Origin of the sequence: Arthrobacter sp. Alg241-R88 (assembly GCF_900537115.1) — a bacterium.
Lineage (GTDB): Bacteria > Actinomycetota > Actinomycetes > Actinomycetales > Micrococcaceae > Arthrobacter.
This window is the reverse complement of record NZ_UNRG01000015.1, coordinates 1-51,780: the sequence shown is the minus strand read 5'-3', so window position 1 is coordinate 51,780 and position 51,780 is coordinate 1. Positions and strand designations below refer to the sequence as shown.

Here is a 51,780-nt window from a genome sequence, read left to right as displayed (position 1 = left end):
CCGCCCACGACGAAAAACGATCCCGCGACTTCCGACGATTCACACGCTGGACCCCAGGGCGTGAACTGCGGGACCCCCTGAACAAAGCCCCCTTGGTAATCCTGAATGACATCGAACTAGCTCTGGCAAAGCTTCCAGCCGCCGACGGCGGCGACGCCTGAAGAAGAAAAGGATCAATGCTGCGCCCGCCCATCCTGAAGCGAGAACTGCCGCTATAACGGGCGCAGCTGAAGACCATCCCGACCGGCGAAGCATCTGCAGCCCGACCGAAAATACACCGCAGCTGACACCGGCCGTTTACTTGACGGAATATCCGTTATCGGCTCTTTAAAACAGGCGGGGGAGCGGCTGGACGTCGACGCGACGGTCTCCATGCTCGAGTCGCTTCTGCTGCGCTCAACATCAATATGACGTGCTGTCGTTTGGGCAGTTCGCAGAGGGTTCTGCAAAGCTATGCTTTCGTAGGCCACAGGACGGCGTTAACGTACAGCCGGCCGGCGGGGCCCCGGCGGAGAGTAGGCCTTTCTGCTCCACTGGTTTGTGGAGTTTTCTCGCGCGCTGTGCCGGATTCCCGGAACCGCCAACCGCCACGCTCCTTACGCCTGGGAATCCCTAGCGGGGTGTTCACCATGTACGCAAGGCTCGAAAAGGGCGTCAACAACATGGCGTCGACCGTGCCCAAGACATCGTGGCAGCCATCGAAGCAGGTCAGTTGCCTGGGCACTTCTGCGCACGGACATCCGTAAAACTGCCCCCACACAATTATCAAAATTGCATTTCCCGTTCTCCTATTGTTGACAATCCTACATTTGGAGGATAAGTTTTTGTCAGTGAACGCGCAGTAGCTGGTGGCCCGCGGGCCGCCTCTGAAACCTAGGCCGACGTTTTGGCCCGTCGTTCCCGCAGTGATGACACAGAACAGGAACGTTGATGAGCAAAGCAATCCCGACTAACGGCACCGTCTACTGGCTGGACGAGGCAATGGCAGGCATTGACGAGCAAGCATGTCCGCCCTTGGCTGGCCACATTAATGCGGACGTTTGCATTGTGGGTGGCGGTTATCTGGGCCTTTGGACGGCCATCGAGATACTCGAGCGGTCGCCCGACACTTCCGTTGTCCTGCTTGAAGCAGAAGGTTGCGGATTCGGTGCAAGCGGCCGCAATGGCGGGTGGATGACGGGGTGGCATGACGGGCTGGATGCGATCATTGCTGAGTATGGCCTGGACGACGCACTTTGGTTGGCCGAGCGGTCTGCCTGGGCGATTGATCGTGTCGCAGATTTCTCCAAAGAGTACGGGATTGATTGTCGGCTGCGCCGTTACGGTGCAACAAAAGTAGCGGTGACCCCAGTTCAGGTGGGGAAATGGAAGTCTGCAATGCAGGCCTGCCGTGACCATGGCCGCGGAGACTTTTACAATGAGGTCGGAGCGGAAGACGTACGGCGTAGAACCGGCTCCCCGCTCCCGCTGCAAGGTGCCGTTCAAACTGACGGAGCAACTATCCAGCCGGCCATGCTGGCACGGGGCCTCAGGAGAGCGGCCCTGCAGCTGGGGGCACAGATCTTCGAAGGCACACCGATGATCGGCCTAGACCGGGGAACGCCGCCCCAAGTGCAGACGATGGGCGGGGCGGTAACGGCCAACCAAGTGGTACTGGCAACGGGAGCCTGGATTGCCGGTCTTCCCGAACTGCGCCGTGCTGTAGTCCCGGTTGGGAGCTCAATCGTTGCTACCGAGCCGCTCGGGGACCGGTTGCTGGGACGTGAATTTGCCCGGGGTGACGCCTTTGGCGATCAACGGCTATCCGTACACTACATGCAGGTCACCACGGATGGCCGGCTGATCTTCGGCCGCGGCGGCGGGAAAATTGGGCGCGCAGGCCGAATTCATCCATCGCTTCTCCACGACGCTCCGGCCTGGTCCTCGATCGTTGAGGACCTGCACCGTTGGTTTCCTGATCTGGCTGATGCACGGATAACCCATGCCTGGACAGGACCGGTTGACCGGGCCCAGTCTCCGCTGCCGTTCGTCGGCTCCTTCGGTGATAACGGGAACATTCACTATGCAGGGGGCTTCTCCGGGAACGGCGTCGGGCCGGCGGCGTATCTTGGCCGGGTACTCGGTAAGGTGGCGCTCGGCGTCGACGACGAGGACGCTCGTTCACCGCTTACGGGCGGGCCCAGGGCCTACCTGCCACCGGAGCCCTTCCGCTATTTCGGCGGAACCCTCGTCCGCGCATCGGTTGAGTATGTCGAAGAAATGCAGGACAACGGGCATCTGCTCAACGGCAGGATCAACAAGACCCTCCGCAAGCTCATCGGGATTACAACGCCCCGACATCTGGAACCACGCCTTAGGAAGGCGACTTCTGACAAGGCAAAGGGGACTGCTCGGGTATGACGCAGCTAGCCCGCAGAAACAAGCTGCCTTTGGCCCGCAAAACGGCCAAAACATACTCGCGGGGGCTCACTGATCAAAATTGCCTCGCGGTTAGGGGCCGAGGCCCGTCCTGTGTTTCCTACCCAAACGACTTGTTGTCTGCGGATAACCGATGTGTTCAGAACTCACGTTAGGACCAGAACCTTGCCAGCAAATGATCCGTGCAAACATGCTCCTGAGTTGGCACAGGGCGTCTCCGTCACGGAAAGGCCGACGACTTCCGAATCAACTTCGGACACACCTACCCGGTTTGGTGCTGGCGCCGCAGGCGTAACGACGGCGGAAGCAGAAACCATAGCCCGCCAGTATTTTGGGCTGGAAGTTGCGGCGCGCCCCTTGGCTGGCGAGAAGGACGCCATCTTCCGCCTGCGTGGAAACGGGGGCGACTACCTGCTAAAAATCGCTCACGCCCAAGCGGATGAAGCGACCTGGGAGCTGGTGACAAGCGCCCTTCTGCATCTTGAGACTCATGCGCCTGACCTTCCGGTACAGCGCGTCATCCATACCCTTGGGGGAAGCCACCAGCTGCAGATTACGACGCAGGCAGGGGAGCGACGATGGGCCCGGCTGACAACATACCTTGAAGGGGAACCTCTCGGCCGGTCCCCCAGTTCCGGTGTTCTCCGGACAGATATCGGTCGATCACTGGCCCGTACTGCGACCGCCCTGGAAACGTTCGCGCATCCGGCTGCCTATCGGCATGTGATGTGGGATATCGCCAGGGCAAGCGGGGCCCATCAGATGCTGCGGGAACTTCCTTCGATGCCGGATTACGGACTCTTGGAAGGGGTTTTCGAGCGCTTTGAGACAAGCCTTGTGCAGCGACTGACTCCGCTTCGGAGAAGCGTGCTGCATAACGACTTCAATACAGACAACGTCCTCGTCACCTCTGACAAACGCGGCGTGGCAGGAGTCTTGGACTTTGACGACCTGGTGGTGACCCAAGTGGTTAATGACTTGGCGGCCACGGCATACGGCTATGTAGGTACAGGAGATGATCCCCTGGGGCCCGCGCTTGACGTCGTCCGAGGGTACCACCAGGAATCACCGCTCCTGCAGGAAGAAATCGTGCTGATTCCCGACCTTATGCAGGTGCGGTTAGTGATGTACCTCGTCATTAGCGAATGGCTCTCAGTGCGCTCACCCCAAAACCGCGCCTACCTTACCCGGAAAGCTTCCCTTGCCTGGGAACAGCTCCGGCGCCTCTCGTCGATCCCGGCCGACGTGGCAACCGACCGCATCCTTCGCACCTGCACCATCTGAGAGGAAAATATGACTACCTTCAGCATCATGCCCAACGCATTCGACCCCAACACGGTGGACCAGCTCGATCCCGGGCTGCAGTCGATGATCAAACGGCGCCAGGAACTGATTGGGCCCAGCATCAAGCTTTTCTACCGCAAGCCCGTTGAATTCGTTAGGGCCGAGGGTGTAACCCTGTACGACAGCCACGGCAATGAATACCTCGACGCCTACAACAACGTTCCTTCCGTCGGTCACTGCCATCCCCGGGTTGTCGAGGCCGTTGCCAAGCAGATGTCCACGCTCAACACCAACACCCGGTACCTGACCGACACGGTGCTGGACTACAGTGAGAGGCTTCTCGCGACTCATCCGGCGCAGCTGGACAAGGTCATGTACGCCTGCTCGGGAAGTGAAGCGAACGACCTTGCTCTACGCATCGCCCGTTATGCCACCGGGAACGAAGCCGTCATTGTCACGGCCAATGCCTACCATGGCCTCACAGCATCGATCTCAGAGCTCTCCCCTAGCCTCGGGCGCAACGTTCCCTTGGGGCCGAACACGTTCTTAATCCCAGCGCCGGCATGCCAGGCCGGGGGTGACGTTACGGCTGCAGGGCGGGCTTTCCGTGCTTCTGTAGAACAGGCAATTGCTGATATCGAGCGTCGGGGGAAGCGTCTTGCAGCGATACTGGTCGACACCCTTTTCTCCAGCGACGGTTTGGCTCCTGATCCGGCCGGCTTCCTCGCAGCCATGGTCGATGTCGTACATCAGGCGGGTGGATTGGTTATCGCGGACGAAGTCCAGGCGGGTTTCGCGCGCAGTGGCGACGAGATGTGGGGTTACCAGCGCCATGGGTTCATCCCTGATCTGGTGACCATGGGCAAACCAATGGGCAATGGCCTGCCGATTTCGGCGGTTGTGGCACAAGGGACCCACCTTGAAAAGTTTGGTCGGGACATCCGCTACTTCAACACAGGGGCTGGGAACAGTGCCTGCCTCGCCGCCGCCGGCGCCGTCCTGGACATCATCGAGGAGGAAGGGCTGCAGGAAAACTGTCTGAAGGTCGGCGCGGTCATGCTTGCCGGAATGACCGACCTGGCCGCACGTTACCCCATCATGACGGAGGTACGTGGCGCCGGACTCTTCCTGGCTGCTGACATTGTCAACCCTGCCACAGGGCAGCAGGACGCGAAGCTTGCCGATGCGGTTGTAGCCGGTTTACGGGACCGCCGGATCCTGGTGAGCGCAACCGGTCCTGCCGAGAACGTCCTGAAGGTACGCCCGCCACTTGTCTTCACGGCCAACCACGCCGAGCATTTCCTTTCGGAACTTGACCAAGTTCTGGCAACGATCGGCTAGAGCCTCCGGCGCCAAAACTCAAGAGGGCCTCCGGGCCATGAAACGGACCTCCGCTTCATGGCCCGGAGGCCCTTTGCAATTCCCTAGGACTCGTGTGGCTTCATGGGGTAGTAGTCGAGTCGCTGGATGAGTGTTGATCCAAGCCCCGCCGATAGGCGGCAAGGTCCTAATTAAGCAGTCGACAAGCGAATCTCGGATTCGTGCCCGTCCCAGGGTGGCTTCAGCACCGGCAGCAACATTGATGGCGGCTCAGACGGCCGGAACTGATGCTATACCCCGAAGAAGGCCAGAATCCTCTACTGACCGTCGACGCAGATCACCCCTCCAGGCCTGCCTGGAGGGGTGAAGGCGACATAAATGCCTGCCGCTGGCAAGGGCTGCTTTGGCGTCACAAGTGTCAAGCGAGCGGTGCCGTCGACAGCCACTGAAGGCGACCTAGGGGGTTGTTACGGTGACAAAGGTTTTCACCAGGTCAGTATCAATCACCCAGCGACCGGTCCAGCCGTCTTCCATTACGGCAAATGCGCCCGGATAGAGCTCAGTAGTTTCACCGCTATCCCTGACAAGGCGCCCGGTGCCTTCTAGGATCGTGATGAATTCAGTCTGCCCGCGTCGGGCGGTCATGAACTCTCCCGGAGAGACCCGCCATAGCCCGGCGTGGGACAGGCCGTCCTGATGGACGGAAATGGAACTGGTCCGGGGGCTTCCAGCCACGATCCGGTGCTGCTGGACTGTTTCAGCGGCGGGCCAATCCTGAGAGGCGGGATTGTTGGCGTTCACGTTTTGGTTCTCCTTCAGAGTTGGGTGTTGGCTTTGAATTTTCCAGCTGCCTTCAGCCGGGGTGGTTTCAGCAACCGTCCCCGTGAGTGGGGCTGTTTTCCCACACATCAGCGGGAACAAACGTTCACCGCCGCTGCCGCCAGGTGGAGGCGAGACGGATGTGCACGCCTGCCGATGAGGTTCAACCTTGAGCTTCGGCCGAATCCAGCAGGGTTACTTTGTACTCTTCAAATTCAATGATTCGCCGCTCCCCGACCGGCGATACAGCCCAAAAGAGCTCCATATCAGGCATGGTGTCCGTCACGTAACCGTGGAAGCGACGGACGTCTCCTTGGAATGCTGCTATCTCGTCCCCGTCCCTCAACTCAGAGCAAGAGGCGATAGGACCTGCGAATGTACTCATGGGTACCCTCCTCCGTCAGCCTCAGCGGGCTGCGGAACCTTCCACGTAATCCACGTCCTGCTGCTGCCAGGAGAAGAGGGACCGCAACTCGCGGCCAACAGCCTCGATGGGGTGCTGCTCGGCCTTGGCACGCAGTTCCTTGAAATCGGCGGCGCCGTTGTCCTGGTCCTCGATGAAGCGCTTGGCGAAGGCACCGGACTGGATGTCCGCCAGGACTGCCTTCATGTTTTCCTTCACCTCAGGGGTGATGACACGTTGGCCGGAAACATAGTCGCCGTACTCAGCGGTATCGGAAACGCTCCAGCGCTGCTTGGCGATGCCGCCTTCCCACATCAGGTCAACGATGAGCTTGAGCTCGTGCAGGACCTCGAAGTAGGCGATCTGCGGCTGGTAGCCGGCCTCGGTCAGGGTCTCGAAACCGTACTGGACCAAGCGGGACACGCCGCCGCAGAGGACAGTCTGCTCGCCGAAGAGGTCCGTTTCGGTCTCTTCGGTGAAGGTGGTCTTGATGACGCCGGCGCGGGTGCCGCCGATTGCCTTCGCGTAGGACTTGGCCAGGTCCCAGGCAGCGCCGGTGGCATCCTGCTCGACGGCGATGATGTCCGGGATGCCGCGGCCGGCCTCGAATTCGCGGCGGACGGTGTGGCCCGGAGCCTTCGGGGCAACCAGGATGACGTCAACACCCTCGGGGGTCTGGATGTAGCCGAAGCGGATGTTGAAGCCGTGGGCGAAAGCCAGTGCCTTGCCCGGGGTCAGCTTGTCCTTGATCGAGTCGTTGAAAATCGAGCGCTGGTGCTGGTCCGGTGCCAGGATCATGATGACGTCCGCCCATTCGGCGGCGTCGGCAACGTTCTTGACGGTAAACCCGGCGTCCTCGGCCTTGGCCTTGGACTTCGAGCCGTCCTGCAGGGCGATGACAACGTCGACGCCGGAATCCCGCAGGTTCAGCGCGTGGGCGTGGCCCTGGGAGCCGTAACCAACAATGGCAACCTTGCGGCCCTGGATGGTGGATAGGTCGGCATCCTCGTCGTAGAACATCTCAGTCACGGCGTAGCTCCTCTTAATGAATTTTGATAGGTGTTGTGCGGTCGTATCCGCCCTTGCTTAGAGCTTGGCTAGGCTCCCTCTTGGGTAGCTGCCCCGCACGTGTGCCCGGGCAGCTACCTAGTACGGGGCAGGTTCGTATTCGCCCTGTCCGTAGTTAGCCTCGTGGGAGGGCCATGAACTTGTATTCGAGGAATTCATCGATTCCAATGCGTGCGCCCTCGCGCCCAAGTCCTGAGGCTTTCACCCCGCCGAAGGGGGCCGCCGGGTTCGAGACGATCCCGGAGTTCAGTCCGATCATGCCGGCTTCCAGCGCGTCTCCAACCCGGAATGCCCGGTCGATGTCCTGGGTAAAGACATAGCTGGCAAGCCCGTAGGGTGTGTCGTTGGCGAGTTTGATGACTTCCTCTTCTGTGGTGAAGGGGACGATGGGGGCGACAGGTCCGAAGATTTCCTGACTCATGATGTCGGCGGTTGGGCTGACATTCGTAAGAACCGTGGGAGAGTAAAAGTAGCCGGGCCGGTCCAGGGCTGAGCCACCGCCAATGACCGTTGCGCCTTTGCTTACGGCGTCGTTGACGAGTTCCTGGACCTTGGCAAGGGCTTTCTCTTCCACCAGGGGTCCGACTTCGATGCCTGGCTCTGCGCCGTCGCCAACTTTGAGGGCTGTGAGCCTGGCGGCCAACCGGCGGCCAAACTCCTCCGCTATCCCACGCTGGACGTAGATGCGGTTTGCGGCAGTGCAGGCCTCGCCCATGTTCCGCATTTTGGCGGCAACGGCGCCGTCCAAAGCACGGTCGATGTCAGCGTCGTCGAAGACGATAAAAGGTGCGTTCCCGCCAAGTTCCATCGAGGAGCGCATGACGTGCTGCGCGGCCTGTTCCAGCAGTTTGACGCCAACTTCAGTGGAGCCGGTGAAACTGATCTTGCGGGCGATGCCGCTGGTCATCCAGGGCGTGACGACGCTGGAGGCTTTAGTGGTGCAGACGACGTTGAGTACCCCGGCGGGCAGGCCTGCCTCCAGCAATATGTCGGCAAGCGCCAGCGACGACAGCGGGGTGAGGTTCGCGGGCTTGAAAACGATGGTGCATCCGGCGGCAATTGCTGGCCCGATCTTGCGGGTGCCCATGGCCAGCGGAAAGTTCCACGGCGTGATGAGCACGCACGGTCCAACAGGTTCCTTCGAAACGAAAATTCGGTTCTTGCCGTCGCCGGTGGTCGTTACATCGCCCCCGATGCGTACGGCCTCCTCGGAGAACCAGCGGAAGAACTCGGCTGCGTAGGCGACCTCGCCGCGGGCTTCGGCCAGGGGCTTGCCCATCTCAGTAGTCATTACCAGGGCGAGCTCTTCCTGCCGCTCCATAACCAGGTCGTAGGCTCGGCGAAGGATCTCGCTGCGCGTCCTCGGCGGGGTTTGGGCCCATTCCTTTTGGACGCGGCCCGCGGCCGCGATGGCACGCTGGGCATCCTCCGGACCTCCGTCAGCCACCGTCGCGATGACTTCCTCGGTTGCGGGGTTGATGACGTTGAAGCGCGCTCCTGAGGCCGACTCTGTCCAGGTGCCGTCGATCAGCACCCCGGTGCTGACTTTTGCGATGATGTCCCGGGCCTGCTGGGAGGTGGCCGAATGCGTGGTCTCAGTGGTCATGTCTAGTGTCCTTGTCTTCATGAGTGTGGTGAGAAGAGATGCTGGTTCGTTCACTGGGAAACGAACCGGTGGTCATGGGTGCTTATCGATTTATCTCTCGGACGCGGCCAGTGTTTGGGCGGCGGTGAGCATCACAACGGAATTGTTCATGTGGTCATCTATTGCGGTGAGATATCCTTCAAGGTCCCCCGCCTCGATCAGCTTCAGCAGCCTTTGATGCTCATGGAGGATTGCGGCCTTGTCCTGATAAACGGTGCGGGTCTTTCGGATGCAGATGAGGGTTTCGGCTGCCAGGGTCGAAAACATCCTGGACAGCCGATGGCTTCCAGCGGCGCTGACAATGGACTGGTGGAACTCAAGATCGCGCATAGCAATGGTGGACCAGTCCTTCTCATCAAGGGCCCTCGCCATGGCAGCCAAGATTTCCCTCAGATTATGGATAAGCTCATCGGTCGAGTTGGACATGGTGAGTCGGGCGCTCTGCTTCTCGATCGCACCCCGTGCCTTATAAACGTCCTCGATGTCAGCGGGGCCGAGGTCAGTGACGAAGGTACCCCGGTTTCGGGTGCTTTTGAGTAGCCCTTCCTGCACGAGGCGTTGGACTGCCTCCCGGACTGGTCCCCGGCTGACGTTGAACCTGGCCGCGAGCTGGGCTTCATTGATGTGTTCCAGCGCCGCAAGAGTGCCGTCCAGGATTCGGGCGCGGAGTTGTTCGGCGATTACGCTTGCGGCCAGTGGCATCCGGAGTGGCACGATGGTATCGATGTCGTTCATGAGGCGTTTTCTTTCTGCTGTTCCTGAAGCACAGAGGACGGGGAACGGCTGCTGCGGACGTAGCCTGCCTCCTTATCGATCTGGTTAAGAAGCTCTGTGCCGCTGCGGAAGCGCCTCAGATTCCGGACAAAAATCTCAAGGGCCGCAGCGCGCCATTCGAAGAAGTCACCTGCCATGTGCGGGGAGATGATGGTGTTGGGCGTTGTCCACAGCGGGTGGGTGGGCGGCAACGGTTCGTGTTGGAAGACATCGATGGCCGCGCCGGCAATAGTTCCCTTGTTAAGTGCGGCGATGAGGTGATCTTCGACGATCAGGGGTCCCCGACCGACGTTGATGAGCCGTGCCGCGGAGTCCATTGCATCGAGAACGGGAGCATTGATCATCCCTTCTGTTTCCGGAGTCAGGGGGGCTGTGAGTACGACGTACCCGTAGTTCCCGATAACGTCCTTGAGGCAGTGTTGTGCAAAAACGGAGCCGAAAGTACCGTCTCCATGGCGGGGAGTCCGGCCGACTGCGTCCACAGCCACCCCGACTTTGCCCAACACCTCTCCGACACACCTGCCGACGGATCCCGGACCCACCACCAATGCCTTTGAACCGGAAAGGCGGCCAGTAAGGCGGTGATTCCACTGCTGCTTCTGCTGCAACTGCAGGGTTTTCGGCAGATCCTTGGCGAAGGCAAGGACGAGGCCCAGGACATACTCAGCGATGGCTTCATCAAGCAAGCCGCGGGTATTGGTTAGGGTGATGCCGCTCCGGCGAAGCTCCGGAGTCAGGACGTGGTCAATGCCGGCGCTGTTGACGTGGATCCACTTGAGCCGATCCTGAACCTGTAAGGCGCTGGCTACACCTGTTGCTGAAAAATCCCATATCAGCAGTGCATCAGCTCCTCGGATCGCACTCGGAAGTTGCTCGGGAGTGGCCATCCGGATGTCAAGACCGTCAAGAGTGCTGAGGTCTGGAGGGTTCTTTCCAGCCGCGACTACCAGCGTTATCGCTTCAGGGGCAGAGCGGCTCACAAGAACACCTCGACGGGCTCACGTGAACAAACGATTGCTTCCCGGTTTTGGTGCGCCAAAAGGCACCGCCGCCTGGGCATTGAAAGTCTCGAGACATCGCTCGTTAGCCCCGGGCTTTGTAAGCTCCCGGCCAACGAAGCAGCCGTCCTCCCCGCGTCGGCCCAAGCCTTGCAGCGTCTCATGACTTATCCCTCTCGCATTGATTCCACATCCAGCGAACACCACCAAAGCACAGGTTGTCAACAGTCTGCAGTAGGAATGTCTGCTGACGGGTGGGCTAGGAAAGGTTGAAGCGGTGCTGCTCAGCCAGAAACGTGGATCAGCTTTTTGGCATTCACTACGTGCTTGAGCTTGTCGCCCTGCATCCAGCGCTCCAGGTTTTTGAGGAACACGTCGACGGACGCGCTTTCCCAGCCATTGGCATAGCTCGCCATGTGAGGCGAAACAAGAACGTTCTCCATAGACCAAAACGGGTGGCTCGAATCCAGCGGCTCCTGGTTGAAAACGTCTAGGGCTGCAGCAGCGAGGTGGCCTTCCTGGAGGCGCTCGAGGAGTGCTCGCTCGTCGACCAAGGGCCCCCGGCCTGCGTTGACGAGGCGTGCCCCCTTCCGCATCTTCGCCAGGCGCTCCGCGCTCAAGATTCCACGGGTTTCTTCAGTCAGCGGCGCAGCCAGGATTACATCGTCGGCATGGGCCAACAGCTCGTTCAGGTCAGCTGTCGAACGGATACGACCGAGTTCCGGTTCGTCCCGGGAGGTACGGCCAACGATGTCAACGGTGTATCCGGCGGCCCGTAAAAGCAGGGCAATCTCGCGGCCCACTCCCCCTGGTCCCAGCACCAAGGCCCGGCGGCCGCGGATCATATCGACCGGTCGGGGTTTCCAAGTTCCCTGCCGCTGAAGTTCCACGGTCCCCCGCATGTCCTTGGCCATGAATAGCAAAGCCGACAGGACCCACTCTGCGACCGGGGGCTCAAAGACACCCCTGGTGTTGCTGATGATCAACTCAGAGTCTGCAACTTCTTGCGTCAGCAGCGCATCCACCCCGATGCTGTTGACATGGACCCAGGAGAGACCGCCAGGGCCAGCCTGCGCAACCAAATCGCTGTCCCACTGCCACATAAACACGACATCGGCTTCCTTGCGTGCCCGCGCAAACTCCTCCGCACTGTTCACGGGAATCACGTTCGCGACCGCCTCTATCTTCTCCATTTCTGGAGGCAGGTCGCTCTCCGCACCTACAACAATGACTTTCATATTCATGGAATCCCTCGTCACTCTGCTTACAATTCACAGTTTACAGTTCAAAAGTCTACAGTTTGCAGTTACAGTGGAAGAACTTGCAGGAAACATGCAACGCACTCAGGGAGTCTCCAGCCGACGAGAACCGTCTGCACGCTCAGTCGCGTGGACTGGCCCTTGATGGCGTCTGAAGTCACACCCCCTACCTACCGCCCACGAACAGGAGCCCTCGGAATGACCGCACCTCTGCAATCCACCGCCCGCGGATACCGGGTTTTGAATCCAGCAACCGGACAGATTGTCGAAGAATTTGCAACGGCAACGGACCAGGAGATTCAGGAGGCTCTTACCGCCGCCCATGACACTTACCTGGAATGGCGTGAGGTTCCCCTCCAGGCGCGCGCGAAAATTGTCGCCCGCATCGGCGAGCTCTTCAGTGAGCGGGCAGATGACTTGGCGGCTATCATCAGTGAAGAAATGGGAAAGCCGATCAAGTCGGCACGTGGTGAAGCGACTTTCTGCACGGAAATTTTCGACTACTTCGCCACCGAGGGGCCGGAACTGGCCGCGGACCAGCCCATCAACGCCATCGGCGGCAAAGCAGTCATACAGAAGCGTCCGGTCGGCGTCCTGTTGGGCATCATGCCGTGGAACTACCCCTACTACCAGGTTGCGAGGTTCGTAGCACCGAATCTGGTCTTGGGAAATACCATTATCCTCAAGCACTCAATCAATTGCCCGCGGTCAGCGCTGGCCATCCAGCAGATCTTGGATGACGCAGGCCTTCCCAAGGGCGCATATGTCAACGTCTTCGCCAACCGCGCTCAACTCGAAGAAATCATCGCCGACCCGCGTGTTCAAGGCATTTCCCTTACAGGCTCGGAGCGCGCCGGTGCAGCTGTCGGCGCCATGGCCGGAAAAAACCTTAAGAAGGCAGTCCTGGAGTTGGGCGGATCCGACCCCTACGTCGTCCTGGACTCATCCGATGTGAAGGCCTCTGCAGCGTCGGCCTGGGCCACGCGTATGGCTAATACCGGGCAGGCCTGCAATTCCAACAAGCGCATCATCGTCATGGACGACATTTACGACGAGTTCGTCGCCGCAATGGTTGAACTTGCCAAAGACCTGAAGCCAGGCAATCCCCTCGAGGAGTCTGAGGGAACCTTCACTCCAATGGCGTCCCGAGCAGCAGCCGAAGAACTGGCAGAGCAGGTACAGGATGCGGTTTCAAAGGGTGCAATTCTTCACGTTGGCGGTGTATTGCTGGATGGTCCGGGGGCATACTTCCAGCCGGCTGTCCTCACGGGAATCACCAAGGACATGCGCGCATACAGCGAAGAACTGTTCGGCCCGGTCGCCGTCGTCTATAAGGCCTCGAGCGACGAGGAAGCACTTGACCTCGCCAACGACACCCCGTATGGCCTCGGCGGTGCAGTCTTCAGCACCGACGAGGAGCGCGCCCGTCGAGTGGCGGAGGGCCTTGAAAGCGGCATGGCCAGTGTCAATACCGCCGCTGGCGAAGGCGCCGACATGCCATTTGGTGGTATCAAGCGGTCCGGGTTCGGCCGCGAACTGGGCCCCTTGGGCATGGATGAGTTTGTAAACAAGCGGCTGCTTTACATCGCCGGATGACACCTAGTGCCGAAGGGAGCGTACAGTCTGTGAATCGTACGCGGTGACATCGAATCCCTGACTTCACGTCCACCTTCGCCATGCACAGGAAGACGCGGTGTGTTTCACACACCGCGTCTTCCTGTCTTTTGTTATGGGCTCGGCCCGCAGGGAGTGTACGCGGAACCAGAGTGCCTAAGCGGCTGCTCTGAGTACACCAGTGTGCCTGGTCGCACGCGTACACATGTGCATCGTTCGCCATGCCATAGCCCGGCCTACTGGCCTACCTTTGGGAACGGCATAACTCAGCAAACGGTACTGCCGGGTAGATCAACGACAAAGCGGGGATTTACGCGGACTCGAAGCCGTCGAAGCACCGAGCCTCCCTTGAATCTCCGTCCTGTACCTACTTGACCTCATCGTCCAGGTGCGTCACATAGCCGGAGGAGAGCCCTGCGGTCCCAACAACGAGGAGGACCAGCCCGGATGCGAAGGTGGCGGTGGTGTCCGCCAAAATGGCACAGACAACACCGCCAAGGAGTAATACAAACATGATGACGTTATAGGTTTTAGGCACGCAAAAGTCCTCTAAGGGATGATGATCTTTTGTGAAGGGGCGTGTGGCCCCTTTGACGTCCTGCTGCTGCTGAATCCTCCCGTCTCTGAACCCGCAAAAGTCTCTGGAAAGGAGAGGGAGCTGACTCACGGCAGGGGGTGCTACCGCAAGCGCAGCGAAAGTTCCGGCAGTATCGGGGTGTGAGTTGTCCTGAGCGGTACCAGCTTGAGCCGGGGCAAGGGAGGCGCCAGGGGCTTGGCTATGGCAAGTGCGGCCGCCGCGGAAAGCAGCATAGAGCCTTCGTACCGATTAAGGGCCTGGCCGGCTGGTGGGGACTGAGCCTCATACGGCGGGGCTTTCCGCAACCGGTGGCGCTGTATCCGAAAATGTCGTCTCCAGCACGACACGGTTATGGCAATTCCAGGGAGGGCCTGGCCCTCCCTGGAATCAACAAATTGTTTCTGCCTAGACCCTTTAGCGGGCTGACCGGACCAGGACGTGCTTTAGCTGGGAGAAATCGTTGAGGGATTCGGCCGAGAGCGCCTTGCCATAACCTGATTCACCGAACCCACCGAATGGCATTTCCGGCAGGGTTGTGAGGTGGTCGTTGACCCATACTGTACCGAAGTTCAGTTCGGTCATCAGTTCTACAGCTCGGTCAAGGTCCCTGGTCCAGATACCGGCGGCCAGCCCGTACTCGACTTGGTTTGCCCACTGCAGCATCTGCTCTTCGGAGGAGGCTCGCTGGATGGTAACGACCGGGCCGAAGACCTCCCGTTGCACTAGCTCGCTGCCCTGATCAACACCAGTGATGACAGTGGGCTCTACAAAGAAGCCGGGGCGGTCCAGCCGGGAGCCTCCGAGCTCAATTTTGGCGGGTGTGGAGGCCGCCCGCTCAAGGAACCCGAGTACACGCTCCATCTGGCGTTGTGAGACAAGCGGGCCCATCTGTGTCCGGGGGTCAGATGACTCCCCCACCTGCAGCTGCCGGACGTGGTTTGTGTACTTTTCGACAAACTTCTCGAAAACGGCATCGTGGACGATGAGGCGGGACGCAGCAGTGCAGTTTTGGCCGGTGGTGACGAATCCACCCACTGCGAGATGCTCAGCTGCCCGGTCTATGTCGGCATCGTCAAAGACCAGTACTGGTGCTTTGCCGCCGAGTTCGAGGTGGACGCGCTTGAGAGTGGCTGCGGAAGACGCTGCAATCTTCTTGCCGGTACTGCCGTCACCAGTGAGCGAGATCAATCCGACGCCAGTGTGTTCAACGATTGCGGCGCCCGTGGAGCCGTCACCGAGAACAACGTTCAGAACGCCCGGGGGGAGAACGGACGCAGCCAATTCCGCGAGGGCTACCGTCGAGTACGGTGTCAGTTCCGAGGGCTTGAGCACGACAGTGTTGCCGGCTGCGAGAGCGGGAGCCAATTTGAAGAGTGCTTCCACCAACGGGTAGTTCCATGGCGTGATCAGCCCGACGACACCGATGGGCTGTCGCAGCACGATGGACGTTGTCCCACGTTCGTACTGGCCGGCTGAGGTGCCGTTTGTTGAACGTGCAGCACCTGCGTAAAAGCGTAGGACGTCGACAATGTAAGGGATGTCCTCCTGGACGTCCGAAATGGGCCTGCCCACGTTCGCGCTTTCCAAGCGGGCAAGGTCGTCTCCTGCTTCGTCTACAAGGTCGGCGAGGCGGTGGAGATACTCTGAACGCTCCCGGGGAGTTGTAAGCCGCCAGGCAGCAGAGGCTTTCGTCGCAGCAGCAACAGCGTCATCGACGACTTTGGCGCTTGCGATGGGGGCCCTGCCGACCTCCTCTCCGGTGTTCGGGTCCACCAGTGGGAATTCAGCAGCGTTGTTTTCCGTCAACCACTCGCCATTGATGAAGTGAGCCAGGGAAAGTCCGGCGAAACGGACAGGAATTTTTTCGACGGTACTTTGTGATGTCATGGGTATCATTTCCTAGCTATTTTGATTTGCCGTGTCGTTGGTTGTTCCGAAAGAGTCGCTCGGATTCACGAGGAACGGGCTCCTTCATGACGGTAGTACGGCACGTGTTCCGGGGCGAGGGGCTTGTTTCCCAAGATCGCATCGGCGGCCTTTTCGGCGATCATCATCACCGGGGCGAACAGGTTGGCATTCGGGATGATGGGCATGATGGAGGCGTCCACCACCCGGATACCGTCGAGTCCGTGCACCCGGAAACTGTTGGGGTCAACGACGGCGTCGTCTTCGGTGCCCATCTTGCAGCTGCCGCATGGGTGGTAGGACGTCTCGGCGTCAGTGGCAACCCAGTCGAGGATTTCTTCATCCGTCCGGACGTTGGGTCCTGGGGAGAGCTGTCCCCCATCGATCTCCAGAAAGGCCTTTTGGGACAGGAGTTCCCGCACGGTCCTGACACCCTCGATCCATTCGGATCGATCTTCTTCGGTAGAGAGGTAGTTAAAGGTGAGGGCTGGGGCGTCGCGGGGGTCTGCCGACTTCAGTTTGACGTGTCCCTTGGAGGTGGGCGTTTGGGGGCCGATATTGATTTGGTAGGCATGAGGTACTTTGGCGGGGCTTCCATCGTTGCGTACGCCTACCGGGAGCATGGTGAACATCATGTTCGGCATCGGCGCCCTTTCGTGGGTGCGGACGAACCCTCCAGCCTCAAAGTGGTTCGAAGCTCCGACTCCCTTTCGCCCAAAGAGCCACTTCAATCCGATTTCCGGGAACCGCCATGGGCGCATGTATGGCTGTATTGACACAGGCTTTTTCGCTTCGTACATCATGAACGCTTCAAGGTGGTCCTGGAGGTTCTCGCCGACGCCGGGCAGGTCATGGACGACAGGGATATTTAGCGCGCTCAGCTCGGCTGCGTTGCCTACACCTGACAGCTGCAGCAGCTGCGGGGAGTTGAATGCACCACCACAGAGGATCACTTCCTGGCCGTGGACGATAGTGCTCTCCCCGCCGCGGTTCTTGCCGATTTCGACGCCGACGGCCTTTTTGCCTTCGAAGACGACCTTTCTCACGAGACGGTTGGTCATGACTTCAAGGTTCGGGCGTTTGCGTACCGGATCCACGTAGGCCCTGGCCGCTGACCAGCGTTCGCCACCACGAATATTCCGGTCGAAAGCACCGAAGCCCTCCTGCCGATGGGCGTTAACGTCGCTGACCACCTCGTAGCCGGCCTGTTTGGCTGCATCGAACAATGCTTTGAAGATCGGACGGTTGGCCGGTGCCTGCTCCACGGGGAGCGGACCGCCCTTCCCGCGGTGGTCGCTTTCCGGGCCTCGATAGTCCTCTAGCTTTTTGAAGTAGGGCAGGCAGTGTGCGTAGTCCCAGTCCTCCATGCCAGGGGCTTGTGCCCATTGGTCGAATGACATTGGATTGCCGCGCTGGTAAAAGAGGCCGTTGATGGAGCTTGAACCGCCCATCAGCTTCCCGCGGTAGTGTTCGATGCGCCGGCCGTGAAGTCCGGGCTCGGGCTCGGACTTGAAGCACCAGTCATAGAACGGCTTGCCGAAAAGGAAGATAAACGCAGCAGGAACCCTCACCGGGAGGTCGAGCTTGGAGCTGCGGTGGCCGGCTTCGATGACGAGCACTCGCTTGCTGGAATCTGCTGTAAGGCGGTTTGCCAGAACGCAGCCGGCACTGCCACCACCGACGATGATGTAGTCGTATGTGGTCTGTGGGTTCATGTGATGATTCTCCTGCTGTTTGCCCTCGGGGACGAGGGCTGAATTTGATCGAAAGGGCGACCGCCGCTCTTGGGCGGATTAGCCTTGCTGGCGTCCGATTCTGGCGTAGACGTCTGGGCGCTTTGTCCGGAATCGCTGCGCGGCGAGGCAGCCTGCTGTGAAGACCAGGACCGTCACCACGATGAATCCAATGGCAAGTGCGCCTTCAAGTCCCGTGAAGAGGCTGAGGTTGGCGGTAGTGAAGTAGATGATGAGGGCGAGTCCGATGAAGCTCAGGATGGGAGCAACCTTGGTCTTGAATGCAGATGTGCCAGGTTGCGGGGTGCGAACGAAGAAAATGACCACGGCGGCGGCAGCAACAACCATGAGCAGGATCAAGGCCCATGTTCCGGCGCCAACCATCTGCCCGTAAAGCTTCATGGGGTCGCTCGGGTCAACAAAGAACACCAACGCGAGGGCGGCAATCATGAGTCCGGTTACGATTGCGGCCTTGTAAGGGGAACCGTGCTTCGGGTGGGCCGCACCCAACTGGCTGGGCAGCACGCCGTCGTTGCCCATCGAGTACATGTAGCGGCCGAGCATGTTTTGTAGGGCGATCAGGGATGCAAAGACTGAGGTAACGAGTAGGACGCTCATGATGTCGCTGGCGACGGGGCCGACGAACGTACTCAAAGCAGTCGGGAACATGGTTGCAGGCTCGTTGAGCGCCATACGCAAGGCTTCTTCCGGCCCGAATGCCAGGATGAGCATGAATGAAGAGGTGACGTAGAAGATGCCGATAGTCAGCACTGCCAGGAGCATGGCCCGCGGGACGGTCTTCTCCGGGTTGCGCGCCTCTTCGCGGAAAATTGCCGTTGACTCGAAGCCGATGAAGCAGAGCAAGGCGTAAACGATTGCGATGGGGAAATCGGATGGCGCCAAAGCGCCACCGAAAAGACCTGGGAGGGAAACAGCGCCTTTATCAGCTTGAACTCCGACCGCAACATCGAAGATAACGATGATGAGCACCTCAAGCATCATGACAACGGAGAGGACTTTCGCTGAGATAGCGACGTTGTGGTAGGCCAGAACAGTGACGATGGCGAGTCCCGCGAAGGTATAGACATACCAGGGGATGTCAGGGCCCCCCCAGGATCCGTGTACGAGTTGTTGCGTAGCTGACCCGAGGAATGCATAGCTTGCGGCCGTAATGAGCCAATACGCGAAGATGGCCAGGAAGGCCCCGCCCAGGCCAGCGGACTTGCCGATACCAACGGTTATGTAGGCGTAAAACGCGCCCGGGTTCGGCACAAGCTTTGACATGGTCGCGATTCCGGTGGCGAACAATGCCAGGATGACCATGGCCCCGAAGAATGCGACCGGGGCCCAGCCGCCACCAAAAGCGATGGCGAAGGGGAAAACACCGGAAACAGAGGCAAGGGGGGCGGCGCACGCGAGCACGGTGAGAACAAGATCCAGGGTCGTCATCCGCCCCTTCAGCTTGCCTTTAGCGCTGCTTCCCGCGGCCACCGGAGTATCCCCGCCACTTGGTGAAGCGAATTTATTGGTAGACGTCATCATTTTCTCCATTGAAAAGCTGCACAGATGTCTCCGGCAGGACAAGACGGGTTGGAAACTGCATTTCAAGCATCCTTATTACAATGGGCGCGTGTGCGCGCTGCAGCATCTGTATGCGCCAAGGCTGTAAAGCCCGAACGGTAGAAGAGCAGAGGCGAAGATTCGTAGTCTTCTGTGCCGAGGTCCAGGACGCGGGCGACGGCGATCTCATGGTCGCCCCCGTCGTACGTCTGCCAAATTTCGGCCTCGATCCAGGCCACCGCGTTCTTAAGAACGGGCGAACCGGTCGCGGGGCCCGGGCGCCAGGGTACGCCGTCAAACGTTTTCCCCTGCCGTCTGCCGAAGCTGGAAGCCACTCCGGCTTGGGTTTCTCCCAGGATGTTTACGGCGAATTGACCTTGGAGCCGTAGGAGCGGCCAAGTGGAAGAAGTGCGTGCCACCGATATGAGTACTAGTGGGGGCTCAAGGGATAACGATAAAAAGGATTGGATGGTCATGCCCAGGGGCTGGTCATTCACCAGCCCGGTCACGACGGTGACTCCCGATGCAAAGCGTCCGAGGACTGAACGCATGGTGTCGGGGTTTACAACCTGTGGTGACTGCAGATGTGACATGCCATCCCTGCCTTTCTCTCTGTGAGCATTAGCGGTGTGGGCTCCTTGGGGTATGGAGACCACCACCGCCGGCTGGGTCAGAGTTTGAATCGCTCCGAGAGCTGGCGCATGCCCTCTTCAACCCGGGGCATCGTCAATGCGGGGTCGGAAATGGGGCTTCCGTGCGCGCCGGCAATGAGGCGTGTGGGGTATTCCTCGGTGATAAACCGCCTGAGTCGTGCAATCTTCGGTTCAACGCTCTTGAGCCGGGACCAGTACAGTGCGTATTCCAGGAACTGCCCGCTCAGTTCAGCGATCGGGAGGTGTTCGATCTCTTCGCAGAACTTCGCGCAGTGTTCCTCGCCGTGGTAGTGACCGAACCCCATCCCGTCAGCGGTGAAGAGTACCTGCTCCTGCTCGTCGTATCCCCACAGGGAGTTGCGAAGATCTTCAAGGACGGCCTCGACCATGGTGAACCGGCGGCCCCCCAGATCAACGGTGTGCCCTTCCTGCACATGGACCATGCGGTCGGTGTGATCAGGGTGCATAAGCTGCTGATCACGCATATCGCCGATAGCCTGAGCGTCCGGGTAGTGGTTGAGCAGCCGCGTCAGATTGCCTGAGTGCGTGACCTCGCAATGGGTCGGGAAGACCCATTTAAGAGGCGGAACGCCTCGTTCATTGAACAAGGTGTCGAGTTGCTGGCGGACGACCGGCCAGTCCTTTGGGTGACCTGTGTCGACAAGGAGGCTGGCCTCGGTGCCGGCGACAAGATACGTCGCGGTGTATGAGTGCTCAAGCCGCTCCTTGCCAGGCCAGAGCATGCAGTCACCCAGCCAGTACACTCGTGGTGCCATTTCCCGGGGAAGAAGCCTACCTGCAGTGTTCCAGGGATCAGTGACGTCCTGGCGGTATAGCAAATGGTTGTTGCTCATGCTTGGCTCTCCTGTTCTGCGAGCTGCTGAAGTGCCTCATCCATCATGGCGACGTGGCCGGCGACCAGTTCCCGCCCGATGATGGCGCAGCCCGTGATGGGTGCGATTGTCTGCACGTCGTACGTGGAAAAGACTTCTTTGAGGAATTTACGGAGTGGTTCGGTGTAGGAGCCTTTGAGCCACTCGTATTTGGTGCCCAGATGCCGCGTCACGTCTTCCTGGCGGGTGACGTCGAAGGCTTCGGTAACCGTCTGCTCACCGGGTTCCCTGGAGAGCACGTGGGTGAACGCATCTGATGTGAACAGGGTGCCCGTCTTTTCATCAAAAAGCCACGCGCAGGCGAGCAACTTCAGCCGTGCATCGATAACGTTGAAGGTCCGGCCCTCAACGAAATCCACGTCAGTGTTTTTCCGGTACACACCCGGCTCAAATTTTGGCAGTTCCTCGTCGCTACGGAACTGTACCCATTCATCGGCGGGAAACATCAGTTCGCTGTAGACCCGATCCACTTCGAAATTCCGGACCAGCGTCTCGGCATTCCCGATACTGTCGAACTCAGGGGGCCGGGTCATCACGATCGTGAGTCTTTTCAAACCGAGGGTCTTGAGCTGGGTGACGATCGTTTCCCCCATAACCGGCAAGCTGGTATCGATGACCAGACCGTGATCCCCGTCAACGAAGACATAGGCGTTCAGGGGCTCAGAACCGTCAGCGTCGGCAGGAACCCAACTGATAAAGCCTTCATGCTCGACGGTCCCGCCCAGCACATACAACTCGTCCCTGATAATCGGAATCGGACTTGCCGAAGTCTGCACCTTCACTTTGTTGATCATCTCAACGTTCCCTTCGCAGTGTGACCGCAATCATGTTGTAGACAGTTTGCAGTCTGCAAACATACAAAGTCAAGACTGAGGGCCAATCACAGCCACGCGGGCTTTTCTGGTGTCGCCAGGGCTCACACCCCGAAGCAGGATTGGCGGGAGCGGCATGCCTCGCGAGAGGACCTCTTCCCGTAGAATTGTAAACAGTATTCAATCGTCGACCCATAGGAGTCCAATGTGAGCGAAAACCGAGTCCAGATGGTCGTGCAGGAAAGCACTCCCACCCTCATTGCCCGCCAGTTGAGAAGGCTGATTGGACAGGGCCAGCTTGCGCCCGGGGAACGACTGAATGAGGTTGAGCTAAGTCAGGATTTCGGGGTCAGCCGTGGCCCCTTCCGAGAAGCGGTCCAGCGCCTGACACAGCAGGGATTGCTGGTCAGCATCCGCAATAAGGGCGTCTTTGTTGTGGAGCTGACGCCGGAGGACGTCAGGGACGTCTATATAGGACGGACTGCGTTGGAGCGTTATGCTGCCGAACTTATTATCGAGCGCGGCAGCCCTGCGGAGGCTGGAGAAAAGCTCCTTGAGGCAGCGGACGAAATGGAACTGGCGGGCAAGCAGGATGATCTGGACGCCTTGGTCGAGAGTGACATCACTTTTCACTCACTGCTCGTTTCCCTCGCGAACAGCCCCCGTCTTCGTCAGATGCACTCCACTCTCATGATCGAAACCCGCATGTCAATGACGCTCGAGGCGCAAAGCGGCACGCAGATTTTCCGAGCGGAGGATCACCGGGATATTGCCCGCGCCATAAGCGACAAGGACCGCTCGCGGGCTGACCAGCTCTTGGCGGAGCACCTAGACTATTCGGACTTCATGATCGACTCTGCCAGCTGAAGCAAAAACGCTTCTCGGGATCTCACTTCACCAGCGTTGAAAGGTTCCCGCAAGAGTGGCACGCCCTACCAGCCGCGCTCGGCGAGGCGGTGCGGCTGGGGGATCTCGTCGACGTTGATGCCCACCATGGCTTCGCCGAGGCCGCGGGAGGCCTTGGCGATCACGTCGGGGTCGTCGAAGAAGGTGGTGGCCTTCACGACGGCGGCAGCGCGCTGGGCGGGGTTGCCGGACTTGAAGATGCCCGAGCCCACGAACACACCGTCGGCGCCGAGCTGCATCATCATGGCAGCGTCGGCCGGGGTGGCAATGCCGCCTGCGGTGAACAGGACCACGGGAAGCTTGCCCGTGGAGGCAACTTCCTTGACCAGGTCGTACGGTGCCTGCAGTTCCTTGGCCGCGACGTACAGCTCGTCCTCGGGCAGGGCTGCGAGCTTGAGCAGTTCGGCGCGGATCTGGCGCATGTGGGTGGTGGCGTTGGAGACGTCCCCGGTGCCGGCTTCGCCCTTGGAGCGGATCATAGCCGCGCCCTCGTTGATGCGGCGCAGTGCCTCACCGAGGTTGGTGGCGCCGCAGACGAAGGGAACGGTGAAGTTCCACTTGTCGATGTGGTTGGTGTAGTCGGCCGGGGTCAGGACCTCGGACTCGTCAATGTAGTCCACGCCGAGGGACTGCAGGACCTGGGCCTCGACGAAGTGGCCGATCCGGGCCTTGGCCATAACGGGCACGGACACGGCGTCGATGATCTTGTCGATCATGTCCGGATCGGACATCCGGGACACGCCGCCCTGGGCGCGGATATCGGCCGGAACGCGTTCCAGCGCCATCACAGCGACGGCACCGGCGTCTTCGGCGATGCGGGCCTGTTCGACGTTGACGACGTCCATGATGACGCCGCCCTTGAGCATCTCAGCCATGCCCCGCTTTACACGGCTGCTGCCCGTTATCCCCAGTTCGGTGCCGGTTTTCGTTTTGTTCATGAGTGGCTCCCTGCTGCCCGTGCATCTGCATTTACGTACTGGCTGTGCAGCATGTCCTCACCTTGCTTTCCTCGGCCCTCCAAGTAGAGGCATGGAGAATGAGAGAAGGCTTTCTCGAGCGCAGCTGCAGCACATATTCTACACTTATGCCGTTTGATTGTCGGATTGTTGACATTTCTCGGGCGGCCAATAACTATAGGAGTAGTCCACCCCCCCCATGGGCGTGTAGGACGTCAACACGTACTGAGCGCGATGATGCGCGCTGCCATCAAGAAGGTGACCAGTGACTTCCCTAAGCCCTATCCTCAAACAAGCCACTCCTGTAGTGGTTGATCACGCACTCGGCAGCTGGATTTTTGCTACTGATGGTCACGAATACCTGGACTTTACGACCGGTATCGGGGTGACAAGCACCGGGCACTGCCACCCGAAGGTCGTCGCTGCGGCCCGCGAGCAGGTCGGCAAAATCATTCACGCCCAATACACCACCGTGATGCACAAGCCGCTGCTGGAGCTGACGGAAAGGCTCGGCGAAGTCCTGCCTGCGGGGCTGGACTCTGTTTTTTATGCCAACTCAGGATCCGAGGCCGTCGAGGCTGCCATCCGTTTGGCCAGGATGGCCACCGGTCGGCCAAACATTGTTGTGTTTCAAGGAGGGTTCCACGGTCGTACCGTCGCGGCGGCTTCCCTTACCACCGCGGGCACCAAGTTCTCTGCCGGGTACGCACCGCTAATGGCCGGCGTTCACATGTCCTCATTCCCGTACGCGTACCGCTATGGCTGGGATCAAGCGACGGCTGTGGACTTCGCATTGAAGGAACTGGACTACTTGCTCAAGACCCGGACTGCTCCCAATGACACCGCGGCTTTCCTGATCGAACCCGTGCTCGGCGACGGCGGTTACCTTCCCACTCCCCCAGCGTTCATGGAAGGCTTGCGCGAACGGGCTGACCGCTACGGCATCCAGCTGATCTTTGATGAGGTACAAGCAGGCATTGGCCGCACCGGTAAATTCTGGGGCCACCAGCAGTCCACGGCTACGCCCGATATCATCATCACGGCCAAGGGAATTGCGTCCGGCTTCCCCATCTCAGCAATCGCAGCTTCCACGGAAACCATGGCCAAAGCGTGGCCAGGATCCCAGGGCGGTACCTATGGCGGCAATGCCGTGGCGGCCGCTGCAGGAGTGGCAACCCTCGGAGTTGTGGAAGAAGAAGGCCTTGTGGAAAATTCCCGCGTACGTGGTGACCAGTTACAGGCAGGCTTGAAGGCGCTTCAGGCCCGCTTCCCTGTCATCGGCAACGTCCGTGGCCTTGGCCTGATGCAGGGCATCGAATTCACCGCCCCCGACGGTTCACCCGATGCCGCAACGGCCGCCGCTGTGCAACAGGCAACCACCGAACAAAAGCTCCTAACGCTTACCTGCGGGCCCGAGGGAAACGTTGTCCGCCTCATCCCCGCGTTGGTTGTCACCGAGGACGAAATTGACGCCGGCCTGTCCCGCTTCGAAGCTGCAGTCGCCGCTGTCGTGGGTGCTGTACCAGCCCAAGTCGGAGCCTAGACAACGTGACCGGAAATGTCCTGTCCCCGTCCGAAGCTGCGCCGGCGCTGGCTCTGCTCAGGGCTGCGGATGTGCCCTTGGACACCTCTGGCCGCCGGCTGGCTGAGTACTCCTACGATGCGTCCAACTACCGGCTCCCTCCCCTAGCCGTAGTCTTTCCACGCAACGTCCAGGACGTTCTGGCCACGCTCGCGGCCTGCCGGGAAACCCGCACGCCCCTCATCAGCAGGGGCGGCGGGACATCCATGGCCGGCAATGCCATCGGGCCAGGCATCGTGCTGGATTTCTCCCGGCACATGAACCGGATCCTCGACATCAACGAGCGCGCGAAGACTGCGGATGTCGAAGCCGGCGTCATACTCTCCCACCTCACCCGCCAGACCGAAATCGCCACCAACGGGAAACTTACGTTTGCCCCGGACCCATCGTCGAAAAATCGGGCCACCATTGGTGGGGCCATCGGCAATGACGCCTGTGGTAATCACTCCGTCCGCTACGGCCGGACTTCGGACCATATCGTAGAGATCGACGTCGTCACCTCTGACGGCGCGCAGCTCACCGCCACAGCCACGGGGCTACGGGCAACGAACCCAGCAGACACTTATTCCGTCCGGCGCGCCTACGACCTGAGCGAGGATCTGAAAAATCTGGCTGGGAAGAATCTTTCAGCGTTCCGCCTGGAGCTGGGGCGTATCCAGCGCCAAGTCTCCGGATATCATCTTGCCAACCTCTTGCCGGAAAACGGGCTGAACGTGGCCCGCGCCCTTGCCGGCACAGAGGGCACATGCGCCGTTGTCGTGCGCGCCAGAATGAAGCTTGTCCCCAAAGCACCGAGCGCACTGCTGGTCTGCCTGGGCTACGCCGACGTCGTTGATGCCGCCAAAGACATCACGACCATCTTGAAATTTTCTCCCGCAGCTGTCGAAGGGATCGATGAAGCAATCGTCGACACCATGCGACTGCGTCGCGGCGCCGATTCCGTCCTCGGCCTTCCCCAAGGCAAGGCATTCCTCTACGTGGACCTGGACGGAGAAGATTCCGCCCGCGTTGCCCAAGAAGCAGAAAGACTCCTCGAACGGCTGAAAGCCAATGGACGCCTCATCGACGGCCGCACGGTACCGGACCTCGTGCAACGGGCTACCCTTTGGCGGGTCCGGGAAGACGGCGCTGGCCTGTCCTCCCGCCCCGCCAGCGGAGGGGAATCCCAGGCCGGCTGGGAAGACTCCGCCGTGGCCCCGCAAAACCTCGCCGCCTACCTCTCGGACTTCCGGGAACTCCTATACAAGCACGGGCTAAGCGGAATTATGTACGGCCATTTCGGGGCTGGCTGCATGCACATTCGCATCACCTACGACCTGCGCAGTCAGGACGGCCTAAGCGTGTTCCGCAAGTTCACCCAGGCCGCCGCTGAGCTCGTGGTAAGCCACGGGGGGTCTCTGTCCGGGGAACACGGTGACGGACGGGCGCGATCCGAATTGCTGCCGGTTATGTACTCCCCGGAGATGATTGCCGCTTTCGAGGCGTACCGCAGCCTCTGGGACAAGCCAGGGATCCTCAACCCCGGAACCATCACCCATGCAGACCCAATCGACAGCAACCTCGCGCTCGAGGGTGTCCCGGACCGCGAGTGGCGGACCCATTTCGAGCTTCGCCCTGTCGAAGCAGCAGCTGCAGGTGCCGACAAGTGGGTACATGCTGTCCAGGCATGCATCGGAGTTGGCCGCTGCCGGTCTGATGCCGGGGGTGTGATGTGCCCGAGCTACAGGGCAACCGGGGATGAAAAAGATTCAACACGTGGCCGCTCCCGCGTCCTGCAGGACATGGTCCGCGGGGCACGAAGCATTGACAAGGGATGGAAATCTGAGGACGTCCGCGAAGCCCTTGACCTGTGCCTGGCATGTAAAGCCTGTTCCAACGACTGCCCCGCCGGCGTGGACATGGCAACCTACAAGTCAGAGTTCTTCTCCCACTACTACGACGGAAAAATCCGCCCCTTATCGCACTTCTCCCTAGGGTGGCTCCCACGCTGGCTAAAAATCACCACACGGGTCAGCCCGGTCGTGAACACCGTCATGGGAAGCCCGTTGGGCAAACTCGTGGCCGCGGCAGGGGGCCTCACCACCAAGCGCGCCATGCCCAGGTTCGCGTCCCGCAAGTCGCTGCGCGAGGCCCTCGCTGGGTTCACGAACAACGAAACCGCCGACACCGTGCTCTTCATCGACTCGTTCACCAAGGGCTTCCGACCCGAAGTTGCCGGTGCTGCCGCCCGGGTCATCAACGCTACCGGGCGCACAGTCTCGTGTGAGAGCGACTCCTGCTGCGGATTGACGTGGATCTCCACAGGGCAACTCGACACAGCCAAAAAAATGATGGCCAAAACCGTCGCCAAGCTCGACGACGGTACGAATGCTCCGATTGTCGTCATCGAACCAAGCTGCGCAGCGGCACTGAGGAAAGACGCTCCCGAGCTCCTTAACACTGAAGCGGCAACACGAGTCTCAAACCGCATTCAAAGCTTTGCTGAAGCTGTTAACGGATGGGTTGAAGGCGGCTGGGTACCCCCAACCGTACCTAGGGCAGTTACTGTGCAAACCCACTGTCACGAGTACTCGACATTCGGCGCAACCGTCCAGCGCAAAGCGCTGGCCGCACTTGGGGTGACCACCGTCAAGGAAGCTACAGGTTGCTGCGGTGTCGCCGGCAACTTCGGCTTCGAAGCGAACCACTACGACATCTCCATGCAAGTCGCCCAACAGGCACTTGCTCCAGCACTCGCCAGTACACCAAGCGAGATCCCCGTCCTCGCCGATGGCTTCAGCTGTGCCATGCAGATCAAACAGCTGGAGCCAGATCGTAGCAGCCTGCACTTGGCCGAGCTCTTGGACGAAAAAGGACAGAGCGCCACCTGATAGCGCGGCTCGCCCACATTGAGCCCTCGGGGCCGGGGCGAGAGCCTTCTCCAGGAGAACGGGGGCGATGGTGACGGGCGCTGGTACGGCGGTGGAATCATGCACAAGTGCGTTGCTTGTTGCTTGCGCGAGGGTAGCCGAGCCGTCCTTCCTTCAGTCCCGTGGAGCCCAGCCAATCGTTTTACCGCACACGACAAGCAAGACTACAATTGTACGATCAGACTGTTGACAGCTGCACTCCAGCCAGATTACCGTTCAAATAGCAACCGACGATGGGGTGGGTTGGGGAAGCACTCTCGAAACTTCAGAGCGTCCCAGCTTCTGCCCTGGCGTCGGTGACCACACCGAGCAAGGCGTCTCGCTTCTTCACCGCGTTTGCCTAAATGGCCCTTGCTCGCCGACCTCCCAAGAAAGCAGGGGCACGTGGGACATGGAATCTCCGAAGCAATAGTGGACCCCATCCAGCGACCTGACTCACCCGCAATCCGTCTTCATAACGTTGATAAACGGTTTGGCGAGCACACAGTTCTCGACCAGGTCTCGCTATCTGTCGATCCAGGGCAAGTCCTGGCACTCATCGGGCCCAGCGGAGCAGGCAAGAGTACATTGCTTCGCTGCATCAATTTGCTTGAGCGCCCCACAGGAGGCACGATCACGGTTGACGGCGTGACTATTGAAGCCGGTCACACGGTAAGTGCCAATGAGCTGGCGAAGCTTAGGTCCCGGGTCGGAATGGTCTTCCAGTCCTTCAATCTTTTTCCGCACATGACGGCGCTGAAGAACATTGCTCTGCCCCAGCAGCGTGTCCTGGGTCGGAGCAAGAAGGAAGCGGAAGACCGTGCCCACGCCTTACTCAAGCGTGTGGGACTAGCGGATAAAGCGCAGCAGTACCCGACGCGCTGTTCCGGGGGGCAACAGCAGCGGATAGCTATCGCAAGAGCATTGGCACTCGACCCTAAAGTGATGCTCTTTGACGAGCCGACGTCCGCCCTTGATCCCGAAGTCGGACTGGAAGTCCTCCGAGTCATGCGGGAGCTCGCAGATGAGGGCATGACCATGGCGGTGGTGACCCATGAAATGCAATTTGCCCGCAACGTCAGCGACCATCTGGTGGTGATGAGCCAAGGTCGGATCCTCGAAGAAGGGGACCCGCGCCAGATATTCGCGAACCCGCAACAGCAGCGAACCCGAGAATTCCTTCGCGCTGTCTTGGAGCGCGAGTGACTGAGAACGTGTGGACATTCGTAGCCCAGGGCATATCCAACACCATCGGCCTCACTGTCCTAGGTTTCAGCCTCGGCGCGCTCCTCGGCATTCCACTGGTGGCCATGCGCTTCGCGCCTCTAGCACCCGTGCGGTGGATAAGCGGCACATATATCCAAATAACCCGGGGAGTGCCACTAGTCGTATGGCTGTTCCTTATTTACAACGGCCCTACCCAGTTCGATCCCAGCCTTGGTTCCGTCTTCACCTCCTGGCTATCGGCCCTCCTCGCTATCGGGCTTGTATCAGGAGCGCATATGGCTGAAATCTACAGAGGATCGCTGAGAGCAGTCCCCCTCGGGCAGCGCGAAGCCGGCGGTGCGCTGGGAATGACACAAGTGGACACAGCTGCACGGATAATCGCTCCACAGATGCTACGGACGGCCATACCTGCTTCCGCAACCTATGCAATAGGTCTACTCAAAGACTCGTCCCTTGCCTCAACGATCGGCGTTTTTGAAGTCACCTTCTACGCGAACACTGCTGCCGGTACAAGCAGCTCAGCTGTCCCATTTCTCGTCGCCGGCGTGTACTACCTAGCGCTGACAATTCCCTCCGCCTGGGGAGCGCGCCATCTCGAAACCCGGCTCAGCAGGAAGGTACTCCGTTGACAGGCATCATGGATGACTTCATGACTTACCAGCAGGAACTCGTCAACGGGCTTGGGGTGAGCATTAGCCTTGCGCTGCTGACCTTTGCTTTGGGTCTGCCCGGCGGGCTCCTGCTCGCTGTCGCCAGCTTCAACCGCGCTAAAGCCGTGCGCATCCTGGCCGTAGTATTCGTAGAAGTCGGACGCGGAACACCAGCGCTCGTTATGCTGCAGTTGGTCTACTACGGGCTTCCCGTCACCTTGACAGCTTTCCTGTCTGCTGCAATCGCACTGTCTCTAACTACTGCTGCCTACACCAGTGAAATCATCCGTGGAGGCCTACGAGGCGTTCCCGCAGGAGAAATTGAAGCGGCCGACGCACTCGGGCTCCGCGCCTTCCACACCATGCGAGACGTGGTGGTCCCCCAAGGCTTGAGAATTGCGCTGCCCCCGCTGTTGGGATTCTGCATCATCATGTTCCAAGCCACCACGCTTGCTTTCACGATTGCGGTACCCGAGCTGATGGCGCAAGCCAAGTCCATCGCGAGCAGCAACTTCCACTACTTCAACCTCTTTCTTATCGCCGGTCTTCTGTACGCCCTGATAACCATTCCGGCAAGCATTTTCACCGACCGTGTGGCCGACAAACTGGCCCGCCACACATGACCCGACCACTATCTGGAGGACATACAATGCGTAAACTCGTTGCCCTGGCAGGAACAACTATCCTGGCTGCATCCGTACTCACCGGCTGCGCAGCAGGTGCTGGCACTTCAGCCACTGCCGACTGCACCCCCGCACACTCAGACCTGAAAACCGTAAACGCGGGAGTTCTCACCGCATCCACTTCTGTATTTCCGCCCTTCTCACAGGTGGAAGGCACCAAAATGACCGGTGTCGAAGGTGAAATCCTCGACAAGATAGCCGCCATGGAATGTCTGACGGTCTCCACCCAGCTGCTCGACACAGCCTCCAGGATCTCTGCCGCACAAACTGGACGCGTTGACCTGGCCGCTGGCAACGTGTACTGCACCGCGGAACGGGAAAAAGTGGTGACTCTGGCAGGGCCCGTTTACAACGACCAGATCGCCATCGTCTCCAGAACCGGAGCAGGAAGCTTCGCGGAGCTGGAAGGCAAAAAGGTTGGTACCTTCAGCGGCTCCCTCTGGAACGAGGAATTCAAAAAAATCTACGGGGGCAACCTGAGCGAGTACCCGGATCCCACCGCCATGTACAACGATCTCGCTGCCGGGCGGATCGACGGAGCCGCCGACTCACTAGGGTCAGGAACCTACGTCAACAAGGAACGCGGGAACACATGGACCGTCAAGAGCCCCCAAGCTGATGAACGGGTAGCCTCCAGCACGCAACCCGGACAAGTTTGCTTCCCAATGTCCAAGCAAAACGAAACCCTCGCCACCGCAGTCAAAGAAGACCTGGAAAAGCTACGCTCAGACGGAGAAATCGCCGAGATCCTCACAAAGCACGGACTAGACCCCGCTGCAGCCGAAGTCGGCCAAATGCGCCTTATCGGCTAGGCGCCAGCCCACGCAACGCATCTCAGTGACGACAGGGAACGACACTTCCTCCACAGCTAGGACAAGCAATTACCGTCGTTACGCCTGATGTCTCCCCACCGGCCGAAGGCCCGCCGACAGAATCCTCCCGCCGCCAGATAGCAGGAGCATAAAGCCGCCAAGGCCACCCATCTCGCAACTGGGTGGCCTTGGCCCCAAACAGCACCCAAAGAAGAAACAACAGATGGACCAAAAGCAAAACGCACGAAGGCAACCGACTCTGGCGAAATTGCGCATTCAAGTGCCCAGCATGTGCCCCCATTGCCGTCGCCGGCGACACGTGTTCAGTGCCCATGGCCGCCATTGCCGCGGACGATGCGGACGATCGTGGCGCCGGCGGTAACCCCTGGGGTGCTCAGCAAATCAAGGAGCAGAAAGAATGGAAGGCTTCACACTAATAGAAGCAATAAGAAAATCCCGCCCCAAACAAGCGGCACGCACCAGCGCCCATCGGAGGAAACTAAGAACGCGGATTCAGCAGGCCATAGCGCGATTCCGGTACCACCAATAGCAGAAATATCACCCCCGACGGCAGACCCCAAAAATAGTACACCCATTCGCACACTCGGTGGGAACTGTGGAACAAGAGAAATACCGACTCGAACTCATCACAATGAAAGGTTTTTTCATGATGAATATGCTGATTATTGGACCTCCAGGTTCCGGAAAAGGAACGCAGACAGAACGGATCTCGGAGCGCCTCGGCGTTGTGGCGATCTCCACCGGCGATATTTTCCGTGCAAACGTAAAAGGTGAGACGCCGCTTGGCATTGAAGCCAAGAAGTACATAGACGCCGGCGACTTCGTTCCGGACAGCGTGACCAACAAGATGGTGCGCGACCGCCTCAGCGAGTCCGACGTCGAAAACGGCTTCCTCCTGGACGGCTACCCCCGCACCACAGCCCAGGTGGACTACCTCGACGAGATCCTCGCCAAGGGTGAGAAGAAGCTCGACGTCGTCCTGCAGCTGACTGCCGACGACGAGGAACTGGTCCACCGCCTCCTCGGCCGGGCCAAGGAAACGGGCCGGAGCGACGACAACGAAGCCGTCATCCGCCACCGCCTGGACCTCTACCACGAGCAGACAGAAGCCGTGGTGGCCAAGTACGCCGAGCGCGGCATCCTCACCCAGGTGGACGGCATTGGCCCAATCGACGACGTAACCGACGGTGTAATGCAGGCTATTGCAACAATGTTGCTGGTGCCGACCCTCTAACTTCGCCGCCAAGCCCCGACTCGGCGTTGATCGAGCCTGGAAGCGCACGCTTTCAACAATGCGTGTCCCCTCCAACTGACGAACTGATGGACCAGGTCTGGATGTGCTGCAGTTCCTGATGAGGAGACACCCGTCGTCGCGGACAGCATCGACCGGCTCGCTCGGAACGTTGATTCGGCACCGACAGCCCATGTTTCCGTCATGGCCTCGGGATCACGCTCTCGTCAGCCACTGCGTAACCCAGGTCGCAGCGGGAAGCTCCCCGACACTACTCATTAGCTGTTATCGCTACTTTCACTCCAGCATAGGAGGCTCAAGTGTCCGCAACAGCACAGACCTATCGATCAGCAGGAATAGTCGATGTCAGCGTTGACGACGCCTCACAAATCGACCACGCCCTGAACAACGCAGTCGAGACCGTCAAAGCCGCGGCCATCGGCCACCGAACGGGGATCATGATTACCCGAATCGGACCGGGGCCCTACATCCTCCGGGCACACCCGGAGGTGCCCTTCGGGCTCATCCGCCAGCAACACAACTAGAGCAAGACACCAAATTCAATGGTGGTGTTGTGGCACAAAATTGGCGCGGGCTTCCTGACACGATAGAGCTAACGGCTTGATTAGAGCACACCCCAACCTGACGTCAGGAACCCGCTCAATTACCGTCAGAATAGGGTCCGGAAGGCCGTTACTACACGCCCGGGGCGAACACCCTAAGACCCCAATCTGACAGGCGGCCGCGAAAGAACTGACGCCGGAAATACCCACGCCGAACGGGTTCCCGCACCCCCTAACAAACCCCCCGCCGTCACACTGACCCGCCGATCACCCGGTCACGCCCAGCAAGCACACCCATGAAAGCGAGAACCGCCATGATGCCCGCAGTGACGAGCAGCGGAAGCGTCCAGTCTCCGCTCACGTCGCGAAGACCACCGAACATCACCGGCCCCACAGCGGCCAGGCCGTAGCCGACAGACTGCGCCATGCCGGAGAGCGACGCCGCTTGCGGATAGTTCACCGTCCGTAGGCTGAACAGCGACAGGGCGATCACAATGAGGCTCCCACACCCGATGGCCCCAAGAACGACCCACAGCAACGTGAGGTCCGGTGCAAGTGCCAGCCCGAGGAACGTCACGAACATCGCCGCGCCGCTCGCGAAGGATACGAGCCGCTGGTCCGAACCCCGGTGAAGGATTCCGCCGGCCATAAGGCTGGCGAACACGCTGATGAGCAGGAACACGGACAGGTGGATGCCGGCAGTTGTGGCAGAAACCCCGCGGCTTTGTTCGATGGTGGGCAGCCATGCCATCAGGACGTAAAACGCGATCGACTGCAACCCCATAAAAACCGTCACCTGCCAGCCCAGGGCCGAGGCCCAAGGCGACCGGTAGGAAACCTCCCGCTTGGTGGCGGTCACGGTGCCTGACCGGTGCCGGCGCAGCCACGGCAGGAGCACCGCCATGGCGATGATGGCCAGTCCCACCCAGATACCCAGGGCAAGCCGCCAACCGGCGGGCGACGTTTGCGCCACGGGCACGACGACGGCGGCCCCCATCGCGGCGAACGCGGCCTGTGTTGCGGTGTAGCTTCCGGTGACCCGGCTGACCTTTGCCGGGAAGTCCCGCTTGACGAGGGAGGGGACCAGGACATTGAGAAACGCTATCGCCAGGCCAATCAACGCCGTTCCGGCCCAAATGAAGCCGGGCACAGGCAAGGAGCGGAGCACGATGCCCGAGGCCAGGAACAGCAGGGACATCCACAGCGCGCGGTCGAGCCCCAGGCGGGCAGCGAATCCGGGCGCCACGGGTGAGAAGACCGCGAAGGCAATCAGCGGAAGGCCAGTCAGGAACCCCGCTGCGGCACTGGACAGGCCCAGGTCACCGCTGATGTTCCCGAGTACCGGTCCCACGCTGACAAAGGACACCCGCAGGTTAACTGCAATGAGCAGAACCCCGGTCAGGGCGAAGCCGATCCTGGCGGTGCGTCCTTGCGCGTTCCGGGTGGCAGTTGGCATCGTGCGTTTTTCCTTCTGGCAGTGAGAGGGCGCCCCGGTTCCAGAACCGGAAAGGCGGATTCAGTGGGAAGCGCTACAGCACCTTGCGGATGGTTTCCTCGAAGCTCGTGACGTGGTGCAGGGCCAGCTCGCCGGCCTTGTCGGCGTCACCGGCCGCTACCGCCTTCAATAGGTCCACATGCTCTGTAATGTGGCCTGTCACCGAGGGAACCTTGTCCAGCACCACGCACCAGATGCGCGTGGCCAGGTTGTCGTAGCGGATCAGCGTGCTTTCCAGGTGCGGGTTCGCGGCCGCCTTGTAAATCAGCCGGTGCACCATCAGGTCATAACGCATCAGGTCCCGGGTCTCCCCGGACGTGGGGTCAATCCCCGCAATGGCATCGGCCACCCGCAGCAGCTCCCGGCGCATGCCCTCACTCGCCCGGGCGGCTGCACGGCGGGCGGCCAGGGGCTCCAGCAATTCCCGGATCTCCGAGACATCCGCCAGCTCGGTGAAGTCAACATTCGTGGCGAACGTTCCGCGGCGAGGATAGGAAACCACCAGGTGATCCACCTCAAGCCGCTTAATCGCCTCGCGCACGGGAGTCCGCCCGAAGCCAAGCTCAGCCGCCAGCTGCCCGTCATTGATCGGCTCCCCCGGGCGGATCTCCAGCATGATCAGCTTGTCCCGCAGCTGCCGGTACGCGGCCTCGGCCTGGGACGGAGCTTCCTCCTCCGCAGGGGTCAGAGCAAGAAGTGCGTTCAAGGCGCCGCTCCGTTCTTCGATGACGTGCAGGACCCGGACACGGTAGTTTCCTGCCGCTTTCGGTCCAGCTATTGACTCTGCTGTGATCCCAATCATACCATTGACCTCACACTGATATATCAGTTACCAAGCAAATGGTATTTCAAAAGGAGCATCCGTGGTTGAGCAGTTGAACGAGCGACTTTCCGCAGTCGATCCCGAGGTCCAGCAGGCCATCACGCATGAGCTGGGCCGCCAGCAGTCCACGCTGGAAATGATCGCTTCGGAGAACTTCGCACCGTCCGCCGTCATGGAGGCACAGGGCTCGGTCCTGACGAACAAGTACGCCGAGGGCTACCCGGGCAAGCGCTACTACGGCGGCTGCGAGCACGCTGACGTTGTGGAGCAGCTCGCCATCGACCGGGTCAAGGCCCTTTTCGGCGCCGAATTCGCCAACGTCCAGCCGCACTCCGGCGCCCAGGCCAACGCAGCCGCCATGTTCGCCCTGCTGAACCCGGGCGACACCATTATGGGCCTGAGCCTGGCCCACGGCGGACACCTGACGCACGGCATGAAGATCAACTTCTCCGGCAAGCTCTACAACGTGGTCCCCTACCACGTGAGCGAATTAGACCTCCGCATCGATATGGCCGAGGTGGAGGCACTGGCCCTTGAACACAAGCCCAAGCTGATCGTTGCCGGCTGGTCCGCCTACTCCCGCCAGCTGGATTTCGCGGAGTTCCGCCGCATCGCCGACCTCGTGGGCGCCTACCTCATGGTGGACATGGCCCACTTCGCCGGCCTGGTGGCCGCCGGCCTGCACCCGAACCCGGTGCCGTACGCCGACGTCGTCACCACCACCACGCACAAGACCCTCGGCGGCCCGCGCGGCGGTGTCATCCTCGCCAAGGAGCAGTACGGCAAAAAAATCAACAGTGCCGTATTCCCCGGCCAGCAGGGCGGGCCCCTGGAGCACGTGATCGCCGCGAAAGCCGTAGCCTTCAAGCTCGCTGCCACCCCCGAATTCAAGGAACGCCAGGAACGCGTCCTGCAGGGATCCAAGCTTCTCGCCGAACGGCTCCTCCGCGACGACGTTGCCGCAGCAGGAATTTCCGTGGTCAACGGCGGCACCGACGTCCACCTGGTCCTGGTGGACCTCCGCAACTCCGAGCTGGACGGACAGCAGGCCGAAGACGCCCTGCACCGCATCGGCATCACCGTCAACCGCAACGCCGTCCCCTTCGACCCCCGCCCGCCGATGGTCTCCTCCGGACTCCGGATCGGCACCCCGGCCCTCGCCACCCGCGGCTTCGGCGCCGAGGAATTCACAGAAGTTGCGGACATCATCGCGACGGCGCTCATCGCTTCGGCCGGCAGCGTCGCCTCCGGGACCACGTCCCTGGGCGGCAGCACCGCCGTCGAACTCCGCGCCCGCGTGACCGCCTTGGCGGAGAAGTTCCCCCTCTACCCCCACCTCAGCAACGGCGCCGAGGACATTAACGAATTTGAAGCAGACATGATTGGAGCAGCCCAGTGAGCACCCAACAGCTCCCCGAGCACCCGGACTTCCTCTGGCGCAACCCGGAGCCCAAGTCCTCCTACGACGCCGTGATTGTGGGCGGCGGCGGGCACGGCCTGGCCACTGCCTACTTCCTGGCGAAGAATCACGGCATGACCAACATCGCCGTCCTGGAAAAGGGCTGGCTGGCGGGCGGCAACATGGCCCGTAACACCACCATCATCCGCTCCAACTACCTCTGGGACGAGAGCGCCGCCATCTACGAGCACGCCCTCAAGCTTTGGGAAATCCTGCCCGAGGAGCTTGAGTACGACTTCCTCTTCAGCCAGCGCGGCGTTATGAACCTTGCCCACACCTTGGGCGACGTCCGCGAAAGCATGCGGCGCGTGGGAGCGAACAAGCTCAACGGCGTGGACGCGGAATGGCTTGACCCGCAGCAGGTCAAGGAACTCTGCCCCATCCTGAACATCAATGACAACATCCGCTACCCCGTGATGGGCGCCACGTACCAGCCCCGTGCCGGCATCGCCAAGCACGACCACGTGGCCTGGGCCTTCGCCCGCAAGTGCGACGAGTTGGGCGTTGACATCATCCAGAACTGCGAAGTCACCGGCTTCGTCAAGGACGGCGAGCGCGTAGTAGGCGTCAAGACCAACCGCGGCACCATCAACACCGAAAAGGTGGGCCTCTGCGCTGCCGGGCACAGCTCGGTCCTGGCCGAAATGGCCGGCTTCCGCCTCCCCATCCAGTCCCACCCGCTCCAGGCACTGGTTTCCGAACTGCACGAACCCGTCCACCCCACGGTGGTCATGTCCAACCACGTGCACGTCTACGTTTCCCAGGCCCACAAGGGCGAACTGGTGATGGGCGCCGGAGTTGACTCCTACAACGGCTATGGTCAGCGCGGCTCCTTCCACGTGATTGAGCACCAGATGGCGGCCGCCGTCGAACTCTTCCCCATCTTTGCCCGGGCCCACGTGCTCCGGACCTGGGGCGGCATCGTGGACACCACCCTGGACGCCTCCCCCATCGTGGGCAACACCCCGGTGGAGAACATGTTCGTGAACTGCGGCTGGGGCACCGGCGGCTTCAAGGCCACCCCCGCAGCCGGCATGACCTTCGCGCACAACATCGCCACGGGCGCCCCGCACAGGCTGAACAAGCCGTTCGCGCTGGAACGCTTCGAAACCGGCGCGCTGATCGACGAACACGGCGCCGCCGCCGTCGCCCACTAGCCGCCGCCCCCACAGAAAGACAACGCACATGCTGCTCATCTCCTGCCCCAACTGCGGCTCCCGCGACGAGACCGAGTTCCACTACGGCGGCCAGGCCCACGTGCCTTACCCGGAAAACCCCAACGAACTGACCGACCGCCAATGGGCCGAGTTCCTGTTCTACCGGGACAACACCAAGGGCGCCTTCGCCGAGCGCTGGCTCCACAGCACGGGCTGCCGCCAGTGGTTCAACATGCTCCGCGACACCGTCACCTACGACATCCAGGCCGTCTACCCCATGGGCACGCCCCGCCCTGACGCACCTGCCCCGGCACCTGAGTCCGGCACTGCCAGCACCGCCGCTGACAGCACCACCACGGGGACTGCCGCGCCGGACATTTCCGGAACCAGTACTTCTGAAACCAGCACCACCGCCCCGGAAGGAGCAACCAAGTGACTTCCCAGAACCCCGCGGCTTCCCAGAACGCCCGCCTCGCCGCCGGTGGACGCATCGACCGCACCATCTCCTGGCGATTCACCGTGGACGGCGAGGAATTCACGGGCCACCCCGGTGACACCCTCGCCTCCGCGCTGCTGGCCAACGGCCGCGTCGCCGCCGGCAACTCGCTCTACGAGGACCGCCCCCGCGGGATCATGTCCGCCGGTGTGGAGGAATCCAACGCCCTGGTCAAGGTGCAGCCGCGCTTCCCCGGCCACGTGGCCGAGTCCATGCTCCCCGCCACCACGGTCACTCTGGTGGACGGCCTGCAGGCAGAATTGCTGAGCGGCCTGGGCAAGCTTGACCCCGAGGAGGACCGCGCCGAGTACGACAAGAAGTACGTCCACACCGACGTCCTGGTCATCGGCGGCGGTCCCGCAGGCCTGGCCGCAGCCCGCGAAGCCGTCCGCACCGGCGCCCGCGTCATGCTCCTGGACGACCAGCCGGAACTGGGCGGATCACTCCTTTCCGGGTCAACGGCAGCGGGACTTGACGAGACCATCGAGGGAAAGCCGGCGTTGGAATGGGTGGCCGACGTCGAAGCCGAACTCGTCTCCGGCGCCGAATCCACCGTCCTGAACCGCACCACCGCCTTCGGCGCGTACGACGCCAACTACGTGATCGCCGTCCAGAACCGCACCGACCATCTGTCCTCCCCCGCCGCGTCCGGTGTATCCCGGCAGCGTATTTGGCACATCCGTGCCAACCAGGTGGTGCTGGCCCCCGGCGCCCACGAACGGCCGCTGGTGTTCGAGAACAACGACCGGCCCGGCATCATGCTCGCCTCGGCCGTCCGCAGCTACCTCAACCGCTACGCAGTCGCAGCCGGCCAGCGCGTGGTCATCAGCACCACCAACGACAGCGCCTACGCCCTGGCCGCTGACCTGCGCGCCGCCGGCGTCAAGGTCGCCGCCGTGGTGGACGCCCGGCCGCAGCTCACCGCAGTGGCCGCGGCCGCCGTCGAAGCCGGCACCCGGGTGCTGATCGGCAGCGCGGTGGCCAACACCTCCTCCGGCTCCGCCGGAACAAACACCGACGGCCGCCTGGACGGGGTCACCGTCCGCAGCATTAACGACGACGGCGAGCTCACGTCGGGCATCGAACAGATCGCCTGCGACCTGCTGGCTGTGTCCGGCGGCTGGAGCCCGCTGGTCCACCTGCACTCCCAGCGGCAGGGCAAGCTGCGCTGGGATGACGAACTGGCCGCCTTTGTGCCAAGCACCGTGGTCCCCAACCAGCAGATTGTCGGCTCCGGTCGGGGCTCCTTCGACACCGCAGACTGCCTGGCCGAGGGAATCTCCGCCGGCGCGACGGCAGCTATCGCAGCTGGCTTTAGCGCCGCCGTCGAACCGGCACCGCTCGGCGAGCCGAAGGCCGCCGCCCCCACCCGCCAGCTGTGGCTGGTTCCCGGCGAGCAGGGCACTCCGGACGACTGGCACCACCACTTTGTGGACTTCCAGCGCGACCAGTCCGTGGCTGACGTGCTGCGCTCCACCGGAGCCGGCATGCGGTCCGTGGAGCACATCAAGCGCTACACCTCCATCAGCACCGCCAACGATCAGGGCAAAACCTCCGGCGTCAACGCGATCGGCGTCATCGCCGCCGCGCTGCGCACCGCCGGCGAGGCGTCCCGCGGCATCGGCGACATCGGCACCACCACCTACCGCGCACCCTTCACCCCCGTGGCGTTCGCGGCCCTCGCCGGCCGCCAGCGCGGCGAGCTGTTCGACCCCGCCCGCGTCACCTCGATCCACCCGTGGCACGTGGCAAAGGGCGCCCTGTTCGAGGACGTCGGCCAGTGGAAGCGGCCCTGGTACTACCCGCAGGACGGGGAGGACATGGACGCGGCCGTCCTGCGTGAATGCGCGGCCGTCCGCGACTCCGTGGGCTTTATGGACGCCACCACCCTGGGCAAGATCGAGATCCGCGGCAAGGACGCCGGTGAGTTCCTCAACCGGATCTACACCAACGCCTTCAAGAAGCTTGCTCCGGGCTCCGCGCGTTACGGCGTGATGTGCATGGCTGACGGCATGATCTTCGACGACGGCGTAACCCTGCGCCTCGACGAGGACCGCTACTTCATGACCACCACCACCGGCGGCGCCGCCAAGGTGCTGGACTGGCTGGAGGAATGGCTGCAGACCGAGTGGCCGGACCTGGACGTGCACTGCACCTCGGTGACCGAACAGTGGAGCACCATTGCCGTCGTCGGGCCCAAATCCCGCGCGGTCCTGGCAAAGGTGGCACCGGAGCTCGCCGCCAACGGCGGGCTGGAAGCCGAAGCCTTCCCGTTCATGACGTTCCGCGAAACCACCCTGGCCTCCGGCGTCCGCGCCCGGGTCTGCCGGATCTCCTTCTCCGGGGAACTGGCCTACGAGATCAACGTGCCGTCCTGGTACGGCCTGAACACGTGGGAAGCCGTGGCAGCCGCCGGCGCCGAGTTCAACATCACCCCCTACGGCACCGAAACCATGCACGTGCTCCGCGCCGAAAAGGGCTACCCGATCGTTGGGCAGGACACCGACGGCACCGTCACCCCGCAGGACGCGGGCATGGAATGGATCGTCTCCAAGGCCAAGGAATTCATCGGCAAGCGCTCCTACGCCCGGGCCGACGCCCAGCGCGAGGACCGCAAGCACCTGGTCAGCGTGCTCCCCGTGGACGGGACACTGCGCCTGCCGGAAGGCACCCAGCTTGTGGAAAAGGGCCGCTCCACCAACCCTGCCTACGGGCCGGTACCGATGGAAGGCTTCGTCACCTCCAGCTACCACAGCGCCGCCCTGGGCCGGTCATTCGGCCTGGCACTGATCAAGAACGGCCGCAACCGCATCGGCGAAACCCTGGTGGCTGCCGCCGGCGACCAGCTCGTGGACGTCGTCGTCGCCGAAACCGTACTTTTTGACCCCGAAGGGACCCGCAAAGATGGCTGAAACAGCAGCACCCGCAACCTCCTACGAGAAGAACCTCTCCCTCCGCGTCACCCCCGCCGCCCAGCTCCGGGCAGCGTTTGAAACCGGCTCCGTCCAGGGCGTGGTGGAACTGTCCGAGGTGTCCTTCCTGACCATGGTGGGTCTTCGGGTCAACCGGACCAGCGACACCGGGCAGCGCGTAACCGCCGTCACCGGCGGCCTGCCCGCGGCCTGCGGCGCCGTCAGCGGCACCGGGGACACCTCGGTGCTGTGGCTCGGGCCCGAAGAGTTCCTGGTGGTGGCACCCACCGAAGCCCATGAGTCCCTCGGCGGCGACCTGATCCAGGCACTCCGCGAAGCACTCGGCGACGGCGAAGGCCAGGTAGTGGACCTCTCCGCCAACCGCACCACCTTCGAACTCACCGGACCCCGGTCCCGCGCAGTCCTGGAAAAGGGCTGCGCCCTGGACCTGCACCCCCGCGTGCTGAAGGCCGGCACGGCACTGTCCACGGAGATCGGCAACATTCCCGTGGTGCTGTGGAAGACTGGTGAGGAGACCTTCCGGATCTTCCCCCGCGCGTCGTTCGCCGATTTCCTGGGCCGCTGGCTCCTCGACGCCATGCGGGAGTACGCCTCCCCCGAGGTCCCCTAAATGGCCCTCAGCGTCCTGGACCTGTTTTCCGTTGGCATCGGGCCGTCGTCGTCACACACGGTGGGCCCGATGCGGGCAGCGAAGCTGTTCGCCGATGGACTCAAAGGCGACGGACACCTGAGTTCCACCAGGCGCGTGCAGGCCGAACTGTTCGGTTCGCTGGGCGCCACCGGCCGCGGCCACGGCTCGGACAAGGCGGTGGTCCTGGGCTTCAAGGGGCTGGACCCGGAAACCGTGGACACCTCCACTGCCGATGACCAGGTGGCTGCCGCCGCCCTCGACGCCGAGCTGTGGGTGGGCGGCGACCACCGGGTGGACTTCAACTGGGACGAGGACGTGGTGCTGCACCGGCGCAAGTCCCTCCCGGCCCACCCGAACGGGATGACGTTCCGGGCGCTGGACCACGCCGGCGCCGTGCTCAGCGAACGGAGCTTCTATTCGATTGGGGGCGGCTTCGTTGTTGACGGGGACGCCGACGCCGGCGACAGGGTTGTTGCCGACTCGACCGTCCTTCCCTACCCGTTCGCCAGCGCGGACGAGCTCCTGGAGATCTGCGCACGCGAAGGCATGTCCATTTCCGACGTTATGCTCGCCAACGAGCTGGTGTGGCGGACCGAAGCGGAACTCCGGGAGAAGCTGCTGGGGCTGTGGGCGGTCATGCGCGAATGCGTGGACAACGGCTGCGCCGCGGAAGGAATCCTTCCCGGTGGGCTCAACGTCCGCCGCCGCGCGCCGTCGTTATTCCAGACCCTGAATGCGGACACCGGGGTGACCGACCCGCTCCGGGCCATGGAATGGGTGAACCTGTTCGCACTGGCCGTAAACGAGGAGAACGCCGCCGGCGGGCGCATCGTCACGGCACCCACCAACGGCGCGGCCGGCATCGTCCCGGCGGTGCTGCACTACTACGTGAAGTTCGTCCCCGGCGCCAATGACGACGGCGTGGTCCGCTTCCTTCTGGCCGCGGCCGCCGTCGGAATCCTGTTCAAGATCAACGCCTCCATTTCGGGGGCCGAGGTGGGCTGCCAGGGTGAGGTGGGCTCAGCCTGCTCCATGGCCGCCGCCGGGCTCTGCGAAGTGCTGGGCGGCACGCCTGCCCAGGTGGAAAACGCCGCCGAAGTGGGCATTGAACACAACCTCGGCCTGACGTGCGATCCGGTGGGCGGGCTGGTGCAGATCCCCTGCATCGAGCGCAACGCCATCGCCAGCGTGAAGGCCATCAACGCCGCCCGCCTTGCCCTGCACGGCGACGGCAGCCACAAGGTATCCCTCGACAAGGCCATCAAAACGATGCGCGAAACAGGAGCCGACATGAAAACCAAGTACAAGGAAACCTCCCGCGGAGGCCTTGCCGTCAACGTAATCGAGTGCTGAGCCATGACTGCCATCCAGACTGAAACTTCCCTGCCGCAGCTGGCGACCACTGTGGAGCATGTCCTGACGCTGGACTGCTCGGAATCACCGGGTATCGTCCATGCCGTGTCCGGCTTCCTACTGGAGCACGGCTGCGACATCATCGACAACCAGCAGTTCGGCGAGCGCTCCGAAGGACACTTCTTTATGCGGGTGCATTTTGCGTCCGACGGCGATGCCTCCACCGCGGACACGCTGCGGGCCGCTTTTGGCCCCGTTGCGGAGCGCTTCGGGATGCGCTGGCGGCTGGAGCCGCACGGTTCCAAGCGGCGGGTGCTGATCATGGTGTCCAAGTTCGGGCATTGCCTCAACGACCTGCTGTTCCGCGCGCGCGTCGGCGAGCTGCCCGTTGACGTGGTGGCGGTGGTGTCCAACCACACCGATCACCAGGCGCTGGTGGAATGGCACGGGATCCCGTTCTTCCATGTGCCCGTCACTGCCGACACCAAGCCCGCGGCCGAGGCCCGGCTGCTGGAGCTGGTGGACGAGTTCGATGTGGAACTCGTGGTTCTGGCCCGGTACATGCAGGTCCTCAGCGACAACCTGACCCGCAAGTTGGACGGGAAGGCGATCAACATCCACCACTCATTCCTGCCCAGCTTCAAGGGCGCCAAGCCATACCACCAGGCGTACGCCCGCGGTGTGAAGACCGTGGGCGCCACCGCGCACTACGTCAACAGTGAGCTCGACGAGGGGCCGATCATCTCGCAGCAGACCGTGGAGGTGGACCACACCTACGGGCCCGAGGACCTGGTGGCCGCCGGACGCGACACCGAGTGCAAGGCGCTGTCCAACGCGGTCCGCTGGCACTGTGAGGGCCGGGTCATCCTGCAGGGGAACCGGACGGTGGTGCTCCGCTAACCCCCACGGACGCTCTCTCACTTAACGCGGCTTTTCCTGCGACGCTCTCTCACTTAACGTGGCTTTTCCGGTGACGCTCTCTCACTTAACGTGGGTTTTCCGGTGACGCTCTCTCATCTCTGGTGAGGGAGCGTCACGGCGTTAAGCGCCATCTTCGACGTTCAATCGCCGCTGGCAAATCCTGACGCCTGCGGGTGGTCAAGCCAGCCCCTCCGAAGTGCCCGTTTGATGCGTTGAACTGCACTTTCAAAACCGTCCGCATGGTCGTCCTTGTCAAGAACCAGGACCGTCCAGCCAGCGGATTCGAACGCCTTGTCCCGTCTCCTGTCGCTGAGGATCTGCGCGTCGCCAAGGTGATGCCCGCCGTCGTACTGGATGGCAAGTCGGCGATGACGATAGCCCAAATCGGCCGACGGCGACCTCGCGTCTCCTGCGCGCAATGGCACCTGAAGTTCCGGCTCGGGTAGGCCAGCGCTGATGATAGCCAGGCGGAGCAGCGATTCGGGCGCGGAGTCCGCACCCACCCGCATCAGATCCAGCGCTTCGCGGGCCCTGACGATGCCCTGGAGATTTGGGTGGTGGCCCACCAGGATGCGAAGCCCCGCCAAGGTGTCGTAGGGCTGCGTCCTTCCCTCAAAATCCACCCGTGGGATGCGGATCAGTTCGTCACCCATGCTCACCAGATCATTGAGCGGCAGGATCCGTGCCAGGTCGAGCCAAGTGCGGGACCTGGTGCTCATGCTGATGCCGTCAACCACTTCAATCTCATCCTCAAGGGCCACGACGGTGTGCCCGAATATGCCCTTTCGGCGGACCGACGGCCGCGCCCGCGGCTTGCTGAGATGCAGTTCGTTAGAATCGGCCAGCCACGGTGGCAGCAGCTGACACCGGAGCCGGGCCGCGGTCACGTGTGAAATCCAGGCGCCGGGCGAAGCAGCGGACAACGCCCTTGCGGCACCTTCCAGATCGAAGTCCCAATCCGCCGGGCGGTAAAGACCGCGGCCCACGTTGACTACATCCTTGCGCCGAAGCCTGTCCAGGGTGACGCCGGAAGCCCTGGCAGAACCGAAGGTGAAGGGAGCCTGTGCCAACGGCGGGGGCAGGAATTCTTGCTTTCGCATGCTGGCATTGTGCCTCCTCAGGGCAGGACGCTGCAGAAGTTATCCACAGGCCGACCATTGGGCCTCGGTGGGTGAGAGAGCGTCGCCGAAAAACCCGCGTTAAGTGAGAGAGCGTCGCAGGGGTTATTTGGGCTGGAGGGCGGCGAGGCGGGTGGCCAAGTGCAGGGCGGGGAGGCGGCCGGTTCCGCGGGGGTCGCCGCCGCAGAGGGAGAAGATCCGCTGGAGCCGCTGGTGCATGGACTGCCGCTCCACATGCAGCTCCCTTGCAGCCTGGGCGGTGTTGCACCCGGAGTCCAGCCAGACGCGCAGTGTTTCCACCAGCTTGGACTGGCGCTGGGCGTCGTGCTCAAGGACGGCGGCGAGCTGCTGGCTCACGAAGTCCCGGCGCAGGGCTTCGTCCATGGAGTGAACTGCGAACCGTTCCACGGCGAACGCCTGGGCATCAAGCACCCGCCCAGGTGCCGTTCCCTCGAAACCGAAGCGTCCGACGTCGGCAGCCAGTTCCAGCGTGAGCCTCGCCTCGGCGAGCGACCATGGAGCGGAGGAGATACCCGATGCAATGGGTCCCACGGCGCTCACCGTTCCCTCCGGTACCTCCAACGACTGCAGGCCGGCCAGGATCTTTTGCCGCTCATCCTGGGCATTCCCGGAGCGGAGGACCCCCAGGGCCAGCAGCTCCGCGTTGTCCGCATAGCTGGCACCGTGCTGGCCACCCGGGTCCAGGAGGTGCTCCACCTGCCGCCGGAGCTGCTGGGAAGCGGAGGAGCGCATAACCACCGCCACCACCTGGGCAGAGACCGGGATGCCTGCGGCGGGCGCCAGTTCCTGCAGCCGCCAGTTTTGCTTGCCGGAATCAACAGCCCGGATCAGGGCCGCGCCGGCCATCTCCTTCAAACCGGGAGGCATCCGCTGCAACAGCGCAAGGGCCAGGATGTCCACGGAACGGTTGCCGGCGATCCGCGCCAGGTTCACGTCGGCTTCGCCGCGCACCTGAAGTGTCAGGCGGGCCGACGGAATCCCCCGCACGGGCACTTCAATCTGGACGGTGCTCTGATGCTCGCCGGAGCCATCCAAGGAGGCAGAGGCTTCACGCTCACTCGCAAATTCAGCACTCGCGAGGGTAATCCCGGCGGTAGAGGTGAGCACCACCTCCGAACCCGTGGCCGCAGCCAGGACAGCAAGAATCCGGTCCAGGCTGCCTCCGTGCGAGAGTTCCACCGCCATGGCGTGGCTGGCCTGGTCGGCTTGCTGCAGCTGGGCGGCGGACTGGCTGACAAGCTGTGAGTTGATGGCCTCCATGACCGCCACAAAAGGCACCACCCTGCGAAGCTCGATCAGCGGAAGCCCGGCTTCCTCGGCAGCCGAAATCATCGATGACGGAATGGACGGCAGCACACTGCCGGTCTCGATGGCGAGCGCCGCCACCCCACGCTCGGCCAGATCGTGGATGTAGCCCGTGCGGCGCTCATCGGAAGCCAGTGCCAGGGCCTGGCCGCCGGTCAGCAGCAGCTCACCGCCACCCAGCAGCGAGGCAATGTCCAAGACCTCGCTGGAGTGGATCCAGCGAAGCTGGGTTTGGGGAACGACTCCCGCCGCCGCACGGACCACGGGATCCGCGGCAATAACAGTGGAATGCCGCAAGACATCTTCCAAACGAACCGGCATGACACTCCGTCATGTAGAAGGGGAAAGCTCAAGACACATTGTAGATGGTAGATGTGGCCCCCGACACATAATCTTGAAGAATCCCCATCCCCTCAACGAAGAGGCCCCGATGCAACACCAATCCACAGCCCCAGGAGCCGAGCAATCCGTTCACACGGAAGACGTCGAAGCCTGGCTCCAGCCAATTCCCGAATCCAAGCGCACACACAAGGTCTCCGGCCAGTTCTGGATCTGGGCCGGCGCCAACCTGGCACCGATCAACTGGGTACTGGGCGCCCTCGGAATCCACCTGGGGCTGGGCTTCGCGGACACCGTGACAGTCCTGGTGCTGGGCAACCTGATCGGCATGCTGCTCTTCGGCTGCTTCGTCCTCCTTGGGCAGAAAACCGGCGCCACCGGCATGGTGCTCGCCCGGGCCGCATTCGGCAGGCGGGGGAACTACCTCCCGGCAGCCATCCAGGCGCTCCTGGTGATCGGCTGGTGCGCCGTGAACACCTGGATCATCCTGGACCTGGTCATGGCACTGTTCGGCACCCTGGGCTGGGTGGACCCCACAGCCGCCAACTACGGCTGGAAGATTGCCGTCGCCACCGGAATCATGGCCGCCCAGGTAGCCATCGCCTGGTTTGGCTATAAGGCGATTGCGGCTTTTGAAAAGTGGACTGTCCCGCCAACCATCGTCATCCTGGCCGTGATGTCAGCCGTGGCGTGGTTCGGCATGGACATCAACTGGGCTTACGCCGGCCCCGCGGGCAACATCCTGGAAGGCTCGGACCGGATTGCCGCGATGAGTGCCGTGATGACCGCCATCGGCATCGGTTGGGGCATCACCTGGTTCACCTACGCCGCAGACTACTCCCGGTTCGTCAGCACCGAAGTGCCCAAGAAAAAGGTCTACCTGGCATCGGTCCTGGGCCAGTTCATCCCCGTCGTCTGGCTCGGTGTCCTGGGCGCAAGCCTGGCCACCAACAGCGGCGAAATCGACCCCGGAAAGCTCATCGTCCAGAACTTCGGCGTCCTCGCCCTGCCCGTACTGCTGATGGTGCTCCATGGCCCCATCGCCACCAACATCCTCAACATCTACACCTTCTCGGTGGCCACCCAGGCACTCGACATCACCATCAGCCGCCGCAAGCTCAACCTGTTCGTCGGCGTCTTCTCGCTCGCCGCCGTCGTCTTCTTCATCTTCCAGGAGGACTTCGCAGCAGTCCTTGACGCCTGGCTCATCGGGCTCGTCGCCTGGGTCGCCGCCTGGGGCGGCGTCATGCTGGTCCACTACTTCTGGATCGACAAGCGCTGGCCCGGCAATCCGGAAAGGCTGTTCGACGGCGTCGGCACCCGGCGGCTCCCCGGCGTCAACTGGGCGGGCATCACCTCCCTCCTGGTGGGTATCTTCGCCACCTGGCTGTTTATGTACGGCCTCGTTCCCGCCATGCAGGGCCCCATCGCCGTGGCCCTGGGCGGCTGGGATCTGTCCTGGCTCGCCGGCGGCCTTGCCAGCGCCACCAGCTACGCCATCCTGGGGCCTAGGATGCACCGCAAATTCATCGAGTCCACCCCGGCACCTGCCCACCGCCAGCTGCCCACTGAGCTGACCGGTGCCGCTGCCCAGCCCGGCACGCCCGCCGCACTCTGAATTCCACTTTCTGAACCGCCGCACCCCGTTACGACAGGATTCCCCAACATGACTCTTGAAGCATTTCCCGACGCCGCCCACCCCATCACCTGGCCGGAAGGCAAGCGCGCAGCAGCGTCCTTCACGTTCGACGTCGACGCCGAATCCTGCACCATCGCCCACGACCCCAAGAGCACCAGCCGGATGTCCCTAATGACCCACCAGTCCTACGGGCCCAAGGTGGCAGTCCCCCGCTTACTGCAGATCCTCCAGCGGCAGGACATCCGCGCCACGTTCTTCGTCCCCGGCTTCACGGCCGAGTGCTACCCGGACACCGTCCGGCGCATCGTGGACGCCGGGCACGAGGTGGCCCACCACGGCTACCTGCACGAGCCAATGCAGGGCATCGACGCCGCCACGGAGGCCCGCTACATCGATCGCGGACTGGAGGCCTTGGCGAAGGCCGCCGGAGTAGAGCCTGTGGGGTACCGGGCGCCGTGGTGGGAGCTCAACTGGCACTCGCCGGCGCTTCTGGCGGACCGCGGCTTCCTCTACGATTCGAGCCTGCTCGACGGCGATGCCCCCTACCGCTTCAGCGTCGCCCCGGGCGACACCCGGGACATTGTGGAAATCCCTGTCGACTGGGCGCTGGACGACTGGGAGCAGTATGCCTTCTACCCCGGCGTCACGGGCAGCGGCGTCATCGAAAGCCCGGCCAAGGTCCTCGAAATGTGGACGCTCGAGGCGGAGGCGCACCATGCCCAGGGCAGCTGTTTTGTGCTCACCAACCATCCCTTCATCTCCGGGCGGCCCTCAAAAGCAGTGGCCCTGGAAAGGCTGATTGAACGGGTGAAGGCGATGGACGGCATGTGGGTGGCCACCATGGAAGACATCGCCGAACACACCCGCCGGTCAGTCCAGGAGGTCCACACCCACGCCCGCATCGAGGTGCCTGCCTTCCCGGACACAGGGGCGAGGTTCACGCCGCCGGTGGTACGGGAGTCCAGGCCGGCAGCTGCCGGCAGCTAAAGCCGACACAACAAAGGAGTGGTACTGCGCCTTCAGCGAAGGGCGCAGCACCACTCCCTTTTTGTGTCTTCCCGAGACGTTCCTTGACGCTGCGCTACGCCCTGTTGAGCGTTCACGACGTCCCGTGAACGCCCGCTACGGGAATCATTGTGGCGCTGCCGGGTGCTCCGTAATCTCAACTCAGCATCCGCCCCAGCAAAGGAACGTCCCATGTCAGACCCCTCAAGCAAGAGCCCGGAAGAGCCAGGCTCCACCCGCATCGTCGCCGGCCAGTCAGCCACTCCCAAGCGGCCCCTCGGCCTGAAGATCGGCATCGCCGCCGGCATCCTGGCCCTGGTGGGCGGCGGCGCCGCCGTCGCCTCCGCCGTCAACAACAACAGCGCCCCGGCAGCGGTCCAGGAGACCGCAGCTGCCGGCAACCCTGCTGCAGAACTGAAGCTCGGCTACTTCGGCAACGTGACCCACGCCCCCGCCCTTGTCGGCGTCAGCAAGGGCCACATTGCCGAGGAACTCGGCGACACAAAGCTGACCACCCAGGTGTTCAACGCCGGCCCTGCCGCCATCGAGGCCCTGAATGCCGGCGCCATCGATGCCACCTACATCGGCCCGAACCCGGCCATCAACTCCTACGTCAAGAGCGCCGGCGAGTCGGTGCACATCATCGCCGGCGCAGCCGCCGGCGGCGCCCAGCTGGTGGTCAAGCCGGAGATCAACTCCGCGGCAGACCTCAAGGGCAAGACGCTCGCCTCCCCGCAGCTTGGCGGCACGCAGGATGTCGCCCTCCGCGCGTGGCTCGCCTCGCAGGGCTACAAGACCAACGTGGACGGCAGCGGCGACGTCGCCATCAACCCCACCGAAAACGCCCAGACCCTGAAGCTGTTCCAGGACGGAAAGCTCGACGGCGCGTGGCTGCCCGAGCCGTGGGCCTCACGTTTGGTGCTGACCGCCGGAGCCAAGGTTCTGGTGGATGAAAAGGACCTGTGGGACGGCTCGCTGTCCGGCAAGCCGGGCGAATTCCCCACCACCATCCTGATCGTGAGCCAGAAGTTCGCGGCGGACCACCCGGACACCGTGAAGGCGCTCCTGAAGGGCCACGTGAAGTCGGTTGAGTGGCTGAACGGCGCGGCCGACGGCGAGAAGGCCTCTGTCATCAACGCCGCGTTGAAGGAATCCGCCGGCGCCGAACTGAAGGCGGACGTGATCGACAGGTCGCTGAAGAACATCGTGTTCACCGTGGACCCGCTCGCCGGAACCTACCAGAAGCTCCTGGCCGACGGCGTCGCTGCCGGCACCACCAAGCAGGCCGACATCAACGGCATCTTCGACCTGGTCGCGCTCAACAGTGTTTCGGACGAGAAGACCTCGGCCGCGGGCCTCGGCAAGGAGTAACGCACCGGCTGGCACGCTCTCTCACCTAACGCGCCATATTCACCAGCGCTCTCTCACTTAACGCGCCATCCCGGCCGACGCTCTCTCACTCTCCTTAAGAAAGTGAACTGCTCCCCGGAAGTTGGACTGAGAAATTCAGTTCCGACTTCCGGGGAGCAGTTTTATGCGTGCAAGTAGTTCATTATCTGAGGCGCAGCGTGAGGCGGCTGTAGCGTTGTTTGAGAGGGGTATCGGGTATCGGGCGGCGGCTCGTTTGCTGGATGCGCCTTGGGTGCCGGTCAGGGCACTGTATGGGCGGTGGAGGATTCATGGGCAAGGAGTGCTGGTGAGCAGGCCGGCGAAGTCGTACTCGTTCGAGTTCAAGCTGGCCTTGGTGCAGCGATTCCTCGCGGGCGAGCCCGGCCCGGAGCTGGCGGTGGAGGCCGGTTTGGCCTCCCGTGAGCTGCTGCAAAAGTGGGTC

At 62.1% G+C, this 51,780-nt stretch carries 42 protein-coding genes; 23 read left to right on the top strand and 19 right to left on the bottom strand.

Annotation, left to right across the window (positions count from 1 at the left end):
• Positions 1-930: 930 nt before the first annotated feature.
• From G6R19_RS19590 to G6R19_RS19580, 3 genes are all read left to right on the top strand, one after another.
• The gene (locus G6R19_RS19590) at positions 931-2,400 is read left to right on the top strand and encodes an FAD-binding oxidoreductase (protein WP_163168010.1); all 1,470 of its coding nucleotides are present in this window, start codon (positions 931-933) and stop codon (positions 2,398-2,400) included.
• 375 nt (positions 2,401-2,775) lie between these two features.
• The gene (locus tag G6R19_RS19585; protein WP_163168009.1) at positions 2,776-3,702 is read left to right on the top strand and encodes a phosphotransferase; all 927 of its coding nucleotides are present in this window, start codon (positions 2,776-2,778) and stop codon (positions 3,700-3,702) included.
• Positions 3,703-3,756: 54 nt separating this feature from the next.
• The gene (locus G6R19_RS19580; protein ID WP_240341976.1) at positions 3,757-5,043 is read left to right on the top strand and encodes an aspartate aminotransferase family protein; all 1,287 of its coding nucleotides are present in this window, start codon (positions 3,757-3,759) and stop codon (positions 5,041-5,043) included.
• A 435-nt stretch (positions 5,044-5,478) separates the two neighbouring features.
• Here G6R19_RS19580 and G6R19_RS19575 read toward each other — a convergent pair whose 3' ends face one another.
• From G6R19_RS19575 to G6R19_RS19545, 7 genes are all read right to left on the bottom strand, one after another.
• Positions 5,479-5,823, bottom strand: a complete 345-nt coding sequence (locus G6R19_RS19575; protein ID WP_163168008.1) for a cupin domain-containing protein — start codon at positions 5,821-5,823, stop codon at positions 5,479-5,481.
• Between the two features lie 181 nt (positions 5,824-6,004).
• Positions 6,005-6,226: a hypothetical protein gene (locus G6R19_RS19570; RefSeq protein ID WP_163168007.1), complete on the bottom strand. Its 222-nt coding sequence runs from the start codon at positions 6,224-6,226 to the stop codon at positions 6,005-6,007.
• A 21-nt stretch (positions 6,227-6,247) separates the two neighbouring features.
• The gene (ilvC, locus tag G6R19_RS19565) at positions 6,248-7,273 is read right to left on the bottom strand and encodes a ketol-acid reductoisomerase (RefSeq protein ID WP_163168006.1); all 1,026 of its coding nucleotides are present in this window, start codon (positions 7,271-7,273) and stop codon (positions 6,248-6,250) included.
• A 154-nt stretch (positions 7,274-7,427) separates the two neighbouring features.
• Positions 7,428-8,918 (bottom strand): NAD-dependent succinate-semialdehyde dehydrogenase, encoded by a 1,491-nt coding sequence (locus G6R19_RS19560; RefSeq protein WP_163168005.1) that lies wholly within the window; start codon positions 8,916-8,918, stop codon positions 7,428-7,430.
• 90 nt (positions 8,919-9,008) lie between these two features.
• A complete protein-coding gene (locus tag G6R19_RS19555; RefSeq protein ID WP_163168004.1) occupies positions 9,009-9,692 on the bottom strand; it encodes a GntR family transcriptional regulator in 684 nt (227 codons plus the stop codon).
• The gene (locus G6R19_RS19550) at positions 9,689-10,711 is read right to left on the bottom strand and encodes a D-2-hydroxyacid dehydrogenase (protein ID WP_163168003.1); all 1,023 of its coding nucleotides are present in this window, start codon (positions 10,709-10,711) and stop codon (positions 9,689-9,691) included. The genes G6R19_RS19555 and G6R19_RS19550 overlap by 4 nt, the downstream gene beginning before the upstream one ends.
• Before the next feature lie 302 nt (positions 10,712-11,013).
• Positions 11,014-11,973 (bottom strand): D-2-hydroxyacid dehydrogenase, encoded by a 960-nt coding sequence (locus G6R19_RS19545; protein ID WP_163168002.1) that lies wholly within the window; start codon positions 11,971-11,973, stop codon positions 11,014-11,016.
• Between the two features lie 213 nt (positions 11,974-12,186).
• Here G6R19_RS19545 and G6R19_RS19540 point away from each other — a divergent pair, with 213 nt between their 5' ends.
• Positions 12,187-13,584 carry an NAD-dependent succinate-semialdehyde dehydrogenase gene (locus G6R19_RS19540; protein ID WP_163168001.1) on the top strand — a complete coding sequence of 466 codons (1,398 nt, stop codon included), beginning with the start codon at positions 12,187-12,189 and terminating at the stop codon, positions 13,582-13,584.
• Positions 13,585-13,969: 385 nt separating this feature from the next.
• On the opposite strand, the gene G6R19_RS19535 is transcribed toward G6R19_RS19540, so the two are convergent.
• The 7 genes from G6R19_RS19535 to G6R19_RS19505 form a co-directional block, all read right to left on the bottom strand.
• The gene (locus tag G6R19_RS19535) at positions 13,970-14,140 is read right to left on the bottom strand and encodes a hypothetical protein (RefSeq protein ID WP_163168000.1); all 171 of its coding nucleotides are present in this window, start codon (positions 14,138-14,140) and stop codon (positions 13,970-13,972) included.
• Positions 14,141-14,593: 453 nt separating this feature from the next.
• A complete protein-coding gene (locus tag G6R19_RS19530) occupies positions 14,594-16,066 on the bottom strand; it encodes an aldehyde dehydrogenase family protein (RefSeq protein WP_163167999.1) in 1,473 nt (490 codons plus the stop codon).
• 65 nt (positions 16,067-16,131) lie between these two features.
• A complete protein-coding gene (locus G6R19_RS19525; protein WP_163167998.1) occupies positions 16,132-17,799 on the bottom strand; it encodes a choline dehydrogenase in 1,668 nt (555 codons plus the stop codon).
• A gap of 78 nt (positions 17,800-17,877) precedes the next feature.
• Positions 17,878-19,266: an APC family permease gene (locus G6R19_RS19520; RefSeq protein ID WP_163167997.1), complete on the bottom strand. Its 1,389-nt coding sequence runs from the start codon at positions 19,264-19,266 to the stop codon at positions 17,878-17,880.
• Between the two features lie 155 nt (positions 19,267-19,421).
• On the bottom strand, positions 19,422-19,970 hold the full coding sequence (locus G6R19_RS19515; RefSeq protein WP_163167996.1) for a flavin reductase family protein: 549 nt from the start codon (positions 19,968-19,970) through the stop codon (positions 19,422-19,424).
• A 77-nt stretch (positions 19,971-20,047) separates the two neighbouring features.
• A complete protein-coding gene (locus tag G6R19_RS19510) occupies positions 20,048-20,884 on the bottom strand; it encodes an MBL fold metallo-hydrolase (RefSeq protein ID WP_163167995.1) in 837 nt (278 codons plus the stop codon).
• A complete protein-coding gene (locus G6R19_RS19505; protein WP_163167994.1) occupies positions 20,881-21,717 on the bottom strand; it encodes a hypothetical protein in 837 nt (278 codons plus the stop codon). The genes G6R19_RS19510 and G6R19_RS19505 overlap by 4 nt, the downstream gene beginning before the upstream one ends.
• A gap of 225 nt (positions 21,718-21,942) precedes the next feature.
• On the opposite strand from G6R19_RS19505, the gene G6R19_RS19500 reads away from it, so the two are divergent.
• On the top strand, positions 21,943-22,602 hold the full coding sequence (locus G6R19_RS19500) for a GntR family transcriptional regulator (RefSeq protein WP_163167993.1): 660 nt from the start codon (positions 21,943-21,945) through the stop codon (positions 22,600-22,602).
• A 65-nt stretch (positions 22,603-22,667) separates the two neighbouring features.
• Here G6R19_RS19500 and pdxS read toward each other — a convergent pair whose 3' ends face one another.
• Positions 22,668-23,579 carry a pyridoxal 5'-phosphate synthase lyase subunit PdxS gene (gene pdxS / locus G6R19_RS19495; RefSeq protein ID WP_163167992.1) on the bottom strand — a complete coding sequence of 304 codons (912 nt, stop codon included), beginning with the start codon at positions 23,577-23,579 and terminating at the stop codon, positions 22,668-22,670.
• Positions 23,580-23,862: 283 nt separating this feature from the next.
• Between pdxS and G6R19_RS19490 the strand changes: the two genes are divergently transcribed.
• The 8 genes from G6R19_RS19490 to G6R19_RS19455 all read left to right on the top strand — a co-directional run bounded on the left by G6R19_RS19490 (position 23,863) and on the right by G6R19_RS19455 (position 33,236).
• Positions 23,863-25,140: an aminotransferase class III-fold pyridoxal phosphate-dependent enzyme gene (locus tag G6R19_RS19490; protein WP_163167991.1), complete on the top strand. Its 1,278-nt coding sequence runs from the start codon at positions 23,863-23,865 to the stop codon at positions 25,138-25,140.
• Positions 25,141-25,145: 5 nt separating this feature from the next.
• Complete coding sequence (locus G6R19_RS19485) at positions 25,146-28,049, top strand: FAD-binding and (Fe-S)-binding domain-containing protein (protein ID WP_205484651.1); 2,904 nt, start codon at positions 25,146-25,148, stop codon at positions 28,047-28,049.
• Positions 28,050-28,499: 450 nt separating this feature from the next.
• Positions 28,500-29,273 (top strand): amino acid ABC transporter ATP-binding protein, encoded by a 774-nt coding sequence (locus G6R19_RS19480; protein WP_275898081.1) that lies wholly within the window; start codon positions 28,500-28,502, stop codon positions 29,271-29,273.
• Positions 29,270-29,923 (top strand): amino acid ABC transporter permease, encoded by a 654-nt coding sequence (locus G6R19_RS19475; protein WP_163167990.1) that lies wholly within the window; start codon positions 29,270-29,272, stop codon positions 29,921-29,923. Before G6R19_RS19480 ends, G6R19_RS19475 begins: the two co-directional genes overlap by 4 nt.
• Before the next feature lie 20 nt (positions 29,924-29,943).
• Positions 29,944-30,567 carry an amino acid ABC transporter permease gene (locus tag G6R19_RS19470; protein ID WP_240341975.1) on the top strand — a complete coding sequence of 208 codons (624 nt, stop codon included), beginning with the start codon at positions 29,944-29,946 and terminating at the stop codon, positions 30,565-30,567.
• A 26-nt stretch (positions 30,568-30,593) separates the two neighbouring features.
• Positions 30,594-31,439 carry a transporter substrate-binding domain-containing protein gene (locus G6R19_RS19465; protein ID WP_163167988.1) on the top strand — a complete coding sequence of 282 codons (846 nt, stop codon included), beginning with the start codon at positions 30,594-30,596 and terminating at the stop codon, positions 31,437-31,439.
• A 676-nt stretch (positions 31,440-32,115) separates the two neighbouring features.
• A complete protein-coding gene (locus tag G6R19_RS19460; RefSeq protein ID WP_205484655.1) occupies positions 32,116-32,694 on the top strand; it encodes an adenylate kinase in 579 nt (192 codons plus the stop codon).
• 317 nt (positions 32,695-33,011) lie between these two features.
• Positions 33,012-33,236, top strand: a complete 225-nt coding sequence (locus G6R19_RS19455; RefSeq protein ID WP_163167986.1) for a hypothetical protein — start codon at positions 33,012-33,014, stop codon at positions 33,234-33,236.
• Between the two features lie 268 nt (positions 33,237-33,504).
• On the opposite strand, the gene G6R19_RS19450 is transcribed toward G6R19_RS19455, so the two are convergent.
• The gene (locus tag G6R19_RS19450; RefSeq protein ID WP_163167985.1) at positions 33,505-34,710 is read right to left on the bottom strand and encodes an MFS transporter; all 1,206 of its coding nucleotides are present in this window, start codon (positions 34,708-34,710) and stop codon (positions 33,505-33,507) included.
• 73 nt (positions 34,711-34,783) lie between these two features.
• Complete coding sequence (locus G6R19_RS19445) at positions 34,784-35,455, bottom strand: GntR family transcriptional regulator (protein WP_163168011.1); 672 nt, start codon at positions 35,453-35,455, stop codon at positions 34,784-34,786.
• 157 nt (positions 35,456-35,612) lie between these two features.
• Here G6R19_RS19445 and glyA point away from each other — a divergent pair, with 157 nt between their 5' ends.
• The 7 genes from glyA to purU are packed head-to-tail and all read left to right on the top strand — an operon-like array spanning position 35,613 to position 44,501.
• Complete coding sequence (gene glyA, locus G6R19_RS19440) at positions 35,613-36,971, top strand: serine hydroxymethyltransferase (protein WP_163167984.1); 1,359 nt, start codon at positions 35,613-35,615, stop codon at positions 36,969-36,971.
• Positions 36,968-38,188, top strand: coding sequence for a sarcosine oxidase subunit beta family protein (locus tag G6R19_RS19435; RefSeq protein WP_163167983.1), 1,221 nt, complete (start codon positions 36,968-36,970; stop codon positions 38,186-38,188). The genes glyA and G6R19_RS19435 overlap by 4 nt, the downstream gene beginning before the upstream one ends.
• 28 nt (positions 38,189-38,216) lie before the next feature.
• A complete protein-coding gene (locus G6R19_RS19430) occupies positions 38,217-38,624 on the top strand; it encodes a sarcosine oxidase subunit delta (protein WP_163167982.1) in 408 nt (135 codons plus the stop codon).
• Positions 38,621-41,596, top strand: a complete 2,976-nt coding sequence (locus tag G6R19_RS19425) for a sarcosine oxidase subunit alpha family protein (RefSeq protein ID WP_163167981.1) — start codon at positions 38,621-38,623, stop codon at positions 41,594-41,596. The genes G6R19_RS19430 and G6R19_RS19425 overlap by 4 nt, the downstream gene beginning before the upstream one ends.
• Positions 41,589-42,227: a sarcosine oxidase subunit gamma family protein gene (locus G6R19_RS19420; RefSeq protein ID WP_163167980.1), complete on the top strand. Its 639-nt coding sequence runs from the start codon at positions 41,589-41,591 to the stop codon at positions 42,225-42,227. Before G6R19_RS19425 ends, G6R19_RS19420 begins: the two co-directional genes overlap by 8 nt.
• Complete coding sequence (locus G6R19_RS19415; protein ID WP_163167979.1) at positions 42,228-43,601, top strand: L-serine ammonia-lyase; 1,374 nt, start codon at positions 42,228-42,230, stop codon at positions 43,599-43,601. It begins immediately after the preceding gene.
• A gap of 3 nt (positions 43,602-43,604) precedes the next feature.
• The gene (gene purU, locus G6R19_RS19410; protein WP_163167978.1) at positions 43,605-44,501 is read left to right on the top strand and encodes a formyltetrahydrofolate deformylase; all 897 of its coding nucleotides are present in this window, start codon (positions 43,605-43,607) and stop codon (positions 44,499-44,501) included.
• Positions 44,502-44,662: 161 nt separating this feature from the next.
• Here purU and G6R19_RS19405 read toward each other — a convergent pair whose 3' ends face one another.
• The gene (locus tag G6R19_RS19405; protein WP_163167977.1) at positions 44,663-45,622 is read right to left on the bottom strand and encodes a hypothetical protein; all 960 of its coding nucleotides are present in this window, start codon (positions 45,620-45,622) and stop codon (positions 44,663-44,665) included.
• A gap of 123 nt (positions 45,623-45,745) precedes the next feature.
• Positions 45,746-47,263 (bottom strand): PucR family transcriptional regulator ligand-binding domain-containing protein, encoded by a 1,518-nt coding sequence (locus G6R19_RS19400; RefSeq protein WP_346010092.1) that lies wholly within the window; start codon positions 47,261-47,263, stop codon positions 45,746-45,748.
• A gap of 133 nt (positions 47,264-47,396) precedes the next feature.
• On the opposite strand from G6R19_RS19400, the gene G6R19_RS19395 reads away from it, so the two are divergent.
• From G6R19_RS19395 to G6R19_RS19385, 3 genes are all read left to right on the top strand, one after another.
• Positions 47,397-48,923 (top strand): cytosine permease, encoded by a 1,527-nt coding sequence (locus G6R19_RS19395; RefSeq protein WP_163167975.1) that lies wholly within the window; start codon positions 47,397-47,399, stop codon positions 48,921-48,923.
• Between the two features lie 48 nt (positions 48,924-48,971).
• Positions 48,972-49,931 (top strand): polysaccharide deacetylase, encoded by a 960-nt coding sequence (locus G6R19_RS19390; RefSeq protein WP_163167974.1) that lies wholly within the window; start codon positions 48,972-48,974, stop codon positions 49,929-49,931.
• Positions 49,932-50,141: 210 nt separating this feature from the next.
• Complete coding sequence (locus G6R19_RS19385; RefSeq protein ID WP_163167973.1) at positions 50,142-51,320, top strand: ABC transporter substrate-binding protein; 1,179 nt, start codon at positions 50,142-50,144, stop codon at positions 51,318-51,320.
• Positions 51,321-51,780 lie beyond the last annotated feature (460 nt).

Bases quoted from the DNA above. Each gene is read 5' to 3' on its own strand.
- G6R19_RS19505 (WP_163167994.1), bottom strand. From the start codon at position 21,717: ATGATCAACAAAGTGAAGGTGCAGACTTCGGCAAGTCCGATTCCGATT.
- G6R19_RS19405 (WP_163167977.1), bottom strand. From the start codon at position 45,622: ATGCGAAAGCAAGAATTCCTGCCCCCGCCGTTGGCACAGGCTCCCTTC.
- G6R19_RS19465 (WP_163167988.1), top strand. From the start codon at position 30,594: ATGCGTAAACTCGTTGCCCTGGCAGGAACAACTATCCTGGCTGCATCC.
- G6R19_RS19430 (WP_163167982.1), top strand. From the start codon at position 38,217: ATGCTGCTCATCTCCTGCCCCAACTGCGGCTCCCGCGACGAGACCGAG.
- G6R19_RS19540 (WP_163168001.1), top strand. From the start codon at position 12,187: ATGACCGCACCTCTGCAATCCACCGCCCGCGGATACCGGGTTTTGAAT.
- G6R19_RS19460 (WP_205484655.1), top strand. From the start codon at position 32,116: ATGCTGATTATTGGACCTCCAGGTTCCGGAAAAGGAACGCAGACAGAA.
- G6R19_RS19590 (WP_163168010.1), top strand. From the start codon at position 931: ATGAGCAAAGCAATCCCGACTAACGGCACCGTCTACTGGCTGGACGAG.
- G6R19_RS19390 (WP_163167974.1), top strand. From the start codon at position 48,972: ATGACTCTTGAAGCATTTCCCGACGCCGCCCACCCCATCACCTGGCCG.
- G6R19_RS19530 (WP_163167999.1), bottom strand. From the start codon at position 16,066: ATGACATCACAAAGTACCGTCGAAAAAATTCCTGTCCGTTTCGCCGGA.
- G6R19_RS19450 (WP_163167985.1), bottom strand. From the start codon at position 34,710: ATGCCAACTGCCACCCGGAACGCGCAAGGACGCACCGCCAGGATCGGC.
- G6R19_RS19560 (WP_163168005.1), bottom strand. From the start codon at position 8,918: ATGACCACTGAGACCACGCATTCGGCCACCTCCCAGCAGGCCCGGGAC.
- G6R19_RS19525 (WP_163167998.1), bottom strand. From the start codon at position 17,799: ATGAACCCACAGACCACATACGACTACATCATCGTCGGTGGTGGCAGT.
- G6R19_RS19515 (WP_163167996.1), bottom strand. From the start codon at position 19,970: ATGTCACATCTGCAGTCACCACAGGTTGTAAACCCCGACACCATGCGT.
- G6R19_RS19510 (WP_163167995.1), bottom strand. From the start codon at position 20,884: ATGAGCAACAACCATTTGCTATACCGCCAGGACGTCACTGATCCCTGG.
- G6R19_RS19420 (WP_163167980.1), top strand. From the start codon at position 41,589: ATGGCTGAAACAGCAGCACCCGCAACCTCCTACGAGAAGAACCTCTCC.
- G6R19_RS19555 (WP_163168004.1), bottom strand. From the start codon at position 9,692: ATGAACGACATCGATACCATCGTGCCACTCCGGATGCCACTGGCCGCA.
- G6R19_RS19470 (WP_240341975.1), top strand. From the start codon at position 29,944: ATGACTTACCAGCAGGAACTCGTCAACGGGCTTGGGGTGAGCATTAGC.
- G6R19_RS19570 (WP_163168007.1), bottom strand. From the start codon at position 6,226: ATGAGTACATTCGCAGGTCCTATCGCCTCTTGCTCTGAGTTGAGGGAC.
- G6R19_RS19520 (WP_163167997.1), bottom strand. From the start codon at position 19,266: ATGACGACCCTGGATCTTGTTCTCACCGTGCTCGCGTGCGCCGCCCCC.
- G6R19_RS19545 (WP_163168002.1), bottom strand. From the start codon at position 11,973: ATGAATATGAAAGTCATTGTTGTAGGTGCGGAGAGCGACCTGCCTCCA.
- G6R19_RS19415 (WP_163167979.1), top strand. From the start codon at position 42,228: ATGGCCCTCAGCGTCCTGGACCTGTTTTCCGTTGGCATCGGGCCGTCG.
- G6R19_RS19385 (WP_163167973.1), top strand. From the start codon at position 50,142: ATGTCAGACCCCTCAAGCAAGAGCCCGGAAGAGCCAGGCTCCACCCGC.
- G6R19_RS19395 (WP_163167975.1), top strand. From the start codon at position 47,397: ATGCAACACCAATCCACAGCCCCAGGAGCCGAGCAATCCGTTCACACG.
- purU (WP_163167978.1), top strand. From the start codon at position 43,605: ATGACTGCCATCCAGACTGAAACTTCCCTGCCGCAGCTGGCGACCACT.
- pdxS (WP_163167992.1), bottom strand. From the start codon at position 23,579: ATGAACAAAACGAAAACCGGCACCGAACTGGGGATAACGGGCAGCAGC.